General features: G+C 55.5%; 55 protein-coding genes, 1 tRNA gene and 3 pseudogenes (1 of these 59 only partly in view). 30 read left to right on the top strand and 29 right to left on the bottom strand.

All coding sequences use genetic code 11. The features are described 5' to 3' along the window. Nucleotides 1-5 precede the first annotated feature (5 nt). Nucleotides 6-575, bottom strand: coding sequence for a TetR/AcrR family transcriptional regulator (locus tag ACTJJI_RS16990; RefSeq protein WP_014830076.1), 570 nt, complete (start codon nt 573-575; stop codon nt 6-8). A 186-nt stretch (nt 576-761) separates the two neighbouring features. On the opposite strand from ACTJJI_RS16990, the gene ACTJJI_RS16985 reads away from it, so the two are divergent. Both ACTJJI_RS16985 and nlpA read left to right on the top strand, forming a co-directional pair. Continuing rightward, nucleotides 762-1181 (top strand): GNAT family N-acetyltransferase, encoded by a 420-nt coding sequence (locus ACTJJI_RS16985; RefSeq protein ID WP_063411737.1) that lies wholly within the window; start codon nt 762-764, stop codon nt 1179-1181. 205 nt (nt 1182-1386) lie between these two features. Next, nucleotides 1387-2187 carry a lipoprotein NlpA gene (nlpA, locus tag ACTJJI_RS16980; RefSeq protein ID WP_014830078.1) on the top strand — a complete coding sequence of 267 codons (801 nt, stop codon included), beginning with the start codon at nt 1387-1389 and terminating at the stop codon, nt 2185-2187. Between the two features lie 12 nt (nt 2188-2199). On the opposite strand, the gene ACTJJI_RS16975 is transcribed toward nlpA, so the two are convergent. Together ACTJJI_RS16975 and ACTJJI_RS16970 are read right to left on the bottom strand one after the other, a co-directional pair. Further along, nucleotides 2200-2880, bottom strand: coding sequence for an EAL domain-containing protein (locus tag ACTJJI_RS16975; protein ID WP_014830079.1), 681 nt, complete (start codon nt 2878-2880; stop codon nt 2200-2202). A gap of 69 nt (nt 2881-2949) precedes the next feature. Next, nucleotides 2950-3561: a helix-turn-helix transcriptional regulator gene (locus tag ACTJJI_RS16970; RefSeq protein ID WP_163281566.1), complete on the bottom strand. Its 612-nt coding sequence runs from the start codon at nt 3559-3561 to the stop codon at nt 2950-2952. Between the two features lie 500 nt (nt 3562-4061). Here ACTJJI_RS16970 and ACTJJI_RS16965 point away from each other — a divergent pair, with 500 nt between their 5' ends. After that, nucleotides 4062-4664, top strand: coding sequence for a response regulator transcription factor (locus ACTJJI_RS16965; RefSeq protein WP_225738784.1), 603 nt, complete (start codon nt 4062-4064; stop codon nt 4662-4664). Nucleotides 4665-4705: 41 nt separating this feature from the next. Here the strand turns inward: ACTJJI_RS16965 and ACTJJI_RS16960 are convergent, their stop codons facing one another. The 4 genes from ACTJJI_RS16960 to ACTJJI_RS16945 are packed head-to-tail and all read right to left on the bottom strand — an operon-like array spanning nt 4706 to nt 9623. Continuing rightward, nucleotides 4706-5770, bottom strand: a complete 1065-nt coding sequence (locus tag ACTJJI_RS16960; RefSeq protein WP_046888810.1) for a fimbrial protein — start codon at nt 5768-5770, stop codon at nt 4706-4708. A 12-nt stretch (nt 5771-5782) separates the two neighbouring features. Next, nucleotides 5783-8278 carry a fimbria/pilus outer membrane usher protein gene (locus tag ACTJJI_RS16955; protein WP_440654930.1) on the bottom strand — a complete coding sequence of 832 codons (2496 nt, stop codon included), beginning with the start codon at nt 8276-8278 and terminating at the stop codon, nt 5783-5785. A gap of 15 nt (nt 8279-8293) precedes the next feature. Continuing rightward, nucleotides 8294-8986, bottom strand: coding sequence for a fimbrial biogenesis chaperone (locus tag ACTJJI_RS16950; RefSeq protein ID WP_014830084.1), 693 nt, complete (start codon nt 8984-8986; stop codon nt 8294-8296). Between the two features lie 52 nt (nt 8987-9038). After that, complete coding sequence (locus ACTJJI_RS16945) at nt 9039-9623, bottom strand: fimbrial protein (RefSeq protein ID WP_043951726.1); 585 nt, start codon at nt 9621-9623, stop codon at nt 9039-9041. A gap of 374 nt (nt 9624-9997) precedes the next feature. Between ACTJJI_RS16945 and ACTJJI_RS16940 the strand changes: the two genes are divergently transcribed. The 18 genes from ACTJJI_RS16940 (at nt 9998) to ACTJJI_RS16855 (ending at nt 27122) form a co-directional block, all read left to right on the top strand. After that, complete coding sequence (locus ACTJJI_RS16940; protein ID WP_440654927.1) at nt 9998-10798, top strand: winged helix-turn-helix domain-containing protein; 801 nt, start codon at nt 9998-10000, stop codon at nt 10796-10798. Nucleotides 10799-10802: 4 nt separating this feature from the next. Further along, nucleotides 10803-11288 carry a hypothetical protein gene (locus ACTJJI_RS16935; protein WP_014830087.1) on the top strand — a complete coding sequence of 162 codons (486 nt, stop codon included), beginning with the start codon at nt 10803-10805 and terminating at the stop codon, nt 11286-11288. Between the two features lie 229 nt (nt 11289-11517). Next, nucleotides 11518-12141, top strand: coding sequence for a common pilus major fimbrillin subunit EcpA (locus ACTJJI_RS16930; RefSeq protein ID WP_014830088.1), 624 nt, complete (start codon nt 11518-11520; stop codon nt 12139-12141). A 45-nt stretch (nt 12142-12186) separates the two neighbouring features. After that, nucleotides 12187-12864 (top strand): fimbria/pilus periplasmic chaperone, encoded by a 678-nt coding sequence (locus tag ACTJJI_RS16925; protein ID WP_014830089.1) that lies wholly within the window; start codon nt 12187-12189, stop codon nt 12862-12864. A gap of 6 nt (nt 12865-12870) precedes the next feature. After that, nucleotides 12871-15465, top strand: coding sequence for a CS1-pili formation C-terminal domain-containing protein (locus tag ACTJJI_RS16920; RefSeq protein WP_014830090.1), 2595 nt, complete (start codon nt 12871-12873; stop codon nt 15463-15465). Continuing rightward, entirely contained in the window at nt 15443-17041 is a 1599-nt protein-coding gene (locus ACTJJI_RS16915) for a hypothetical protein (protein ID WP_014830091.1), read from the top strand. The genes ACTJJI_RS16920 and ACTJJI_RS16915 overlap by 23 nt, the downstream gene beginning before the upstream one ends. A 6-nt stretch (nt 17042-17047) precedes the next feature. Continuing rightward, nucleotides 17048-17701, top strand: coding sequence for a hypothetical protein (locus ACTJJI_RS16910; protein WP_014830092.1), 654 nt, complete (start codon nt 17048-17050; stop codon nt 17699-17701). Between the two features lie 72 nt (nt 17702-17773). Continuing rightward, a complete protein-coding gene (locus tag ACTJJI_RS16905) occupies nt 17774-17968 on the top strand; it encodes a hypothetical protein (RefSeq protein WP_013094846.1) in 195 nt (64 codons plus the stop codon). Nucleotides 17969-17991: 23 nt separating this feature from the next. Then, complete coding sequence (locus ACTJJI_RS16900) at nt 17992-18177, top strand: hypothetical protein (protein ID WP_013094847.1); 186 nt, start codon at nt 17992-17994, stop codon at nt 18175-18177. A gap of 64 nt (nt 18178-18241) precedes the next feature. Continuing rightward, the gene (locus tag ACTJJI_RS16895; RefSeq protein ID WP_348567502.1) at nt 18242-20338 is read left to right on the top strand and encodes a peptidase domain-containing ABC transporter; all 2097 of its coding nucleotides are present in this window, start codon (nt 18242-18244) and stop codon (nt 20336-20338) included. Further along, nucleotides 20335-21084, top strand: coding sequence for a hypothetical protein (locus tag ACTJJI_RS16890; protein WP_047360554.1), 750 nt, complete (start codon nt 20335-20337; stop codon nt 21082-21084). Before ACTJJI_RS16895 ends, ACTJJI_RS16890 begins: the two co-directional genes overlap by 4 nt. A gap of 6 nt (nt 21085-21090) precedes the next feature. Further along, nucleotides 21091-22341, top strand: coding sequence for an HlyD family secretion protein (locus ACTJJI_RS16885; protein WP_014830095.1), 1251 nt, complete (start codon nt 21091-21093; stop codon nt 22339-22341). A gap of 89 nt (nt 22342-22430) precedes the next feature. Next, on the top strand, nt 22431-23210 hold the full coding sequence (locus ACTJJI_RS16880; RefSeq protein ID WP_440654921.1) for an MBL fold metallo-hydrolase: 780 nt from the start codon (nt 22431-22433) through the stop codon (nt 23208-23210). A 25-nt stretch (nt 23211-23235) separates the two neighbouring features. After that, nucleotides 23236-24222, top strand: coding sequence for a GlxA family transcriptional regulator (locus tag ACTJJI_RS16875; RefSeq protein WP_096928372.1), 987 nt, complete (start codon nt 23236-23238; stop codon nt 24220-24222). A 58-nt stretch (nt 24223-24280) separates the two neighbouring features. Continuing rightward, the gene (locus ACTJJI_RS16870) at nt 24281-24799 is read left to right on the top strand and encodes a sigma-70 family RNA polymerase sigma factor (protein ID WP_014830098.1); all 519 of its coding nucleotides are present in this window, start codon (nt 24281-24283) and stop codon (nt 24797-24799) included. Then, nucleotides 24796-25548, top strand: coding sequence for an anti-sigma factor family protein (locus ACTJJI_RS16865; protein ID WP_046888803.1), 753 nt, complete (start codon nt 24796-24798; stop codon nt 25546-25548). The genes ACTJJI_RS16870 and ACTJJI_RS16865 overlap by 4 nt, the downstream gene beginning before the upstream one ends. 116 nt (nt 25549-25664) lie before the next feature. Continuing rightward, nucleotides 25665-26678, top strand: coding sequence for a YncE family protein (locus ACTJJI_RS16860; RefSeq protein WP_047023313.1), 1014 nt, complete (start codon nt 25665-25667; stop codon nt 26676-26678). 21 nt (nt 26679-26699) lie between these two features. Continuing rightward, nucleotides 26700-27122: a nuclear transport factor 2 family protein gene (locus ACTJJI_RS16855; protein ID WP_046888801.1), complete on the top strand. Its 423-nt coding sequence runs from the start codon at nt 26700-26702 to the stop codon at nt 27120-27122. A 54-nt stretch (nt 27123-27176) separates the two neighbouring features. Here the strand turns inward: ACTJJI_RS16855 and ACTJJI_RS16850 are convergent, their stop codons facing one another. From ACTJJI_RS16850 to ACTJJI_RS16830, 5 genes are all read right to left on the bottom strand, one after another. Continuing rightward, nucleotides 27177-27908, bottom strand: coding sequence for a carbonic anhydrase (locus ACTJJI_RS16850; protein ID WP_440654917.1), 732 nt, complete (start codon nt 27906-27908; stop codon nt 27177-27179). Nucleotides 27909-28025: 117 nt separating this feature from the next. Continuing rightward, complete coding sequence (locus tag ACTJJI_RS16845; RefSeq protein ID WP_440654915.1) at nt 28026-29114, bottom strand: AAA family ATPase; 1089 nt, start codon at nt 29112-29114, stop codon at nt 28026-28028. A 144-nt stretch (nt 29115-29258) separates the two neighbouring features. After that, complete coding sequence (locus ACTJJI_RS16840) at nt 29259-30218, bottom strand: YbgA family protein (protein ID WP_192545134.1); 960 nt, start codon at nt 30216-30218, stop codon at nt 29259-29261. A 102-nt stretch (nt 30219-30320) separates the two neighbouring features. Further along, nucleotides 30321-30731 carry a hydroxyisourate hydrolase gene (uraH, locus tag ACTJJI_RS16835; protein WP_014830105.1) on the bottom strand — a complete coding sequence of 137 codons (411 nt, stop codon included), beginning with the start codon at nt 30729-30731 and terminating at the stop codon, nt 30321-30323. 99 nt (nt 30732-30830) lie between these two features. After that, a complete protein-coding gene (locus tag ACTJJI_RS16830) occupies nt 30831-31556 on the bottom strand; it encodes a MerR family transcriptional regulator (protein ID WP_440654912.1) in 726 nt (241 codons plus the stop codon). Between the two features lie 117 nt (nt 31557-31673). Between ACTJJI_RS16830 and ACTJJI_RS16825 the strand changes: the two genes are divergently transcribed. Next, complete coding sequence (locus tag ACTJJI_RS16825; RefSeq protein ID WP_020686467.1) at nt 31674-32198, top strand: lipocalin family protein; 525 nt, start codon at nt 31674-31676, stop codon at nt 32196-32198. Between the two features lie 3 nt (nt 32199-32201). On the opposite strand, the gene ACTJJI_RS16820 is transcribed toward ACTJJI_RS16825, so the two are convergent. Genes ACTJJI_RS16820 through ACTJJI_RS16795 form a run of 6 tightly spaced genes read right to left on the bottom strand, consistent with a single transcriptional unit; the run spans nt 32202 to nt 38234 of the window. Further along, nucleotides 32202-33212: a fimbrial protein gene (locus ACTJJI_RS16820; RefSeq protein WP_052953345.1), complete on the bottom strand. Its 1011-nt coding sequence runs from the start codon at nt 33210-33212 to the stop codon at nt 32202-32204. Next, complete coding sequence (locus ACTJJI_RS16815; protein WP_014830109.1) at nt 33212-33727, bottom strand: fimbrial protein; 516 nt, start codon at nt 33725-33727, stop codon at nt 33212-33214. Before ACTJJI_RS16815 ends, ACTJJI_RS16820 begins: the two co-directional genes overlap by 1 nt. Continuing rightward, the gene (locus tag ACTJJI_RS16810) at nt 33718-36240 is read right to left on the bottom strand and encodes a fimbria/pilus outer membrane usher protein (protein WP_440654909.1); all 2523 of its coding nucleotides are present in this window, start codon (nt 36238-36240) and stop codon (nt 33718-33720) included. The genes ACTJJI_RS16815 and ACTJJI_RS16810 overlap by 10 nt, the downstream gene beginning before the upstream one ends. Before the next feature lie 23 nt (nt 36241-36263). Next, nucleotides 36264-36941 (bottom strand): fimbrial biogenesis chaperone, encoded by a 678-nt coding sequence (locus ACTJJI_RS16805; RefSeq protein WP_118283545.1) that lies wholly within the window; start codon nt 36939-36941, stop codon nt 36264-36266. Between the two features lie 53 nt (nt 36942-36994). Then, a complete protein-coding gene (locus ACTJJI_RS16800; RefSeq protein ID WP_014830112.1) occupies nt 36995-37579 on the bottom strand; it encodes a fimbrial protein in 585 nt (194 codons plus the stop codon). A gap of 52 nt (nt 37580-37631) precedes the next feature. Further along, nucleotides 37632-38234, bottom strand: coding sequence for a helix-turn-helix transcriptional regulator (locus tag ACTJJI_RS16795; RefSeq protein WP_047360562.1), 603 nt, complete (start codon nt 38232-38234; stop codon nt 37632-37634). Nucleotides 38235-38945: 711 nt separating this feature from the next. On the opposite strand from ACTJJI_RS16795, the gene ACTJJI_RS16790 reads away from it, so the two are divergent. The 5 genes from ACTJJI_RS16790 (at nt 38946) to ACTJJI_RS16770 (ending at nt 43387) form a co-directional block, all read left to right on the top strand. Next, entirely contained in the window at nt 38946-39719 is a 774-nt protein-coding gene (locus ACTJJI_RS16790) for a winged helix-turn-helix domain-containing protein (protein WP_014830114.1), read from the top strand. A gap of 1 nt (nt 39720) precedes the next feature. Further along, the gene (locus ACTJJI_RS16785) at nt 39721-40203 is read left to right on the top strand and encodes a hypothetical protein (RefSeq protein ID WP_014830115.1); all 483 of its coding nucleotides are present in this window, start codon (nt 39721-39723) and stop codon (nt 40201-40203) included. Nucleotides 40204-40439: 236 nt separating this feature from the next. Beyond that, complete coding sequence (locus ACTJJI_RS16780) at nt 40440-41327, top strand: GlxA family transcriptional regulator (RefSeq protein ID WP_043951538.1); 888 nt, start codon at nt 40440-40442, stop codon at nt 41325-41327. 85 nt (nt 41328-41412) lie between these two features. After that, complete coding sequence (locus tag ACTJJI_RS16775) at nt 41413-42411, top strand: class I SAM-dependent methyltransferase (RefSeq protein ID WP_153908062.1); 999 nt, start codon at nt 41413-41415, stop codon at nt 42409-42411. Nucleotides 42412-42946: 535 nt separating this feature from the next. After that, nucleotides 42947-43387 carry an acetyltransferase gene (locus tag ACTJJI_RS16770; protein ID WP_440654905.1) on the top strand — a complete coding sequence of 147 codons (441 nt, stop codon included), beginning with the start codon at nt 42947-42949 and terminating at the stop codon, nt 43385-43387. A gap of 126 nt (nt 43388-43513) precedes the next feature. Here the strand turns inward: ACTJJI_RS16770 and ACTJJI_RS16765 are convergent. Together ACTJJI_RS16765 and ACTJJI_RS16760 are read right to left on the bottom strand one after the other, a co-directional pair. After that, nucleotides 43514-43777, bottom strand: a pseudogene (locus ACTJJI_RS16765) (hydroxyacid dehydrogenase); the annotation flags it as partial. Between the two features lie 59 nt (nt 43778-43836). After that, nucleotides 43837-44177, bottom strand: a pseudogene (locus ACTJJI_RS16760) (SymE family type I addiction module toxin). A gap of 125 nt (nt 44178-44302) precedes the next feature. On the opposite strand from ACTJJI_RS16760, the gene ACTJJI_RS16755 reads away from it, so the two are divergent. Beyond that, complete coding sequence (locus ACTJJI_RS16755) at nt 44303-44494, top strand: toxin-antitoxin system HicB family antitoxin (RefSeq protein ID WP_028028019.1); 192 nt, start codon at nt 44303-44305, stop codon at nt 44492-44494. A 43-nt stretch (nt 44495-44537) separates the two neighbouring features. Here ACTJJI_RS16755 and ACTJJI_RS16750 read toward each other — a convergent pair whose 3' ends face one another. The 4 genes and pseudogenes from ACTJJI_RS16750 to ACTJJI_RS16735 all read right to left on the bottom strand — a co-directional run bounded on the left by ACTJJI_RS16750 (nt 44538) and on the right by ACTJJI_RS16735 (nt 45433). Beyond that, nucleotides 44538-44831, bottom strand: a complete 294-nt coding sequence (locus ACTJJI_RS16750) for a contact-dependent growth inhibition system immunity protein (RefSeq protein WP_440654903.1) — start codon at nt 44829-44831, stop codon at nt 44538-44540. 7 nt (nt 44832-44838) lie between these two features. Continuing rightward, the gene (locus ACTJJI_RS16745) at nt 44839-44964 is read right to left on the bottom strand and encodes an RNase A-like domain-containing protein (protein ID WP_260325981.1); all 126 of its coding nucleotides are present in this window, start codon (nt 44962-44964) and stop codon (nt 44839-44841) included. 14 nt (nt 44965-44978) lie between these two features. Beyond that, nucleotides 44979-45098 (bottom strand): annotated as a pseudogene (locus ACTJJI_RS16740) (RNase A-like domain-containing protein); the annotation flags it as partial. Between the two features lie 240 nt (nt 45099-45338). Beyond that, nucleotides 45339-45433: transfer RNA gene (locus ACTJJI_RS16735), tRNA-Sec, on the bottom strand. A gap of 328 nt (nt 45434-45761) precedes the next feature. On the opposite strand from ACTJJI_RS16735, the gene yicI reads away from it, so the two are divergent. Beyond that, entirely contained in the window at nt 45762-48080 is a 2319-nt protein-coding gene (yicI, locus tag ACTJJI_RS16730) for an alpha-xylosidase (RefSeq protein WP_440654901.1), read from the top strand. A gap of 90 nt (nt 48081-48170) precedes the next feature. Here the strand turns inward: yicI and ACTJJI_RS16725 are convergent, their stop codons facing one another. Both ACTJJI_RS16725 and xanP read right to left on the bottom strand, forming a co-directional pair. Further along, nucleotides 48171-49850, bottom strand: a complete 1680-nt coding sequence (locus ACTJJI_RS16725) for an AsmA family protein (RefSeq protein ID WP_196372962.1) — start codon at nt 49848-49850, stop codon at nt 48171-48173. A 119-nt stretch (nt 49851-49969) separates the two neighbouring features. After that, nucleotides 49970-51361 (bottom strand): xanthine/proton symporter XanP, encoded by a 1392-nt coding sequence (gene xanP / locus ACTJJI_RS16720; protein WP_440654899.1) that lies wholly within the window; start codon nt 51359-51361, stop codon nt 49970-49972. Nucleotides 51362-51585: 224 nt separating this feature from the next. Between xanP and gltS the strand changes: the two genes are divergently transcribed. Next, complete coding sequence (gene gltS / locus ACTJJI_RS16715; protein ID WP_014830140.1) at nt 51586-52788, top strand: sodium/glutamate symporter; 1203 nt, start codon at nt 51586-51588, stop codon at nt 52786-52788. A 2-nt stretch (nt 52789-52790) separates the two neighbouring features. On the opposite strand, the gene recG is transcribed toward gltS, so the two are convergent. The 3 genes in view from recG to spoT are tightly spaced (at most 4 nt apart) and all read right to left on the bottom strand, a layout consistent with a single transcriptional unit that may run on beyond the window. Next, nucleotides 52791-54872: an ATP-dependent DNA helicase RecG gene (gene recG / locus ACTJJI_RS16710; protein ID WP_440654896.1), complete on the bottom strand. Its 2082-nt coding sequence runs from the start codon at nt 54870-54872 to the stop codon at nt 52791-52793. 3 nt (nt 54873-54875) lie between these two features. After that, nucleotides 54876-55565 carry a tRNA (guanosine(18)-2'-O)-methyltransferase TrmH gene (gene trmH / locus ACTJJI_RS16705; RefSeq protein ID WP_047360571.1) on the bottom strand — a complete coding sequence of 230 codons (690 nt, stop codon included), beginning with the start codon at nt 55563-55565 and terminating at the stop codon, nt 54876-54878. A 4-nt stretch (nt 55566-55569) separates the two neighbouring features. Next, nucleotides 55570-56145, bottom strand: the final stretch of a protein-coding gene (gene spoT / locus ACTJJI_RS16700) for a bifunctional GTP diphosphokinase/guanosine-3',5'-bis pyrophosphate 3'-pyrophosphohydrolase (RefSeq protein WP_013094882.1). 1539 nt of this gene lie beyond the right edge of the window; 576 of the gene's 2115 nt are visible here — the last part of the coding sequence; its start codon lies beyond the right edge, outside the window; the stop codon is at nt 55570-55572.

Here is a 56145-nt window from a genome sequence, read left to right as displayed (position 1 = left end):
TGCGATTACTTTGCAGTGAAAAGCATATTTAAAATATTCTGATAAATCGGCGCTAATTGTTCTGACGGCACATTTAATGGCGTAAGCCGACGGTAAATGGTGCCTTCGATCATCACGGCGGTAATCTCCACGCAGCAGCGAATATGTTCATCACTTAAATGAGGAAACTGCTTTTTCAGGTGCGCACAGGCGTTGCTAAACATACGAGCCTCGGCCGCGGTTAACATGGCGGCCACCTGCGGATTACGCGTCGCCTCGGCGGACATTTCGAGCATCAGCGCATCGTCGTCTTCGTTAATCGTCTGACGCCAGGCGAGCGCCTGCGGCATCCCTTCCACCACCGTTTTGTCCTGCATTCCCTCTATACGGGAATCGATAATCCGGCGGATCATCTCTTCAATAATCGCGTCTTTGTTACTGAAATAACGGTAAATTTGCCCGACGCTGAGCTTCGCCTCGCTGGCGATTTGCGACATACTGGCCGCATGAAATCCGCTGGCGCGAAAGCAGCGGCGCGCGGCGGTGATGATCTCGTCCTGACGTTGTTTCTGCCGTTCTTCCAGTTTTGTGCTCATCGTCGATTACCGGGTAAAAGTGAGAATGATCGTTCTCATTATACGTTTTGAGCACCTTTTGGAAAGGCTTTTTTTATTTACATATTGAATGAATATTTCAGGATTTAAAAAATGGAGGAAATAAGGAGTTTTTATGAAGCTTAACCTGTGAGATATTCAGATTGCGTGGAAAATAAGGAGAAAAATATGCACCTGAGCATAACAGAAAAAGTCACACCCGCAGAAAAAGAAGAGTTATTTGTGGGATTAAGAGCTTACAACGCCCAGTTTTTAGATATGACGAACTTCAGTGGTGATATTGGCGTTTACATGCGAGACGAAAAGGGCGTCATGCTGGGGGGATTAATCGGCGTGCGAAAAGGTGAATGGCTGAATATTGATTATCTCTGGGTGAGCGATACCGTGCGGGGAACCGGCGTGGGCAGCCAGCTTATCAAAACGGCGGAAGAAGAAGCCAGACGTAAAGGCTGTACGCATGCGCTGGTGGACACGGTCAGCTTCCAGGCGCGTCCGTTTTATGAAAAGCAGGGGTATCAGCTGCAGATGTCTTTGCAGGATTATCCGTATCCGGGGATGCAGCGTCATTATCTGGCGAAAGCGCTTTAAGTCCGGCAAGCATCAAGATTCATCGCCCGGTGGCGCTACGCTTACCGGGCCTACACGTCCTCCGTCAGTTAGGCCGGGTAAGCGCAGCGTCACCCGGCAATAGACCGCATATAACCTATCCTTCTTATTGATTCGTTTTCGTTTTTTATTTCACCGCCTCGTTGCCGATATAGTCAGTGAAACGTTCATCAAAAGGATAGGTCTTGTGAAACTTCGATTGGGTGCTCTGGTTCTCGCGGGTCTGCTGCTGGCAGGATGCGATCAACGTGGCAGCGATGCCAAACACATTAAAGTCGGCGTGATCAACGGCGCAGAGCAGGATGTGGCTGAAGTCGCCAAAAAAGTGGCAAAAGAGAAATACGGTCTGGATGTGGAGCTGGTCGGGTTTAGCGGTTCGCTGCTGCCCAACGATGCCACCAACCAGGGAGAACTGGATGCGAATGTCTTCCAGCATCGTCCGTTCCTTGCAGAAGATAACAAGGCGCATAACTACAAACTGGTTGCCGTGGCGAATACCTTCGTCTTCCCGATGGCCGGTTATTCCCGCAAAATCAAATCCGTGTCTGACCTGAAAGACGGGGCGACCATTGCCATCCCTAATGACCCCACCAACCTCGGTCGCGCGCTGCTCCTGCTGCAAAAAGAGAAGCTGATTACCCTGAAACCGGACGTGGGTCTGTTGCCAACCGCGCTGGATATCACCGCCAACCCGAAAAAGCTGAACATTATGGAGCTGGAAGGGGCGCAGCTACCGCGCGTACTGGATGACCCCAAAGTGGATGTAGCCATTATCAGCACCACCTATATCCAGCAAACCGGGCTTTCCCCGGTGCACGACAGCGTCTTTATCGAAGATAAAAACTCGCCGTACGTGAACATTGTGGTGACGCGCGAAGACAATAAAGACGCAGAGAACGTAAAGGAATTTATCCAGTCCTATCAGTCACCGGAGGTGGCGAAGGCGGCGGAGACGATCTTTAACGGAGGGGCGGTACCGGGCTGGTAATGCCAGCGCAATTTACGCCGTCACGCTGGCGTCTATCCGGCTTTCCGGCCAGAGAAAGCCCTGGCCAAACCGTGCCCCCGACGCGCAGGCTCGCTGTAAGTCCTGCGCGGTCTCAATCCCTTCTACGACGACAGCGCGGGCAATCTTCTCTCTGACGAAGCGCACCAATGCGTCAAACCGGGCAGGGGTGTTCAGCTCTGAGCGGTCAAGTTTAATGCCGTCTACCGGCAGGGCAAGACGCGCATAGTCATCCGCCAGATCCTGAGTCAGATCATCCAGCCAGATTTTCCAGCCAGCCGCTTTTAGCTGAAGCAGCGCGTGATGGATGCGGCGTTGCTCAGTGGCACTCATGCGGATCAGGGTTAACGGATCCTGAATTTCTATCGTTAAGCGTTGCTGGTGTCGTAGCGCAAGCAACAGCCCGATGGCTTTGGCATCAAGCAGCTGGTCTGCCGGGAGATTAAGCCAGTACTGGCCTTTGTCCGGCATCTGCAACAGCGTGTTGGCCTGCCAGAAAAAGATTTGCAGCGCACAGCGGGTGGGGAGCGAAGCGAAGAGTACGTCAAGATTCACGTTGTGGATCTCTACCAGCACCTCATGCGCCACGGCCTGGCCGGAATGAAAATCGACTAAAGGCTGAAACCGCAGTCCGGTGATGGTATGCAGCATGGGAGAGGGAAGGACGGTGTACATGACGAGACCTGCAGAAAAAAAGGTTCCCGCGGACACGGGAACAAAGGCAAACGACACACGGTCGAAGAGTCAATTCAATATCCAGCGGATACTCTGATAGAACGAAGGGCCCCGGACGGCCTTGAGTTTATTCATGGCGTTGTTTTTGTAGAAGTAAACCAGCCTGACGTTGCAGCCTAACTGGCGGGCAATTTGCTTGGTTTTCAGGTTACATGAGTAACCCCGCAACACGCTGGCTTCCTCATTGGAGAGCCTTGCAGGACGCTGCCGTGTTGTAATGCTCACGTTGTAGTGGTTTAACGCTTTTGGCGTCTGGCTCATCAGGATTTGCCACATCGCCTTGATATCACCCAGCGAAACGCGCTTATTGATGACCCCATCCACATGCGCAAACTTCAGAAAACCGACGGATAACGAATAGATGTAGATCCTCGCCTTTGGCTGCTTTTCTTTAATACGCAGAATATCTTCATTTGGCGTAATCATAAAACTGCCGATATTCAGCGGATCATAAATAACGATATCCCAGTTACGTTCGCTGAGGAGAAAGTCTTCAATATTGCTGAATCCATGGAAAATAACATCACGATGCGCGTCAGGTTCACGGTTGCCAAGATATTGCAGGCCAATCATTGTGAACTCACAACTGTCAATAACGGCCACTTGTATTGTTTCTTTCATGGTCATTCTCCTTAAGTTGAGCACCCGTCCGTGTAAGAAAAGCAGTAATTTGAAATGCGTGGTCACTCATAAAGTCGTGGTGAGACGATACGTAAAATGTATGTCAGGAGAATGCATTCCGTAAAGCCAATCCCTTTTATTGGTGAAAGATAAAATTCAAAAAATATTTTAATGCTGGAAGTAATGTTTTTAATCTTCTTATAACATTAGCATTGGATTTTTATGCTGAAAAACCCCGTCTGATAAGGTTTGCTCTGGGCAAAGTGCTCTTTTTTTGACGTTTTCAGAACGATTTTTTGTGCTTTTCCTGGCGTTAAACGTGTCCCACGCCGGATTTTTAGCAGCCTGGCCGTTAAAATCCTGGCGGGAATAAGTTGTGAGTGCGATTTTATTACACTACTATCACCCTCCTTTATTCGTGTTAATAATGAAATAATATGATGTGTACTGAATTCACCGTCAGGATCATTGTGTTTTACAGAATCAATATTCTGCAGGAAATGATAAGTGATGCTCTGCGTAAAATACTGCCTGGATATTCCCTGCAAATAGCAATTGTAGAATCAACGGAGCAGCTCTTTGATGCGATTACTGAACGTCAGGTTGATATTGTCATCGCCGAGTTCAGTTATCTGTTTAACCATAAATCATGGGGAGCGCAAACCAGTAGCAGGCTCAATATGTTATGCCAAACATATAACGTAAAACGTGTGCTTTTTGTTCCGGAATTGCAGTACGGATTATTAAAAAAAGTGCTGGAGATGAAATACGATCTGACCCTTTCTCTGCAGGACGAGCCCGGGGAGCTGAAAAGAGAATTACAGACGCTGCTGAAGGCCGGGGAGGCTAAACCGCGAGTCTCATCGTATCTGAAGGGGATGATGCGCGCCGGTGCGCGCTCGCGTTCGGTGCTTTCCGCCCGGGAGTGGGAGGTGCTGCACCTGATTGTGGAAGGCTACACCGTGACCGAAATTGCCCAGCTGCGAAGCCGCTCGGCCAGTACTATCGCCACCCAAAAGCACAATGCGATGAAGAAACTCAATCTCGCCAACCACAGTGAACTCATCAAGTATCTGCAGATGGCGGGCCGGATCGGAAGTTGAGCGTCGATTCGCCGGAACGACAGCGTCCCGGCGTACGTGCATCAGGGGTAGATAATATTCAGCGTCGCCGTCGTATTGAGCTTACCCTGGCTGACCTTCGCCGGTGCCCAGACATAATAGGACGCCGCCATGGGCAGGGTGAACGTCTTACTGAGTGCACCGCCCGCCGCCACGTTGAACAGCAGCGTGGCATTCCCGCGGCTGGTGGTGGAGGTCGAGAAGACGACCGGCTGTTGCGGGTTATCCCGCTTAAACAGCCGCAGCCCCACGCCCTGCGCGGCACCACTGCTGGTGTCGACCAGTACGGAACTGTCGGTCGACAGCAGTTGGGTGCTGGAGAGGAACATCTCAATTGCCCGGTCAGACGTCCCGTTCGTCCCCAGATTCTGGCAGCTCATGTTGAGCGTAAAGGGAGTCAGCCCTGGCTGCGCGGAGGCGCTCAACTGAGGGATGCCGAGCGTGGGCAAATGAACCGTCAGCCCCGCGTTGTCGAAAGAGCAGGTGGTCAGCTTCGGCGCATATTTGATGGTCATCGGCTGGCCAAACATATCCCGGTTATCGTATGGCCACTTAAAGCCGTTAAACAGCCACTGCACGATTTTCACCAGCTGGTTTATCGGCCAGGTGATGATCTCCCAGAACGACATGCCGCTCATGTCACTGACGAACAGCACATCGCTCATGGTCGCGGTGTCCCCGGTGAGCGTGGTGCCACTCTGGCTAACCAGCGTAAAGCGCACGGTAAACGGCGTATTCAGTTCAGAGGCCGTATGGTTACCGCCCGTGGCGAGCGTCTTGTTGGGATGCGTGCTGGTGATCTCCGCCCGCACCCTATATTTGTCATTACTGAAGCCCAGAATGGTGGCGTACTTACTGTCGGTCGAGAGGATCGGCGTGTAAGAAAACTCGCTGTTGCCGGTTGAGCAGTTAAACGAGCCGCTGTACTGGGTGCTGAAGCTCCCGGTCCAGGTCGGCGTGGCGGGCGTCAGCTTATCCGACAGATCGACGCTGATCGGCGGCCCATAGGAAATACTGCCCCCGGAACAGGTGGCATAGCTTGCCCCGCTAACGCAGGCGAGAAACAGAAAGGTCAGTAACCGTATCATGTTGATGTTCCGTTAGTTATGGCAAACAGAGGACGGGCTTTCCAGTCCCCACGCCGGTGTGGCGATAGTGCAGTTTCCGCCACGTAAATGGACGTTAAGCACGCGTGGCGGGTGTTCCGCGCGGATGTAGAGCACGCTGGCCTGGCCAACATAACCCACCGACTCGCCGCGCTCGTTCAGCACGTCGGTACCAAACGGCAGTGGCGCCCCGTCGGGGCGGGTGGCCCGCAGCATCCAGGACTGGCGCGGGTCGGTTTCGAAGCGGATGTAATTCACCGCGCCATCGTAAGGGGCGACATTGGCGATGTTACCCAGCACTTCCGCCCCGCGGCTGTTCGCTGTTTCGGACAACGTGATGGCGTTTTTACGGTACGGCGTGGCATAAGGCACCAGCGCCACGCCATCACGGTTGGTCACGATACTTTCGTCGCCATTGACCATCAGCCCTTCCGCCTGCGGCGCATCGACAATGGTCATGGTGCTGCCGGTTTCGTTGGAGGCAAGCAGATGCCACGGCACGGCCACCAGGCTGCCACGCCCGTTCAGCCCTGTCTGGCGGTAGTCGGAGGATTCACTGTATGAGCCGCCCAGCGTGGCGAAGTTTGCACGGTATGCGGTGTTCACGCTGGCGGTGTTGTTTCCGCCCCGCGTGTTGCTGCCGGAGAGCGTATAGCTCAGGCGGTTCGACGCCAGCGCGTTGCCGCTCATGCTGATATTGCTCTGCTCATAATGCGAGTCGCTGGCCGTCAGGCTGGAGGTGATCCACGCGTTGTTATCAAACAGCGAGAACGGCAGGCTGAGGGAGAGGTAAAAACGCGTCTCTTCTTCACGCTCGCTGTTGCGCACCCGGCTGGCGGAGACGGTATAGCTGGCCCGGCCGATGGCGTTGGAGTAGCCGGCCTGATATTCGCGGGAGGTTTGGCTGGAATTCCAGTAGTCGCGTTGTGTACCAGAGATAAACACCGTGCCCCAGTTATTGAGCAGACGCTGGTTCAGGTTAAGGGTGAAGGTATTTTTAGGTTGCGCGGCGCGCAGGGCATCCCAGGTGCTCATCGTCATCTCCGGGGCGACCCCGAAGCGATCCTCATACTCGTCATACTGCGCTTTCAGGCGCTGATACCCTTCCCGGGAGTAGAGCGCATCGCTAAAGCTGTAATAACCCTTAGTGGAATAACGGTAGGCCGCCAGCGTGAAGTTGGTGGCCGTGGTATCGATAAATTTACTGTACGACACGCGAAAGCTTTGGCCGCTGTCGGTTCTGTCCTGCAGGGTGGTTTTCGCGTGGGTAACATCCACAGATACTGCGCCGAACGGCAAATTCCAGCCGGTGCCGATAAGCCCGGCCTGATAATTATCGCTCACGATCGTGCCGGTATAACCGGTTATCAGGTTATTAAAGCCATAGCGCAGCGTGGCCTGCAGGAACGCCGGATCCGCCTCAAGGGTGTTTTGATGGACTTTCCCCGCCACCACGCTGTACTCGCTCACGCCCTCTTTAAGCATGCCCGGTACGGCAGAGAAGGTCACCGTGAACGATTGCTGTGAACCGTCGGCTTCACGCACCACCACCAGCAGATCGCCGGCCGACCCGGTTGGCTGAATGCTGTCGAGGGTGAACTGGCCCGGCGGAACGTTCTCCTGATAGATGACGTTACCGTTCTGTATCACCTTCACCAGGGCGTTAGTGCGCGCCACGCCGTGTACCACCGGTGAAAAGCCTTGCTGTGAGTTGGGGCGCATTTTCATATCGGACGCCAGCGACACGCCGCGCACGCGAAGGGAATCAAACAGATCGCCCGGAATATAAAAGTCGCCCAGCGTCAGGTTGGATTTCAGCGCCGCCAGCGGGCGGCGCAGGTAGCGGGTGTTATTCTGCCAGCTGCTGTCACCACTGGCGGATTTGCGCCAGGTGCTGCTGTCGCGAAACTGCCAGCCCAGCAGGTTGGCGCCGGAATCGAGTCCGGCATAAAAATCGTCGTTGGTCTCTTTGGCTGAGCCTTTTGTCCGCGTGTTGTACCAGGTGGTGTTCCAGGAGAGCATCAGCGCCGGGATCCCTTCGTCCCAGAACTGAGGGGCAACATACCCCTCTTCGGTCCGTAAGACGGCGGCCTGCGGCACGGTGAGTGCCAAACTCAGCGTACTGGTGTCCGTTTTCACTTCGCCACCCTGAACCAGATCGTGCAGTTGCACCTGACCATCGGCAATGGCGGGCGCCGGGATCGCTTTGGTATTGATCCCCAGCATCATGGCATCTTTCCACGCCAGGCGAGCGTCATCGCGTTGCTCGCCATACGTCACCGTATAGCGTCCTTTCCAGTCCCCGTTGACGTAAATATCCATCTCCTGCGGGCCGGCTGGCATGGCGTTGTTTTCGTAAAAGCGTGACAGATCGGACTCACCGGATGCGCCAGCAAGCAGGGAGGTATCAAACGATACCGCACCCGATTTATGCGAAAGCAGAAGCGAGCAGACAGCCAGCATACAGAGCCTGTTTTGTTTCAATTTCATGGTGAGTCTTTCCGGTCACTGGCTGGTGAGCGTGCGGGTTTTGTACGCACCCAAATCATCCACATACATCAGCTGGTAGGTTTGGCCGCGTTTCACCGCGTTTTTGGTTGCGACGGTGAGTTGACCAAAGGGCGATACCATCGGTGATTCCTGCAGCAATTTGGTTTTGCCCTGGGAAATATTGGCGACCGTAATATGGAAAGGGCTGTCATTAACAATGCGGAACGCGTTACCGCTGGCAATCAGGGTCAGTTTTTCCGTCGCGTTATCCAGCGTGCCGGTTAACGAGGCCGGGCGATAAAACATTTTGATGCGCGATTTAATCGCCAGCTGAACGGTATTCTGGTTTTGTATATTTTCCGGCTTCGGAGGAATATCGAGCACGTTCAGGAAAAAAACCGATTCACGATCGCCCGGCAAATTCGCAGGCAGCTTTTTTATCCGCAGTTGCTGACCATTATGTTCGCTGACTTTCACCACCGGTGGCGATAACAGAAAAGGAACGTTTGCCGTTTCCGGTGTGGAATTAATATCGCCGTCATCAATCCAGGATTGCACCAGTGCAGGAGCATCACCCGTATTGATTAACTGAACAATCACCTCTTTGTTATTCTCAGGGTAAAGAACACGCGTGCCATTAATCACAATATTGGCCCATGCGTTGCCCGCGCTGAGCAGCAGAGATGCCAGCATAATAATCTTACGCATAATGGTAACCTTAAAAACAGGCTTCGCAGGAACGAAGCCTGATTAACAGAAATTACAGGTAGGAGATGGTGTAGGTCACGTTTGAGCTCAACGCACCGACCGTTGCGGCAGCGGCGTTGGTTTTATAGTAATAAACGTCCAGCGTCAGCGTTTCAGAATCTGGCGCCGTTGCGGTACCCATAATGCTGGTGGTGTAAGCCTGGTTCAGCGTAACCGGTGTAGATTTACCTGGTTCAACTAAGGCGAAACCGACATTACGCGCCACGCTGGCATCGTTTTCATTGACGCTGTTATTCAGCAGGTATTTACCGTCGGTAGAAATATTATCAGCGCTGGAGAAATACACTTTCAGCGGCGTACCGGTCGTGCCTGCTGCTGGCGTACAACCTGAGAAGGTTAACGAAATGGATTTTTTATTTTTCGTAATCAGGCCAACCGTGGTCCCGGCATCCTTAACCGAAATGGGGGAAAGCGCGACGGTCATATCGGCACTTTTTCCACCATTAATGGTACAGGTGGTATCGGTAATAGCACCGGTAAAGTTAATGACGCCACCCGCTGAGTTATCTGCAGCAATAGCCTGAGCAGAAGCAATGGCTGCGCCAAGCACAGATACGGTCATGATCGTTTTGAACATGATAAACTCCATAATATTTTGTTTTATATGAAAAAGAATGTTTCCCGGCTGCGCAACACACTGTGACTGGCTAACGCGCATAGCGACCTGAGTACGAGCCTTGACGATATTATGTTGCATCAAAAAGATACATAACAAAACATTATTCCGACTAATCAATAATAATGAGATTATAATCTTGCTATAATGTTTTTTTAAGGATCATAACCCAAACACCTTCATTCGAAGGTCTTAATTAATGAATTAATAATTGTAAATTTATGAAGTTTTCTATACGCCGTGCTCAAATAATATTTGATGACTTGACCACACCCTCTTTAGACATATTATTGCGAGGGAAATACAGTCGTTTATAACAGTGGTGTAATAATCATATGAAGTATCTTATTGATCTCGCAATGCTTTACGAAGTGGACTCCGGTGTGATCATGATAAATGGAGAAGAGGAATCTTCCATTAAGTTATCAAATCAGGCGGCACGTTTGTTATATGAACTCATCATTAATAATGGTATAACCCTCGACAGGGACGACCTGATTAAGAAAGTCTGGGAAGACCGCGGTTTTTCCGGCTCCTCGGTCAGTCTTAATGTTGCCATAAGTGAAATCAGAAAAGCTTTTCGTAGTTTAGGACGTGACCCGCTGCTGATTAAGACCATTCGCGGTAAAGGTTTTAGTCTGGCTGCGCATATTGAACATCACACCGTCAGGCCGCCCGTTTCTGCCCCGGAAAAAATGGTGGCGGAAGTCGCGGATATTGTAACGCAGCAGCGAGACCCGCCAGAACGCCTGCGTCGTCGGGACAGCGGCTTTACCACGCTGTGTGTCATGGCGCTGGTGGCGATAATGGGCATCGCTGCGCTGCTGTTCTATCAAAATATGCGCATGACCGAACGCGCGAAAGAGTCCGATATTCATCTGCTGGGCAAAATTGATCGCTGTACGGTTTATCTTATCGACAAGAACATGTATCAGCCGCAACAGACCTGGTTTAGCCGGGCCAAACAGGCTATCGCTCGTCAACAAATAGACTGCGAGCATCAGGCCGCGGATATGTATTATTCAAAATTCAAAAAGTCACAGCTGGAAAATGATTTCCTGGCTGTCTGTTATCTGCAGGATAGTGGCGATAGCTATAAAAATTGCATCTCTTACAGAAGCCTGACAGGGAGTTAAGATCATGTCGAAGAGAAACCTGAGTCTATTTTTGGGCGTGGTACTGCTGATTTCTGTTATCGCCATTGTCCTGTTTTATCCGCAAAGAACCCAGGAAGAGGGATTTGGTTGTCAGTCTGACACGGTTTCCAGGAAAACCTATTCAACGGGTGAGTCGACAGGTCTGTCGTTAACGACGCTATTTCTGTTTAACAGTAGCGACATTGTCACCGTGATCCATAAAGGCGTATTTATTCGCGGAGACAAACGTTATTTGATTGACCGCAACTATGTCCTGAATGTAGAGAAAGTTGCTGGCAGTGATATTTACTATATTAAAGGAAAAAAAGTGCACAAATCTGATGATGATGTTGCACCGGACGGCGTAGTTAATGAGCTGCTGCTGGACAGTATCGACTTCTTTTATGTCACCCGGCTCAAGAGTCATGCATGGCTAATTAAAGGGCTGGTTTTGCCAATAATGATGTGCGTAGCCGTGCCGACATCCTGATATTCTGCAGAACATCAAGAATAGATGTTTGTCTATTAGTCTAAAAATCTCAATTTTATTCATTATGTAACAACAAGATGCAAAAGCATTCTGTTATTTTTCATCCTTTCCTGTGAAGCGGATGAAATTTTCTGTATTGCCTCGTTATTTTTGGGGTGACTATACTTCGCCCCGAAAAAGGGGCTCCCCTTTTTTAAACATCTGGATTCTTTTTTGAAGGACTAAATAAATGAATAAACTGAACGCTATCGTTCTGGGCTCACTGCTGTCTCTTTCTGCCCTGAGCGCTGTTAATGCAGCGGAAACTACCGCTTCTGCAACCTGGCAGGCTTCTGCAACGAAAGACAGCGATTCCGATCTGGTTGTCACGCCAACGCGTGCACTGAACTTCGTTTATAGCGCAAGCACCAAAGCGTTTAACACCGACACTGGTCTGTTTGATGTGGCTATTCGTGGTGACCACGCTTCTGCTACCAACTTCAAACTGGAAGCAATCGTTGATGACTCTGACAACACCCTGTTCAGCGTTGGCGGCGAAGCAACCAAACTGAAAGTAGGCGCGCGTTTTGGCGGGACCGATCTGGGCTCCATCGGTGGCACAGTGGGTGCGAAATCAACGGCATGGACTACCCTGGTTGACTCTTCAAACAACACCGGCGTCTCTTCTGGCCTGTGGAACCTGACCACCAGCGCAGGCGCGACGGCGAATACTGAAGTGACCGGCCAGGACAAATTTGTGTTCTACGTCGATTCTGCACAGGACAGCACCGGTGCAGCGAAAGAGTTCAAAGACCTGACCAACAGCCTGTGGGAAGGTACTGTGTCCGTTGCGTTCCGCGCAACCTGGAGCTAAGAGCTGACAGTTACAGGGGCGTAAGCCCCTGTTTAGGGAAATATCATGTTTAGCCTTAAACCCATCTTCTTCTCTTTATTATTTATCTCCTCCTCCGCGCTGGCGATTAATGTTGGCAAAGTCACCACCATTATTCCTGCCAATGCGGATTCCATCGCCAAGGAATTAAAAAACGAAGCGGATAGCGTGCGCATTATTTCCATCAGCGCCCAGCGTATCAGCAGCCCGATGGATGAAGGCGTGGTGATTAATCCGGAGAAAATCGACGAGCTGCTGCTGACACCTACGCGCATGGTCATGCCCGCCGGGACCAGCAATATCGTCAAATTTTACTATCACGGTAAGGCCGACGACCGGGAGCGCTACTACCGCATTACCTTCATTGATGAAGGGGTCAGCGAAGATCTTGATAACGGCTCGCAAAAGAATGGCAAAGGGATGACCCGCGCGGTGGTGAGCACCATTCTGGTGGTACAGCCCCGGAAGAAGAATGTCGATTTTGTCTACGTGGCCGGAAAGATCACCAATAAGGGCAATACCGCGTTTCGCGTTAACGCGAGCGGGACATGCCTGAAGCCCAACCCGGAATCGCCGACCACACCGTGCGTCAAAAACTTTTACCTGATGCCGGGGACCTCCCGCGCGATCGACGACATCAACGTTACGGACAACCATTTTCATCTCGGAATTTGGGACCTGAAACAGTTCATTCCTGTTAAGTAAGGATGCATGGTGAAAAATAAATTAGTGTTGCCGGTGATGATGGCGTGCACATCCGGCCTTTTGCCCGCGTATGCGCATGCTGCCTCCAGCTCCGTGGTTATCGCTAATTACCGTTTTCCCGACTCACTCTATGCCCTGCTGGAGCAGGGGATCAAAATCCCCGTTTATTTGGTCAATACCCGCCCGAATGCAACGCAAAAGGGCGGCAGCGCAAGTGATGTGAGCGAATATGTCCGTATTGGCGACGTGACGATTTACGCAGAAGACCGACAGCTCGGGCTGCGCGATGTCCAGGTCCAGGAGTCAGACAACGGTATCCGTCTGTCGAAAGAGATGCGGACGTTACTGCAAAGCATTAATGGCAAGCAGTTTGACGACCACATGCGTATTCCGGTGAGCGCCGGGTCGGCGTTCGAGCTGGATCAGAAAAAGATGCGTCTGTTGCTGAACCTCTCTCAGCGCGATTACGGGGTGAATATTCGTCCGCGTGAGGTGGATATCGACGCCCCTGAATCGGACGACCTGAGCGGCACGCTCTCCTATAACCTCGGTGCGTATCACACCGAGAGCGGCTACGGCGATAGCTGGTCCTCCGGCTATCTCAACGCCAAAAGCTGGATCTCGATGGGGGTCGATCATCTGCTGGTCGATGGCTCGGGCTACGTCAACGAAAACAGCAGCGACACCCAGATGAACGCGGTGATGTGGGAACGTGACTATCAGGGCATGCGCTACGCCGCCGGGATGTTGAACGGCTGGGCGATGCAGTCTCTGGCCAGCGTCAGCGGTATCTCCGGCGGGGAAGTGTACGGCGTCTCCGTGGGGAACCAGGCCAACTCGCGTAAGCGGGACAATACCCTCTCCCTGACGCCGATCGTGGTCTATTTCCCGACCGCCGGGGAAGCCCGCATTCGTCGTGACGGCCAGCTTGTTGGCATTCAGCGCTTTGACGTGGGTAACCACGAAATCGACACCAGCGCGCTGCCCTACGGGATCTACAGCGTGGAAGTCGAAGTGGTCAGCGGCAGCCGCACCGTGTCGCGCAGCATGTACACGGTGAACAAACCTTTCACCAACAACGTATCGGAGTCGCTGCGCTGGCAGACGTGGGGCGGGATCTATAGCCGCGACAAATCCGTCGTCAACTACAAGAAGTACGCCAAACGGAAAAACGAGCAGGACAACAGCTACTACTACGATTACGACACCAAACATAAAGACACCATGTCGCTGGTCGGGGCCTCCTTCAGCAAGCGCAGCGGGATGGTCGACTGGAACGCGTCCGGCTATATGATGCGCGAACACGTGGTCAGCGAACTGTGGGCCTCCCTGAACCTGACCGGCTATTTCTCGGTGAATACCCAGACGATGGCCGCCTCCGACGGAACGTACCGCGCCAACTACGGGGCCAACGTCAGCCTGCCGTGGAATATCGGTTCGGTCTGGTACTCCCACGAGCAGCTCTCCAGCGGTAAGTTCCTCGATATCTATGAAAACAAAGGTAATACGTGGGGGGCGTCGTTCAGTCTGCCGTCGTTTGGCCTGCCGTCTGCCGGGAACCTGAGCCTGATGCGGCAGACAGATGACGTATATCGCTACAAACGCTACCAGATTGACTACTCCCAGGGGCTGTACGCTGGTCGTTACGGTACGGCGCGCCTGAGGGTGGGGATGTCGCGCAATAAATACGAAGGCTACTACGAAGAGAAAGACCGCTACGTGATGCTCGATTTCTCCATCCCGCTGGGCAACACCGTCTCCGTGGGCGTTTCTCATAACCGCGATACCGGTACGGCGCTTAACGTCAGCGCCAGCCGCCAGTTCGAAGGGGATTACCTGAAGTCGGTTACCGCCAACGTTTCACGTGCCTTCAGCAGCAACCAGGATCGCACCGTGAGCGGCGGGGGCAGCGTGAGCTTCGACACGCCGTGGAACAGCAACATTCTGAGCGTGCAGAGCGGCACCAGCAAAGGCTGGAACTCCACGCTGACCAGCGACGGCAGCGTGGGCTGGTCGAAGGAGGCGGTTGCGGCGGGTAAAGGCACCCATAGCGCAGGGGTGATCGTCAGTACCGGGCTTAAATCCGACGAGTCGCTCACGCTGAAGCTCAACGGCCGCACGGAGCGCATCAAGGGCGATAAAACCTGGCTGTCGTTGCCGGCCTATCAGGCCTATGACCTGGAGGTGATGAACAGTGAAACCGGTACCGAAAGCTATGACATTGGCGCAAATGCCCGTCGTCATATCACGGTTTACCCGGGGAACACGGTGGTGATGAAGCCGCAGGTGAAAAAAATCGTCACCCTGTTTGGCCGCCTTGTGGATGCCAACGGTAATCCGGTGAGCGCCACGCAAATCAAAAACCACGTCGGGCTGACCCGCACCGAAAACGACGGTCGCTTCGTGATTGACGTGGACAAGAACAATCCGGTGCTCAGCATTGCCACGCCGGACGACAGCGTCTGTGAGGTGCGTCTGGATATTGCGTCCAACCGCGGCGCGCTGTGGCTTGGGGACATCTCCTGCGATAAGGGCGATTTCGTCTGGCAGGAAGCAAAAGGAACACGGGGACGTGACGATGAAAAAGATATTCGCTCTTAATCTGCTGCTGCTAAGCGCGGCGGCGCAGGCGCAGCAGATGCCCTATTTTGCCATCAACAACCCGGACAACAACGGGACGGGCAACACGGCGGCGCTGTTCAGTCTGAACAGCACCTCCACCGCGTTTTTACACGGCTCGCGGGAGTGGCCAACCCTGAGTGCCAAAACCAACAACGGGATTGCCACCTACATACCGGACAACAGCTTTAACGGCCCGGCGGGCAGCGCGCTGACCATCAACTTCAGCGTCACCGGCTCCAGCGCCTCGCCGTTCTTTAAGGGGACCGCGTGTTCGTCAACCTGCGGCACCACGGGCTATACCGCGACGACCAGCTATTCAGACACCTCGATGGTGGTGAAACCGCCGGTCATTGAGCCGGGTACCTCCTATGGCCGCTGGGTGCTGGGGGATCCGTTCTTTAACTATCTGCTCAATGCCGCTCCCGGCAACGAGGTGACGATCACCTCCACGCCGCAGATCTCCTCTATCAGCAAGGTGACCACCACCAACACGCTGCATAAGGTCGGCACGTTGACCATGACCAATTCGCGGGCGCTGGATCTGGGCATTGACCCGATCAGCGGCGAGGTGACTATTGTGGATGGTTCAACCGGGGCGACGTGTACCAAGTACACCCGCAATACGGTGTCGGGCGTACTCTGTGAACTGCTGGAATATACCTTTGTCGGGGAAGATATCACTGGCTACAACCCGGGGCTGGCGCTGACCTCCTCCCGTGTGAACGGCGTACTGCAGTCGCACATGAACGGGGGAACGGGTCTGGCGGCGGAAATTACCTTCGATGAGAGCAACTGGTACAGCATCTCCGGGGGTATTTTGAGTGATACCCGCGTGCTGGCGAATACCTTCCTCGCCGCGCCGCAAAAAAATGGCGGCAAGGCGTACCTCAAAATTTTTCTCCCGAAGGCGCTGATTTTGAGCGTGGCGCAGGCCGGGGATGGCAGCAATATCGGCAATATCGTCAGCCTGTGCCTGACACCGGGCAACAGCTCGCTGGCGGCGGATTTCTGCTTCCAGCCGGGGGGCGGGCTGGTGATTAATCCTATCCAGCCAGGGCTTGCTATCGTCCCGGATAACCCGGATTACACGCTCGACCCTAACGGCCTGGGCGGTTCCGGGAAAGGAACAATTGGCGAGGGGCCGATAGAGATCCCCTACACCATTACCTACAGCGGCGCGCAAAAAGATGCGGCGATTGCGGTCACGGTGAAGGTCACCGGGCCGACGCAGAGCCTGAACGGCGTGGACTACTGCGCCTTTAGCGGCAACGGCTTCACGGTGCCGATCCCCGGCAATGTGCTGCTGGGCAAAAGCTACACGCTGAAGGCGCATAACTGCAAAGGTGAAGTGCTGCCCATTCCTGCCCCCGCCACCCATGCGGAAGAGTGGGACAAGATAAGCTCAGGCGTGACGGACATGTGGCTGTGGAAAACCCCGCTGGTATTGCAGTTTGTGATGAATAATCCGGTGTCGAAAACCACCTATGACGGTAATAACTGGTTTGGTGAAGTGACGGCTCAGGGTCGAATTGATGTCAGCGCTTCCTGGAATTAAACGTGTATGACTGGAAAATTCCTGGCTATTTTCGCAATAAATTGCTTCATTTCCGCAAGCGCAAATGCTTTAATTATTGAAAGTCTAAATATTGATTTTCTACCTGAAAAAGAAGTTGTTTTTCAGCCAATAAAAAACGATACCAGCGTTCGACAGAATTATACTGTTTCGCTTATTCAGGTCGACGTCCCTAAAGAACACGGGAAAGAGACTGAAATAAAAGATGGCGAGGTAATGTTCTCGCCGAAACAGTTAACTCTGGAGAGTGGCGAGCAGGCCGGTTTTAAGTTTTATTATACCGGCCCGCACGACAGTAAAGAGCGCTATTATCGCGTTAAATTCACCGAGACGCCGCTCCAGGCGCAGGTTGTGATGAGCAAAGGCCAACGCATTCAGTCGGATGTGGTGGTTTCGCTTGAGGCTATTTTAATTGTCCGGCCATGGACAAGACATTTTGATTATACGTTTAGTAACGGGGTGGTGAGTAATACCGGGAATACCTGGTTTAAATATGTTTCCTCTCAGGGATGTAGCTCACAATATAATGATTCAAAATATCTTCCACCGGGTCAACGGCTGGAAATAGATAATTACGCGCAGCCCGCAAAGCGGATGATTATTTACGGAAATAAAATCATCCCGCTTACACGCTGCCCGTAACAACCGCTTTCCTTCATAAAAGGAAATTATCCTTTGGCGCAAGCTGAAGATTTACAACTACAGGAGAATAAAATGAAAGCGATTTCATTCGTAGAAGCGAAAGACATTATCGGTGGTGCATTAAACCCATTCGCTGGCCTCGTTAAAGGCGCACAGCTGGGTTATGACACCGGTGCAAGCATCATGGGCATGGTAGGTGGCGTGGTTGGCGGAATTCTGGGTGGCGCAATGGGCTTCCTGGGTGCGCTGGTTGGCAGCTACAACTAATTCAGATTAACAGGAAGACAAACATGCAAGTTATCGATTTCAAAAAAGCACAGGCCATCATCGGTGGTTGGGATCCGTTTGCTGCTGCCCTTCAGGGTGCGAGCGCAGGCTATAACGCAGGCAGCCAGATGTTAGGCGCGCTGGGCGGCACCATCGGTGGTGTATTTGGCCTGGTGGGCGGCTTCATCGGCGGCTTCTTCAGCGCATAAGTTATCGACCTATGCTTATGGCCCGCTTTGCCGGGCCATTTTTTTATTTCAGCCACGGATAATTATGTTTTCGCTTTTTCAGTATAAAAAAAAGGGTAAGACACCCGTTATTCGCCAGCATGAATTTACCGAATGCGGGCTGGCCTGCCTGGCGATGGTGCTGGGGCACTATGAACACCATGTCTCCGTCAGCCAGCTGCGCAGGGAGCTTTCAGTCTCTGCCGACGCGGGCACCTCGATGGCGGAACTCATGACCCTCGCCAGCGATAAAAATATGACGGGCCGGGTGCTCAAGGGCGAAATCACTGAAATTGAAAGTGCCGAACTGCCGCTCATCGCCTTCTGGCGCGGCAATCACTTCGTGGTGATCGTGAAGGTTGACGGGCGCAGCGTAACGGTCCACGACCCGGCCAGCGGCGTGCGACGTTACAGCCTCAAAGAGGCGCAAAAACTCTTTTCCGGCTACGTGCTGGAGCTGAAGCCGACGCCGCGCTTCGACAAAAAATCCCCTGACGAGACGCTCACGCTGGGGCGGCTGGCCAATAAATCCCCGAGCTTATTTCAGCGGCAGGTGCTGCTGTTTGTGCTCTCGATTTTTACCCTCATCACCATGCTGGCCAGCCCCACCTACGTGCAGCTGATCATGGACGAGGCCATCTCGCGCAACGACAACGATCTGGTGATCTTACTCACCGCCATTTTCGCTATCGTCTTTATTTTTGAAGTCATTGGTAAGTTCCTCAAGCAGCTGCTTGAGATCCTGATGCGTAACATTGCCTATGACGACCTCAGCCAGTCGGTTCGTCGCTATATGCTGCGCACCCAGACCAGCTGGTTCCGCAGCCGTCCGCCGGGCATTGTGCTGGCGATAGAGAAATCGCTCCATGCCTGCGCGGAGTTCATCAGCAATGGCTATGTGCAGATCCTCTTTTCCAGCCTGATCGCCTTCACCAGCCTGCTGTTTATGCTGCTGTATAACGTGAAAATCGCCGTGCTGACGATGCTGCTGATGGGGGTGTTCTTCCTGATCCGCTTTTCGCTGATCGGGCCTTACCAGCGCGCGGTGGACGACTCCATCGAGCGCACCGCAAAGTATGAGTCGCTGCTGGTGGAGACGCAGAAGGGGATCATCACCCTGAAGGCCAACAACATGGAGCAGGCCCGGGACGCGGTGATGGACAAATCCCAGCGCGAACACATCGCCGGGCTGATGCGCAAAGAGCGCCTGCTGGCCCGCTTTGATGTTGCCTCGCTGCTGGTGATCAACGCCGAGCAGCTGCTGGTGGTCTGCTTTGGCGCGTGGCTGATCCTGGAAGGACAGATGAGTATCGGGATGCTCTACGCCTACATCAGCTACAAACGCTATTTCTCCGACGCGATGGTGCAGGTGGCGCAAAAGCTGCTGGACAAAAATGCGCTCAAAGGGCCGCTGGATCGCGTGGGCGACCTGCTGTTTGCCCCCTCTGAAGCCAGCCAGTTTGGCCGGAAGATTGTGACTTCACCCGTCAGTCTGGCCTTTGAGGATGTCTCTTTTGCTTATCCGGGACGCGAGGCGACCCTGCAGCACATCAACATGACGCTGAAGCAGGGCGAAGAGGCGGTGATTGTCGGCCAGAGCGGCTCCGGGAAAACCACGCTGCTGCGTCTGATCTCCGGGATGTTGCTCTCCACGTCGGGCAGTTTGCGGATCAACGCGATCCCGATCACCGAGTGCGATCTCTCCTCTCTGCGCCAGCATATTCGCATTGTGCATGCGGACGATATTCTCTTTACCGGCTCCATTCTGGATAACCTCTCCTGCTTTGATAGCGCGCCGGATAAGGAGCGGGTGATTGCTGCCTGCCGGCTGGCGGAGATTGACCACGTGGTTGCGCGCCTGCCGCACGGATACGAAACGGAGCTGTTGCCGGGAAACACCTTTTTCTCCGCCGGTGAGATGCAGCGTCTGGTGCTGGCGCGCGCCCTGTACAGCCAGCCGAAGCTGCTGCTGTGCGATGAAGTGACGGCAAACCTCGATAAAACCACGGCGCAGAAGGTGCTGGCGAACCTGCGTGGGCTGGGGATTGGTCTGGTATTTGTCACCCACTCGCCGGAGGTGGTGGGTTGTCACGGACGGCTCTACACCATGGAAAACGGCACGCTGCGGGAGAGTGAGCAATGATGTTTCTGCCCCGTCTCTACGCCCGACTTTGCGCCCGGCAGGCTGGACGCACGCTGCTCGCAAGCCGGATCACGCAAAACTACAGCCAGTTTATGCGCTGCCCGGAGGCTGACGTCCCGCCCGATTTTCTGCGCCAGAATGCCCTGGAGATGAGCGGCTTTCATTTTGTCGAGCAGATCTTCCCGCCCGCACTGTGGCGGCGCAACGTGCGTTTCGATCTCCACGCCCGGGTGGCGGCATTTACCCACGAGCAGGATTTCTATTCTCAGCCCCGTACCCTGTTGCTGGGCATGCGCTGGGCCGGGTTTGGCCTGATCGCGGATGCGCTGCTCGCCACCGCGCCAGACGACGTGCGCTTTCAGTTTGTTACCCGCCTTCCCGCGCTGCACAAGCTGATGGCGGCACACGAGGAGCGGCGGGCAGGGACGTTTTTCGCCCCGCACCGGCTGGTGACCGTGCTGCTGGTGGATGAGCGTCTCCCGGATGCGCCGCTGTTCATGACCCAGGCGGGCGACCAGAAAGCGTGGTTAACGGACGTGTCGACGCGCTTTTTAACGCGCTACGGATACGTGATCCGTACGCTGCTGCCCGGCTGTTCGCTGCACTCGGCGGAATTTGCGCTGGAGAGCCAGACCTATGCCCCTGCGGAGTACCGTCAGGCCGCCACCGCCACGCTGAACGCGTTGCGTAAAACCCCCACGCTCTGGAGTGCATGGGACGATCTTTCAGTGATTTATCATGGATGACATGTCGTGAAATTAAGAAACCGAAACCGACAACGTCGGGCGCTGATCCCGCACCATTTTTCAAAGAGCTACGAGATCAACGCCCCGCGGCTGAAAGGCGTGTTAACGCTGTTTATTGCCTTTTTTCTCTGTCTGCTGGTCTTTTCGATCGTCTTTAACTTTTCGGAAACCACGCTGGCGCGTGGCGTGCTGATCCCGGCTCAGGGCGATGTGGAAGTGCGTGCCCGAGAGTCGGGTACCATCGTTGATTTTGCCGTACGTCCAGGCCAGTACGTGAAAGAGAACGACCCGCTTTTTACCGTGTCGCAGGACTACGGCGGCAAGCAGGGCTCGGTGGTGCAGTTCGATCGCCAGCAGATGGAGGCGGAGAAAAAGCGCAGCGAGCAGCGCGTGCAGACCATAGAAGATTCTATCGCCACGTACCGGAAAAACCTGGCGCAGCAGCTGGATATTGCCGACCGGCAGATTGTGGTGTCCCGCGACAAAGTGAAAAAGCTGCGTGCGTTGCTCAAAAACAGCACCGATACCTATGAGGCGTGGAAAGCGATATCCGGGAAAGGCTATGTGTCGAAGGTCGATCTGGATAAAAGCCACAACGACGTGCTCAACGCGCAGCTCAACCTGACGCTGGAGGAGAGCAGTATCCTCGATCTGGAGGCGCGCAAAACCAGCCTGACCGACAGCACCCAGTCGCAAATCGACTCCCTGAGCCAGGAGCTGTTGTACGTGAAAAACCGGATCAGCGAAATTGACCGCAACCTCTCCAGCCGGGGCAGCTCTACGATGGCCATGCTGGCGCCTGCCGATGGCTACGTGGTGGCGATCAACTTCCCGCCGGGTCGGGCCATTACGCAAAACAGCGAGGTGGTGGTGGTGATCCGTAAAAACACCGCCGCGTCGATGGAGGGGTACCTCTATGTGCCAGCGACGGGCGTGGGCCGGGTGGCGAAAGGGGATAAGGTGAAGCTGCGCTTTGACTCCTGGCCAGTGGATAAATATGGCTCGGTGGAGGCCACCCTGTCTGATTTCTACGAGGTGAATATTGATGCCCATTCGGCACTTATCCCGCTGCAGGAGGGGCAGAACTACTATCTTGCCAAAGTACGGGTGCCTTCCTGGTTTACCGATCCGGACAACAAAAAGCGTCTGCTGATGGGCGGGATGACGGTGAACGCCGATATCGTTATCGATCGTAAGCCGCTCATCAACCTGCTGATTGCGCCGCTGGAGCGGGTGCGTAAACGGTTTATCGATTGACCCGATTTCATCGTTCATTGCCCGTTAGCCCACAGGATAAAACAGGGTAGCGGGCTATTCTCCTTATCACACGCACAGGAGAATAGCCCATGAACATCACCCATATTCGCAATGCCACCCAGTTGATCACGTATGCCGGTAAACGCTTTTTGATCGACCCGATGCTGGCCGCAAAAGACGCTTATCCCGGTTTCCCCGGCACAGCCCGGGCCGAGATCCGTAACCCGATGGTTGAACTGCCCGTTGACGTCAGCACGCTGCTGAACGCCGATGCGGTGATCGTCACCCATACCCATGACGATCACTGGGATCGCGCGGCGGTGGAACTGATCGCCAAAGACAAACCGATCTATGTGCAAAACGATCGTGATGCCGCGCTGCTGCGAAGCCAGGGCTTTCACAACCTGACAGTCATGACCGACGAGACCACCTTCGGTGATATCCGCATCGAGAAAACCCACTGCGGCCAGCACGGTACCGATCGTGCGTACGCGGTGCCGGAGCTGGCAGAGCGTCTGGGCGAAGCCTGCGGTGTGGTTCTGCGCCACCCCGACGAGAAAACGCTCTACATCGCGGGCGATACCGTCTGGCGTGATGCGGTGGCGGCCGATCTGCAAAAACACCAGCCGGATGTGGTGGTGCTTAATGCCGGATACGCGCATGTGATCGGTTTCGGGCCCATCATTATGGGGGAACAGGATCTGCTCAACGTTCACTTCCTGCTGCCGCAGGCAAAAATTGTGGCGGTCCATATGGAAGCCATTAACCATTGCCTGCTGAGCCGCCGCGCGCTGCGGGAATACGTGGAAGCGAACCAGATCGGTGATGCGGTGAGCATTCCCCAGGACGGCGAAACCGTTATATTCTGAGCACCAAAAAGGGAAGGAGAGACAGATGCCACTTATCAACGTCGCGATTGTCGCGGTAGACGGGTTTAGCCCGTTCCACTACTCCGTTCCCTGCATTCTGTTTGGCGACGCGGTCTCCGGCGAAAAGCGCTTTAACGTGACGATCTGCGCCGAAAAACCCGGCGTTCTCACCTCTAAAGAGGGCTTTGCCCTCAACGCGACGCAGGATTTTTCAGCCATTACGCAGGCGGATATTGTGGTGGTGCCCTACTGGCAGCACGTGCTCGATCGCCCGCCTCAGGTGCTGCTCGACAGCCTGGTGCAGGCAAGAGACAACGGTGCGGAAATCGTCGGGCTGTGTCTGGGGTCGTTTGTGCTGGCGTATGCGGGCATTCTCGACGGCAAGCGCGCGGCCACCCACTGGGAGTTTGAACATCACTTCCAGTCGCTTTTTCCGCGCGTCCAGCTTGATATCAACGCCCTCTATGTGGATGACGACAATATCATCACCTCCGCCGGGACCGCCGCCGCGCTGGACTGCTGTCTGTACATCATCCGCCAGCGCTTCGGCAGCGTGGTCGCCAACCAGATCGCCCGCCGGATGATTGTGCCGCCGCACCGCGAAGGCGGTCAGGCGCAGTTTATTGCCCAGCCGGTGCCGAAGGACACCCGCGACGCGCGGATTAACGGCCTGATCGACTATCTTCAGCAGCATATTACCAAACCGCACAGCCTGGACTCGCTGGCGGCGGTGGTTTCCATGAGTCGCCGCACGCTGACCCGTCATTTTGTCAACGCCACCGGCATGACCGTGGCCGACTGGCTCACCGCCGAGCGCCTGCGGCGCAGCCAGATCTTGCTTGAAGCCGGCAACATGCCGGTTGAACGCGTGGCCGAACTGGTAGGGTTTAACTCTGCGGTGACCTGGCGCCAGCAGTTTAAGGCGCGCTTTGGGGTGAGTCCGGCGGAGTGGCGCAGGACGTTTCGCATTCAGCCCTCTTCAGGGAAAAATAATGCTGTCACGATGGAATAAAATGGCGTGGTCGGCATCTTAGGGCTCACGATAACGAATGACCTGACGAGTGTGCCTTATGCCACCTGATGACGCTGAAAGTACACAGTTGCGAGAGCTGATCCCCGGCCTGCGCCGTTTCGCTCTCTGGCTGACCCGGGATGTCCATGAAGCCGACGATCTGGTGCAGACGACGCTTGAGCGTGCGCTGGATAAATGGACAACACGACGACCTGATGCCTCGTTAAAAAGCTGGTTATTCACCATTCTCTATCGCGAGTTCCTGATAGAGAAACGCCGCACAAAGCGCTACTGGGGATTGCTCAGCAGAATGAAAAGCGATGACAATCCTGCCTGGCCGTCAGCGGAGCAGGAGATTGCGACGCAAAGTATGCTGGAGGCCTTTGGACGTTTGACGCCAGAGCAACGCAGCCTGCTGATCCTCATAACCATTGAAGGTCTGAGCTATCAGGAGGTTGCCCATGTGATGGATATTCCCATCGGCACCGTGATGTCCCGACTTTCCCGGGCTCGCCAGGCGCTGCACCGCCTGGGCGAGGGTGAAACCCCACAGCCGATACTGAGACTGATGAAATGAAAATACCGCCTGACGAACACGATTTGCATGCTTATGTAGACGATCAACTGGATGAGCATGAGCGGGTCATTATGGAACGCTACCTGGCACAGCATCCGCACATTGCCCGGCAGGTGCAGGGCTGGCGGGAGGATGCACAGCGTCTGCGCGCCACGCTGGGGGGGCTGCCGTTGCCTGACGTGACCACGTCGCTGGATCCTGCGACGATACGCGCCCGACAGGTACGCCGAACCCACAGCCGTATGCGGCTGGCTGCCTCTTTTGTCCTGTGCATCGCGCTTGGCTCACTGGGTGGCTGGCAGGCGCGTGGCTGGCAGAGTGCCACCAGTGCGCCAATGGGCGATGCGCTCAGCGCCTATAAGCTGATGGTGGTTGAGAAAAGTATGGCAGCCGATTTTACCCCGGACGGACCCACAGCCCTGACCGCGTGGCTGACGCAACACGTCGGAGCGGGGGCGCAGATGCCCGATCTGCGCCAGGCTGGGTTCACGCCGGTGAGCGGTCGCCTGTTTGCTACAGAACAGGGGGCCGCTGCGATGGTGCTTTACCGGGACAGCACCGGCCATACCCTCAGCTTCTATATTCGCCCGCCGGATCCTCGCCAGCCGCTGCTCTCAACCGGCCAGCGCACCGCGGGCGGGCTGGTGGCCCTTTATGGCTCCTCGCAGGGACTGAACTATGCCGTCGTCGGCCCGGCGGGTATGGTCAACAATCCCGCCATTTCCCGCGAACTCGGCAAACGCACCTGACGACCCCGCCGCCCGTTGCGTAAAACTTTTTTGCAACGGGCGGGAATAAACCGCGCGCTCAAACATCTCTTACACAAGCCTGCATGATGCCGGCCTTGATGAATAAGGATTGAGAGATGAGAAAAGCAACGTTAGCGACTCACGGTTTTTTCATGGCGTCTTTACTGTTCGCGGGCGCCGTTTTCCCGGTTACCGCCAGCACGACGCCGTTAACGGATGCGGTCAAACAGAACTTCGATGGCGAAATCCAGAACAACACGCTGGCGATTAGCCCGGATGAAAAACTGGCTGTGGTGGCCCGCAGCGGAAAGCCGGAAGTCATCGTTTACGATTTGACGACCGGGAAAGTCAGCGCCGTGCTGAAGCACTACAACACCCCACGAAATATCGTTTTTGCTCCGGACGGCAAGAGCTTCTATGTGTCGGACAGCAGCCTGGGCCTTATTGAGCGCGTGGATGCCACGACCTTCAAAACAGCTGAGCAGTATGCCGCAGGGCCTGGCGCGTTTGGCACGGTACTGAGCAAAGACGGCAGGACGCTGTACATCAATAACCAGGCCAGCAATGCGGTCATCAGCATGAACACGGAGACGAAAATCGCTAACGCGGTGATTACCGGCTTTTCGCAACCCCGTCAGGGTGTGCGGCTCAGCCCGGATGGCCGGGTGCTGTATGTGACCAACTTCGTCAGCGACAAAATCACCCTCGTTGATACCGCCACCAACAAAATCACCGGCGAAATCGGCGGGTTTAACAAGATCCGCGCCATCTCTGTAACGGCAGACGGCAAAACGCTGTTTGCCGCCAATAGCGGAAATAACACCCTCTCGGTCGTCGACACCACCACACAAAAGGTGACGAGCACCATTCCTGTCGGCAAGCAACCGTATGGCGCCGCGCTGTCACCGGACGGCAAATTCGTCTACAGCGGCAACCTGGGTGATAACAGCGTCTCCGTTATCGACGTGCCGACACGCAAAGTCATCGCTACCGTAACGGGCTTTAACGAGCCGCGACAGGCCATCGTTTTCACCGCCGACAACCGCTACGCCTGGGTACTGAACAAGGATTTGAGCCTTTCCCGAATTGATCGTGAAACACAACGCATTGTGTCCACCGTCAAATCCTGAAAATAACGCAAGGACAATGTCATGAAAAAAATAACACACAACATCTTTCTCGCAGCTGCGCTGGCCCTGGCTTCTGGTCAGAGTTTTGCGGCGGTCAAGGATGACGCGCTGGCACACTTTAAAGCCATCGCCGACGGGGAAACCGACACGCTTAAGCAGCAGTATGCACAAAATGCGCGTCTGGAGTGGGTGGGCGGGCCGCTGGACGGTACCTATACTACCACCGACGCGATTGACGGGGTATGGCGCAAATTTACCACGGCCCAGGGCACGCTGAACCATAACGTTGAAGATCTGAAGGAGGCGACAAACCCGAAAGGCAGCACCGTCACCGCACGCGTGCAGTTTGCCGGTAAGGCGACGCTCAACGTCCTGTATGTACTGACCTACCGCGAGGGCAAAATCGTCAACGAAACGTGGCAGATTGATCCCGCGAAGCGCTAACGCGCTGCTATACCCTCATTAATCCCGCCAGTACGGCGGGATTTTTTATGGGCATTACTGAACAATCACGCGGCCATTCAGCGGCTGAAGCGGACGGTTATTGCTGTGCTCAAGCGCTTGCTTAAACATCTCCAGCTGCTTTTCTGACAAGGTCACGGTGTTTTTCATCACCAGCCAGCGCAGCCCTTCGGTGCACGGTGGGGTGGTCAGCGAGCCGCTGAAGCGATAGTAGTGCAGGTCAGCCGGGAACAGCGGACGAAGATCGAGGCGTTTATCAATTGCCACTTCGTGGTCCTTTTCCTTCGGAAGGTGTGCCAGCAGTGGCGTCAACGCGCTGTTCTCCGGGCCCACCTCAAACATCACGGCGAGCACTGCGATATCACCCTCTTTGCTGGCATGAACAAAGTGCGCTTCCAGCGGGAAGGATTTACCGTTGATCCGGTTTTCGCTCGGGGTGTGGAAATGGTACTGGCGCAGAGTAAAGATCTGATCGTCCAGACGGAATTCATCTTCGTCGCTGGCGGTCACCTGCAGGGTATGGCCGTTGTTAACCAGCTTTTCGGCGGCGGTATGGAAATTCAGCTCCAGCGGCGGCAGCGTGGCATCAAAGGCGTTACGGATATCGATGGGCGACTGGAATTTCCCGGTCTTGCAGGTGGCAAACTCGTTGCTCAGCTCTCCCCAGTTTTCAGGACCGGCCTTGCCTTCATACGTCCAGTGCAGGGTTGTTCCTGCAAAAACAGAGGCGGACAGGGCGAACAGGGATGCGGTCAGAATGCTTTTCATGATGGGTCTCCAGGAATAATAAATGCGCGTTAAAATATTGATGGCATTGTACTCTTTCCTATAAGACCCGTCCCGAAGTGTGGTTATTTACGTTAAGAGAGCGGAGAGGATAACAACCTACCCCAGCTTCTCCATCCTGGTCTCTCCCTCCACCATCGACAGCTGATACAGCGAAAACGAACGGTGCTTCTCAATCAAATTCGCCAGCTCCGGCGAGTGGCTGGTGAGCCAGATCTGCGAGTAACGGCTGGCCTCGGCGATTAAGCTCGCCAGCGCAGGCAGCATCTGCGGATGCAGGCTGTTTTCCGGTTCGTTCAATGCGATAAACGCCGGTGGACGGGGGCTTAACAGCGCCACCGCCAGGCACAGGAAGCGCAGCGTACCGTCAGAGAACTCTGCGGGCTCCAGCGGTCTGCTCAGCCCTTCGCGCTGCATCATCATGCGGAACCGTCCGCCGGTGTTGTCGCTGTAAAACACGCAGCCGGGGAAGGCCTGGCCGAGAATGCGCATCAGCAGCAGTTCATCGCCAATCTCCACAATGGTCTGAAACGCCGCCGCGAGGTTGGCACCGTCGCTCGCCAGCACCGGGGAGCGGAAGCCGACCTGTGGGGCACGCATCATGGAGCCGCTTGCTACGGAAAACTCGTGATAAAAGCGCCAGTTACGCAGGGACTCGCGCATTTGTGACACTTCCGGGTAAAGGTGCGGTTCGCCGAGCTGGCCGAACACCGATTCATTCTCGTAGAGCGTGCCGCTGTGGGTCACTTTCTCGTGATGGACGTTATTCAGGAAAACCGCCTGGTTCCTGCGCTTCATCAACTGTGCCGACGGGCGGCGGTGCTGGCCGCTTAGCCAGATGGACTCTTCCTTGATCACCGGATCGAGCTGAAATCGCGAGGGATAGGGCAGCTTCTCAACAAACCCTACCTGCAGCTCGTATTCGTAGGTCTCCGTTTCCACCGCCAGGTTCATCCGTCGCTGCTGGTCGCTGCGGGTTTTACCCGCCCAGAACACTTTCAAAATCCCGCCTTCATTCGCCAGAGCCTGAGAGAACTGCCCCTGCGCGGCGCTGTGCATCAGGTGGATTGCCTTGTAAATATTTGATTTTCCGGTGCCATTCGGGCCGAAGACAATGTTGAGCTGTTCCAGCTCCAGCGACATATCGCGAATTGAGCGGTAGTTTTGAATGTGCAGGGTGGTAATCACAGGCAGATCCTTTTTTGCGTTATAACCTGTATATACTTACAGTCTTTCAGGTGAAATGCAAAAAAGAGACGACAGTGAGGTGTCGTCTAAACGGGGTACTGCTTTGGGCCTCTATGGGTCACGGGGGCCTTCGCATTTTTATCATCACTTAACAGCCAGACGCAGACCCAAATCATCAGGATAGGGATCAAAGTAGTTTTGCGTCATCAGATACCGGTCAGGGTATTCGGCCAGGTAATGTTTAAGCAGCGTGATCGGCGCGAGAATGGGCAGGAGCCCGTCGCGATAATGCAGGATCACGTCGCGAAGCTCGCCGCGCTGACGGCTGTTGAGCTGATTACGGAAATAACCCTGAATATGCATCAGCACGTTGGTGTGATTTTTCCGCGAGGCGGGCTTTTTCAGGATGGTCATCAGTTTTTCGCGGTACGCCACGAAGAACGCGTCCAGATCGTCCCATTCATGCAGCGAGGCGACAAACGGGCCAATCTCACGGTAACCCGCCTGATGGTGCGCCAGCAGCTGCAGTTTGTAGCGGCTGTGGAAATCCAGCAGCGCGCGGCGCGTCAGGCCGCTGGCGCGCAGCGTGTTCAGCTCATGCAGGGCAAAAACGCGCTCGACAAAGTTCTCCCGCAGCACCGGATCGTGCAGGCGTCCATCCTCCTCCACGGGCAACCACGGCCAGGTTTCAAGGAGCGCGGCGGTGAACAGCCCGACGCCCTCCTTGCGGCCCCGGTTGCCGTTTTCATCGTACACGCGCACGCGTTCCATGCCGCAGCTCGGGGATTTTGCACAGACAATAAACCCGGCGAGATCGCCGATCTCAGGCAGGTAACTGGCCGTAAAGTCGGCCATTTTCTGCGTGACGTCATCATGCGGCGGATGGCTAAAACGCATCTGCGTGTCGCCGCTGGTCGTCATGATCAAACGCAGCGCAGGGCGTGGCGTGGGCAGGCCGATCGCCATTTCGGGGCAAACGGGTCGGAAATTCACCCACTGGGCCAGCTCATCCATGACGAAACCCATACGCTTATGCCCGCCGTCAAAGCGAACGGCGGACCCGGTCAAGCAGCCGCTAATACCCAGCACAGGTTTCGTTGTCATGTTATGTTCCTCCAGAGCCAATACTTAAAACTTACACAATCTTGATTATTTGTCCAAGTATTGGCGGAGGTATTTTTTATTGCCTTTTAAAATCAATAAGATTTAACTTCCCTTGTAGGTGGAGTAACCGTACTGGCTCAGCAGAAGCGGAATGTGCAGTTTCTCGTTGGTCCGGGTGACGGTAAACAGCACCGGCACTTCCGGGAAGAATGACTCCAGCTTTTTGCTGTGGAAGTAGTCTGCGGTTTTGAAGGTCACTTTATACACGCCAGGCTGCATGTCCTGATCCTGTGGATAGAGCGATTTGATGCGTCCGTCATGGTCGGTTTTGCCACTGGCAATGGGGGTCCATTTGTCCTGCTCCTGCTTTTCCAGGGTGACGGTGACATCCGATGGCGGCATGCCGGTTTGCTGGTCAAGAACGTGTACGCTCAGCGTGCCGGCAGGGGCACTGAAGGCGGCAGGGGCAAAGGCCATGGAGGCCAGGATCAGCAGAGGGGCCGTTTTTTTCATGTTGTTTTCCTGTGAAGTTGTCAGTCACAGGAAAACGTTAGCATCTGCGGCGCGGAAAAATATTCAACTTTTTGTGAAGATTCCCGCAGGAGAAAATCATTAGAGGATAATGACCTCAAGGGAAAGCTGCTGCTGCCACTGCGCTACCTGTTTTTTCCGCGCGGCGGTGAGTTTACCACTGGTGATCAGCAGCCATTTGCGCTCCGGGAAAATCTCCGGCGCCAGGGCGTCCGGGGGGATGGGCAAAATGTCGATACGGTGACCCTGGCCAGTGCGCATTAAGGCTTCAAGCCAGATTTCACACGGATCGTTCAGGTACCAGCCGGTGAGCAGAAGATTATCGCCCGGCGCTTTTTTATCCCCTTCGAGGCAAAACGAGGTGTAGGAAATGATGATGCCGTCGAGGATCGCGCGCAGGGTCATGGCGGCGGCAACGTTGGCCGATACCTGGCTGCGCAGCGGACGCAGCACGTTCGCCACCAGTTCGGGTCTGGGGTATTCGCGGCCCGCATCGTAAACCATCTGGCGCAGGGACTCGATTTTACCCTCCTGCAGGCGTTCCAGCATGCTTTGCTGCAGCGTTTGCCAGTTGTTGGTCCGGCGCGGGACAGGGCGTTCCAGCAGGGGTTTTACCTGGCCAATGGGCACGCCTTTTTTCACCCAGTCGAGGATTTTCAGCGCCTGCTGAACGTCCTCATCGCTGTACAGGCGGTGGCCGCCCTCCGTGCGCTGCGGCTTGAGTAAACCATATCGACGCTGCCATGCCCGCAGCGTGGTGGCGGTGATGCCGCTGAGTCTGGCGAATTCGCCGATGGAGTAAGCCATGTCCATGTCCAGAGTGGAGGAATACTCTCAATATACTACGAATTTTTCAGAACGGGATGAAGCGCCGAAAGGGTGCACTACACTTAACATCCAACCGTGCAAATGAAAGGAATTCTCATGAAGCTATGGCCTGTTGTCACCGGGGTTGCCATTGCGCTGACCCTTGTAGCCTGTAAATCCCCCACGCCGCCGAAAGGCGTGCAGCCTGTTTCCGGTTTTGATGCCAGCCGCTATCTCGGCAAGTGGTATGAAGTCGCCCGCCTGGAGAACCGCTTTGAACGCGGGCTGGAGCAGGTGACGGCCACCTACGGCCAACGGAGCGATGGCGGCATCAGCGTGCTCAACCGCGGTTACGACCCGGTGAAGAACAAATGGAACGAGAGTGAAGGCAAAGCGTACTTTACCGGCGCACCAACCACCGCCGCGCTGAAGGTTTCGTTCTTCGGCCCGTTCTACGGCGGCTATAACGTCATCAAGCTGGACGATAAGTACCAGTACGCGCTGGTCAGCGGCCCGAACCGCGACTACCTGTGGATTTTGTCACGCACGCCAACCGTGCCGGACGCGGTGAAGCAGGATTACCTGAACACCGCGCGCAGTCTGGGCTTCCGGGTCGATCAGCTGGTGTGGGTAAAACATTAACCCCTACTGGTACGAGAACGTAATGCTTGCCAGCGCGTTCGCCGAGCCGGGGACCAGTTCGCCGGTTCGGATGTATTGCGCCTGGAACGGCAGCGACAGGGTTTGTGCCGCAGCGGTGCTCTGGATAAAGAACTGATTGGTTGTGCCCGCCGCCGAGCTGTCCGGCCCCATCATCAGCGGGCCGGTGCCGTTATAGAAAAACTGCACCCCTACGCCGGACGCGGTGGAGTCGCCGGTCAGCGTCACCACCGACGAGGTGTTTGACGGCGTGGTCTGATCGGTCATCACCGCGCTTACCGCGACGTCCGCGTCACAGGTCAGGCTGACGTTAAACGCACCCGAAGGCGACGTACTCCCCACGGTGGCCAGCGTGCGGATATCGAGCGTGCCCAGATCGACGTTCGCGCTTTTGGTGCCCACCGTACAGCCGCTCGCCGTCACGGTGATGGTGGTGGGGTTAATGATGACCTTTGCCGTTTTGACCTCGTTGTTATAGGCGGTTAACACCGCGGCGTTGATAGTCGGGATCTGGTAAACCCCGGATTTCAGTGCTGTCGCGGTCTTAATAAAGGTCACCTTTGCCGACCAGCCTAAATCCTGAGCAATACCGCTAGTGCCATCCGCCGGATAGCTTTGGGTGATCCCGTTTTGCAACGGAATATACTGTGAACCCTTAAAATCTTTCAGCCCGATGATATACCCCACACCTGGAACGCCAGTTTCAAAAATGGTGTAGTTCGCGCCATCGACGGTGACTGTCATCCCGCTTGAGATCGCGCTGCTGCTCGGCTCCAGCGTGCCTTTGGAGCAGGTATAAAAAAAACCGCACCAGAACACCTGTTGCACGCTGGCGGTGGCGCTCCAGGTGGAGCCGATAATACTCCCCGGCGCCACCGAATCTGCCGGGCCGCTGTAGGTCATCGGCTGCGGGGAGAGGGTGATATCTGATTTCCATTCCATCGCCTGTGCGCTGGCGCAGAGCAGTAATCCGCTAATAAACAAGAATAAACGCATCATTGATACTCCGTGGTCCAGGTGGCAAAGGCGGAGACGTCTCCGGCATTCACTGGCGCGCCCGTGGCGGCCAGCCGAGCGTAGAAGGTCATCTCTACGCTGTCATCGCCCGGCGTGCCCCGGGCGGTGGTTTGCGTGTCGAGGGGGATCAGCACGCCGTCTTTATCGAGGATCTGCACCGCCACGCCGGTAGCGCCGCCGTCGGCGATTTTCACCAGCTGCGGGTTGTCGTTATCTGGCGTGCCGCTGAAGCGGATTTTGACCCCGGCAAAGGTTGGCCCGCACGCTTCAAGCCTGATCGTGAAGGGCGTTTTGATATTGCTGACCGCGCCTGCACGGGGGAATTGTTTAATCCCGATAGTGCCCAGCGGAACGTCCTGCTCTTTAGAGTCCGCCGCGACAACGCAGGTGTTGCCGATCAAATTCCCGGTGACGGAAACCAGCACGTCATAGCCGCGAACCGGGAACGTGAAGATCAGCAAAGCGATGCTGAACGTCCGAAGCGTTACTGACATACCACCTCCTGTGAATAGAGCCCGGTGCGGGCGTTATAGCTCTGCTTGTTCAACGCGTAGTTGATGGTGCAGCGCTGGTCGCTGTTGCGCCCCCATACGGCACTCAATGCGCCCCGTTCGGTTAACCCCGACAGATACAGGCTGCCGCCATCGCCGACGATGCCGCTGGTTTTGTTATCGTTCAGTGAGACCAGCGTGCCGAAGGGCAGCACGTCGTTGCCGCGGCGCACGACAAACATCGCTTTTTTCCCCTGGCGTGTGACAAGGGTGGCGCGAACCAGCGCACCGTCGGTCGGCGTTTTGTTGACGATGGCATTCTCCAGCTCCACGTCATTACCTGCGGTTGTGACATCCAGCGCGACCTGGTTCACGCGGTACGGCGTGGCGTAAGGGATCACCGCGTAGCCCCGACTGTCGGTTTTAATACCCTTGTGGTTAAGCACGGCAACGTCGCTGGCGCCCGGGGCTTTCACCAGAATGTTGGTGTTGCCGAGCGGCTGGCTCAGCGTCAGACCATCTTCATGCAGCACCGCACCGCCGCTCATCCCGTAGCTGAGGTTGCGGGAATCGCGGGTGTAGCTGTAGCCCAGGTTGTAGTCCCCTTTTGCGCCTTCGTATTGCAGCGTGGCGTCGCCGCCGTAGTGCTGCTGCGCGCTATAGCGCTGGTTGACGCTGTAAAACAGGTTCTCCTGGCCCGGCAGATAACCGCTCACGCCGGTACTGGCCGTAGTGCCGGTTGAATCCGCATGGGTGGTGGTAAAGCGGGCGCGGGTCGACAGCGCCGGGTTGCCCAGCGGCACCGAAAGTGACATCGCCAGCACGTTATCTTTTTTGTCGTCATACAGGCTGGCGCTGCGCTGAACGCTGACGCCAAGCGACACGTTACGAAACGTGGCGTTCCACGCGAACTGCAAACTTTGCGTGGTTTTCGACGTGTTCCAGTAGGTTTGCTGATCCCACGACAGTGACAGCGAACCGTATTGCCCCATCGGCTGTGACAGCAGCAGCTGGTTTTTGGCCTTACGCGACATGCGCAGGTTATATACCGTGTCGTAGTGGGTGGTGACGGTGCCATCGTCTTCCACTGTCTGCTTTGGGGATCCGCCTGCCATGCCCCTGTACGTGGTATCGCTCAGGGTATAAAACCCTTTCGTTGAGTAGCGCAGCGAGAAAAAATTAACCCGCGTGCCGATATCATTCAGCAGCTTGCTGTAGCGCAGGCGCACGGAATCGCCGGTGTAGTGCCGGTCGTCCGCCAGCTGGCTGCGGGCGTGGGTCAGGTCGATGGAGTACGCGCCAAAACGCCCCAGGTTCTGCCCGATACCGAAGGCCAGACCGTTATAGCGATCGGCAAACTGCGCCCCACCGTAAAACGTCAGGCCATAACGCCAGCCGTAGAACAGCTCACCCTGCGCGAAAGAGGGCGTATCCTGATTGGCCATCGGCCGATATTTTCCTGCTCCCAGGGCATATTTCAGCTGTCCGTTACGCACCAGGTTTGGCACGCTGGCATACGGAAGCGTGTACTGCGTCTGGCTGCCGTCGTTCTCCTGGATCGTGACCGCGAGATCGCCCCCGGAAGAGGTCGGGTAGAGATCTTTCAGCACAAATGCCCCTGGCGGAACCGAGGTTTGATAAATGATGTTACCGTTCTGGCGAACCGTCACCGTGGCGTTGCTGTGGGCGATGCCGCGCACTTCCGGCGCATAGCCGCTCAGGCTGGCAGGCAGCATATTGTCGTCGGTTTTCAGGGCAATGCCGCGCAGGCCCACGGCGTCAAATACCTGGGAAGAGGTATACGTTTCCCCGGCGTAAACCTGTGCTTTCAGAACAGGTATATCCCGCTGCAGCCAGGTCTGCACGTGGGTGAGTTCGTTAGTGTCTTTGGTCCACGTGGTGAAATCACGCAGCCGCCACGCGCCGAGATTGACGCCGCTGTTCAGGCTGGCAAACAACTGCCGATCCCGCGTGCGCGTCTCGCCCTGATAGTCATTGTTCGAGCCGTTTACCACATAGTTCAGCCACGCGGCAGGAATACCCGTCTCCCAGCTTTCCGGGCTGACATACCCGCGCGGCAAATTGCGCATCGCGCTCTGCGGTACGGTGAAGCTGAGGGAGAGCGTCTGCTGGTCAAAATCAAACCGGGTATCGGCAAACGCCTCCGTCAGAAAGATGCAGCGCTGCGCGAGCGGCAGAGCGCCCCCTTTTGCCTGCTGGCTGTCGATGCCCAGCGCCGCGATCTGTTCAGGCGTGAGACACGGCAGGGCTTCCCCTGTATTTTCAGCGACGCGGAACGTGACATTACCGGTGAACGCAAAGTTGTTATTGATATACACATTGAGGTTGTAATCGCCCGGCGGCAACGCGCTCCCGGCGTTGACCCAGGCGAGATCGGCGCTGTTGGCGCTCTCACCGTTGAGGAACGCGGGGTTAAATTGCAGCGCGCTTTCAGCCGCAACGGCTTGCCGAATTACCAGGGAGATCACCGTGGCACACAGGATTTTTCTTTTCACGTGGTCACGCCTCACTGTAGGGATTATTGGGACAATGACGCGCGGGTCGCGGGCGTCCATGCGCCGTAATCGTTAATGGTCTGGTAGCTCACGCTGCTCGCGTGGCTGAAGGTTTCGCCCAGCGTCACGCTGGATTTCGGCGGCACCATCACCGGCTGTACCGGCATACCATCGATTTTCAGGTTGATGGTGGTGAGGTAGTACGGCGTTGGGTTAGTGAGCGTGACCTTTCCGCCGCGATACGCTCCGGTCAGGCTTTTCCAGGCGTCACCTGCGCCTTGCCCAAGGCTCTCCGGGCGGTAAAACACCTTGATGCGGTTTGCCGAAGCAAACTGCAGCGAATTGCCGGAACCGCTTTTGGTCTGCTGCGGAATGGCTTTGACCGTCATCCAGTAGAGCGTTTCACGATCGTCGGGCAGGGCTTTACCGTTAAACATGATTTTCACCGCGCTTTCGCTGGCCGGTTTCATGACGAACAGCGGCGGCGTAATGACGAAGTCATTGGTTTTTTGCCCTTTCTCGTTTTCCATCCAGGACTGGATCAGGAACGTGGCGTCGGGATGCGTGTTCCTGACCTGCAGCATGGACTGGGTGGTGGCGCTGGAGTAGACCATTCGCGTGGCGCCCAGCCCTACGCCGCCGGCATATGCGGCGGAGGAACATAATGAAATAGCCAGACAGATCCCTGCTTTTGCGCGCATGGTGCGTCTCCTTAAAGCTGAGTCAGGCCCGGCCAGCGAACCGGGCCTGAAAATTACGAATAGGTAACGGTGTAGGTCGCAACCGCGCTGGCATCACCCGCCGTGGCATTGCCCTGCGGTGAGTAATATTTCGCGCTGAAGTTGAGGGTGTTAGCCCCCGCACGCAGAGGGATGGCGGCGGCAGGTTCACCCAGCTTCACCACCTTGCCCTGCTCGTCGTACAGGCGAATCGCAACGTGCTGCGCCGAGTTAGCGCCGCCGTTTGCGCCAACGGCCAGGCTGTTAGCATCTGCCGCATCCGGCGTACCGGTGAAGGTCACGGCCACGGTGGTGGCGGCAATCGGGTTTGCCTCTGTTGAGGCCGAGGTATCGGCGATTTCGCAGTCTTCCAGGGTGATGGAGAACGCTTTCGCGGTGCTGGCTTCACTGCCTGCTGCTGCCAGCGTGGCGGTACGCACTTCGCCCATGTCGACATCAATGTTGGCGCTGCCAGCACTGATGGCGCAGGCCGAGGTCACCACCTTGCCGCTGAAGTTCACCGTACCGCCGCTGGTGGTTGCAGCGAACGCCGAGCCTGCTGGCAGTACTGCCGCAACGGCGACGGCAAGCAGTGTTTTCGTTTTAAATTGAGCTTTCATTGTCCTGATTCCATGTTGTCGTTATGTCGGGTTGTGCTCTTGGTCGACAGATCTAACTGGTTAAAAAGACCAGCAAATCTGTCTTATTTCTGAGCCCAAGTTTTCTTATCGCTGAGCTTTTTAACGCGCTGACGCGGCGGTAAGAAAGCTGCTCTGTTTCGGCGATATAACGCATATCCAGACCTTTTCGCAGATCCTTCAATACTCGCCATTCGCCCGGCGTCAGCGATAACGCCGTGGGTTTCTTTTTCGGCCGGTATCGGCTATCGACCATTTTTAATAAGCAGGCTCGCCAGTGATAAAGTGGCTCCTGCAGCGAGATATAGGCATCTATATCGCCGCGTATCCACAGCCAGGAATTTGCCGGTGCGGAGTACATACAAATAAGGACTCCGGGCTGGCGGGATTTGATGTTTTTTATATATTTCAGGCAATCAAATCCCGCGTGATACTTTTCCATGCCGGATAAAAAAATCACATCGACGGGGGTGGTCGCACACAGCGTTTCCATTAATGAATAATCGTCGCTTGACGCTGTTATCTGCATTTCAGGAACACTGTTTTTTAATACTGCGGCGATCCCCTGACGCGCAAAGTGATCGCCGCCCAACAGTGCGATTGTTAAATGACGCTTGTTGTCGTGTTTATTCGCCATGTTATTCCCTCGATTTATAATTGTAATGAGACTCGTCCGTCTGGCAGAACGATGCCTGTATTTTTCGAAGCAATTAAGCATTGCACGGTGTGGGCTTACTATACGGATAGCAAGAAACAGGTAATCTGAATTAATCTTAATTTGTTTTAAGTTAAGCTATTCCAGTGTCTTCATTTTCTCCCTGCTGTACCGGCTGCTTCTTATTTGCCTGTAATTAATCATACCGACACTTTTTAATGAAAAGTTGGCTTTAATAAATGTTTTGTAAGGAAATTGTCTGATGGTGTCAGGAATACGGCCTTGTTACTTACGCCTGATAACAATTTCACAGTGAAACTGTTAATTTTACCAGCGTATTCAGGCCGGGTGAGTATTGGGGGATTAGCTCTCAGGCCGCGTCTTTTCTGCTTTCATCGGAAAAAGTGAATTAATGACTCTGAATAATTCAGACATGGATGACTAAAGCGTTCAATTCACCTTTTTGTCGAGTTTTGTCAGTGTCAAGTCTCAGGAGAAGCATGCGCTATGAGGCATTCTTACCGTATCTGCGGAGCTTCTTAAGTCTGAAATGAAAGTTAAGAGAACTTCAGATAAGCGATTAAGAAAATATGAAAATAAGATTTTTCGCCAGGCGCCAGGATATACAGAAGGGGGTTTATCCGTCACATTAATCCTTAAACCGGCGTAATCAGGAGGTATTAAGCGAGTCTTATGCATAAGTATTATATCATCAATGGCGTCGTGGAGTTTCATCCTGCGGCCAGCACATTACGCGATCTCAATAATCCTGAGCAGGTGGTGGTATTAAACTCTCCTGCCGGACGCTGTTTGCTGTTATTAATTGAAAGAGCCGGAAGTATTGTCACCCAGCAGGAGTGTATGGACATTGTCTGGCAGCGTCGGGGAATGATGGTGTCGCCGAATACCTATTACCAGAATATCTCTATTCTGCGTAAAGGGCTGAAAAAAGTGGGATTTGAAACCGATCCGATCGTCACCATCCCGCGTATTGGCCTGACGCTGGCCAGTGATACGCAAATTACGATTAAAGAGACACAGTTGCCCTCAGCAGAGCCAGACGCGCCGGTTCAGACCGTGCAGGAAGAGGTTAGCGTGCCGCAACCTGTCGCCCCGGCTGTTAAACGTCGCATCTGGCTGCCGGGCGTGCTGCTGGGGTTGCTGCTATTTATTAGCGTGGTGGTCATCAGCCATAGCCGGGCGCATGACAACTATTTTGTGGACGGTTATCGCTTCACCACGATGATGGGCGAGTGTCGGCTCTATTTTGCCCGCGATATCGAGACGCCGCATGACAGGGATAAAGCGCTCTCCTATGCCGCGCCCTTTAAGGATGAATGCAGCAGCTACCCCTGGGTCTATATCAGTGGATATACCCTGTTGCCACGCGCTTCAGTGATCCGCTGTGACAGGGCAATGACGGAACCAAACCGTTGTATGTCAGATTACTTTATTCAGGATCATTAATATGGCTCGTTATCGTCAAACGCTGTTAACGCTCTGTCTGTGCCTGCTGGTGGGGACGTTGATCGCTGGCTATTATCTGTGGCAACGTTATTACATCCCGCCTTTTTCCTGCCAGGTGAACTTTATTCAGCATCATCCTGATGAGACGCTGACCCTGTGGCTGAATTATACGGTGGACGGTAAAAACGGTACGCTCAGCATGAACGGCCGGGTGAAGAGCGATCCAGCGAAAATCTTTAATCGTAAAATATTCTTTCAGGTGGAGCGCAAAGATAACGTCTATTACCTGACGTCTGTCCGCAATATCAAGTTCCCGGATGATGATGTCAGCGACAGCTGGCTGGAGAAATATGAGCCGTTATTTTTCATCTACCCAAACGAAAGTATTTATATGCGAATTAAGAAACAGCAGAATGATAATTATTTATTCATTCTGGGGACGTTACCGACCTATGTGTGCCATACCTCAAAAACGGAGGGGTGAGGGGGAAAAGCTTTGCTGTTTTGTGGTCATCATTTATACTTCATTTAACCGCTAAGAAATATCTTAAAGGAATATAATAGCGACAAAAATGTTGCGATAATGTAATTATAATTTTTGGCAAGGTAATGAAAACTTTAATTGATGACTCATGCAGGCTTGCGTCTGCGCGAAATAAACCCCTGCACGTAGGTTTACTCCTGTGGCCTCATTTTTCGTTATTAGCGTTATCGGGGTTAATGGAGGCGCTACGTACGGCGTCCTGTGTTCAACAATCCCGACAAAAAATAGCGTTTAAACTCAGTCTGATAAGCACGAACCCGGCGTTGCCCATTACCAGCAACGCCGGTATTAGCGTGCAGCCTGAAGCCGCCCATCTTACACCGGGTGAATTCGACTATATTGCCGTGATCGGCGGAAGCCTGGCGCATCTTGATAAGGGGCATTCTGGCGACCGGTTATTTCTTGCGGAGGCGCATCACAACAATATTCCGCTGATCGGGATAGGCACCGGCAGCTTTATCCTTGCGGAAGAGGGATTGCTGAATGAACGCCGCGCCTCGATCCATCCCTGTCATCATGATGTCTTCACGCAACGGTTTCCGCAGGTTTATGCCGAGCAGGGGCTGGATTTTATCGATGAAGGCGATGTGCTGACCTGTCCGGGCGGGATCTCGACGCTGACGTTGACCACGGCCCTGATCCGCGCCCATGCGGGCGACGATATTGCTGCCACCACGTCACGCCGTTTATCGCTCTCTCCGCACGCTGTCGCGACGCCACGGCCTGCCAATATCGCCCTTATTCCGGACTCGCGGTTGCGCAGGGCGGTCATGATCATCGAACAGTACCTGACGCGCCCGCTCAGCGCCGCCGGGCTGGCTCAGGACGTCAAGCTGAGCGAGCGTCAGCTTAATCGCCTGTTTCACGCCGAGTTTGGGAAAACGGCACGTGAATTTATCCGCAGCGCCAGACTGCGCTATGCCTGCTGGCTTCTGAAGAACTCGCAACAAAGCGTCACGGACATTGCCCGGCGGATGGGCTTTAGCGACTGTGCCCATTTTATTCGTCATTTCCAGCTTGAGTACGGCTGTACGCCTGGGGTATGGCGCGCGTCGCAGAGCTAATGCCCCGATTTCGTGCTTTCTTCGTAGGGCATTACTGGCATGCCTGGATAGACTTCCGTTAAAAGCCCAACGGGGGGACGATGACATGAACTGGCAGCCTTTTCACGGCAGCGCACCGGGAAATATGACCATTTTCAGCGCCTCATTTCCTGACGTCAGCGACCAGTGGCCGATGAAAGACGACACTGCCCGGGAGATCAACGCGCTTGACCGGGCCCTGAAAGCCGACCCGGCGCTGCGTCCCCCGTTGATTGAATATGAAGAAGGGGGGCAGGCGGTGCTTGTCCCGCAGAACCGTTACTCCGAACAGGCTTTTCGCAACCGGCCTGCGCTTCTCGCGTGGCGCGCCCGGCTGGTTCCCACCGCACTGGCGCTGTTTGTGGTGCAAAACCCGCTGGAAGACCGCCTCCCCGAAGGCACGAAAATGGACAGCGACAGCCGCCAGTGGTTTATCCACGCTAACGACGCCATTGGCGTGCGTTCCCGCGCAAAAGTGCTGGCCGCGCTGGTAGAGAAGTACATCCACAACGAGAGTGAGAACAACTGGGTGAGCCTGGCCAGCGGGGCGGCCATTCCCGTGCTGGAGGCGCTGCGTAACGCAAAGCTCGACGGTCAGCAAGTGTACCTGACCCTGGTAGATAAAGACCCCGTCGCGCTGAGCTGGGCCGAGACCATGGCCGCGCAGGAGGGGCTGGTGGTGGGGGAACAACTGACCCTGCTCAGGCGCAACCTGCTGCATACGCTGGTGCGTAACGACGATTTACTGCTGGAGCTGGGCGAGCATCAGGCCGAACTGGTCGACGCGCTGGGCATATTCGAATACTTCAGCGATGCCGATGCGGTGACTTTCCTGCAGCGCGCGCTGCGGCTGGTGAAACCCGGCGGGGCGGTGATTGTGTCGAATATGCTGACCAGCAGCCCGCAGATCGACTTTGTGCTGCGCGGTATCGGCTGGGAGGACATCCACCCCAGGTCGTTGCAGCAGTTGCAGGATATCCACCTCGCGGCGGGCGTGCCGGTGGAGAATGTCACCGTGGTGGTGCCAAAGGATGGGGTGTATGCGGTGATGGAGGTGAGGGTGTAGCGCGAACGGTTCCCTCTCCCTGTGGGTTGAGGGATCCCCAGTAATTTTTTACCGAAAGCGACGAAAGTTGTTTCAGGAAAATTAATGACTTACAGCGACGCCCTGGTCCGGCTGTAAATCGCTGAGGCGTTTCCTGCAGGCCGGGGCGAGGCGCATGGATGCGCCGAGAGGGCGGATTTACAGGGATGTTACCTCCGCCCGTCCCCGATAAGCCGGAAGGAATAAGCCGAGGGCACCGCGAAGCGGCGATTTACCGCCGGGAGCCCGGGTCGCCAGGGTGGTGGCGACTGAGCCACCCTGGCACGTTCACGGGTTATGTCGTTACAGAGTAGCAAGAAACATAAAGTGAACGGAATTACCTCTACAGCCATATGTTCCCCCTCACCCCAACGCTCTCCCTCAAGGGAGAGGGGGTCCTCCGTGCAGGTATTATTTTGTGGGGAACCCTCAGCCCTGTGGGAGAGGGTTGGGGTGAGGGGGAGCAGCACGCACAGAGTGACTTGCATTAGTTCGGTTTTCCAAACATGATCCCCCCATGAAAATAGAAACCGCACATCCCTCACACTTCGAACGCCTGGTCGCCATCTGGGAATCCTCCGTTCGCGCTACCCATCACTTTTTACAGGAAAGCGATATCGCGGCTCTGCGCCCGCTATTGCTCAACGCGTATCTGCCAAACCTCACCGTCGTGATGGCCCGCGATGATGCATGCGTTATCCACGGCTTTTTGGGCGTGGATGAAAACCGCATTGAAATGCTGTTTGTTGATGATGCGAGCCGGGGGAAGGGCGTCGGGAAATTACTGTTGAAATATGCCATCGCAGAATTTGGCGCAAACGAAGTGGATGTGAATGAGCAAAACCCCCAGGGCGTCGCGTTTTATCGCCATATGGGGTTTGAGCAGATCGGGCGCTCAGAGGTGGACGGGCAGGGGAATCCGTTTCCGCTGTTGCATATGCGGTTGAATCGGGATTAGCGCTTAACCTGCTTATCCCATTTTAATAAGCCGACAATATCTTTCTCCCCCCTCGGCTTCTTTCAGCAGGCGCTGCTTCTTTTCATACTCGATGTATTCTGAGCACGCCTTTTCATCCGCCGCTTTTTTGCTGATTTTGCCTGCGCCTTCTTGTTGAACTTGTAAGTAAGCCTTACAAGTTGCTTTCTGTTCAAGCTCACCTTCTTCGTAGATTGCTTTGATATGCTGAGTAATGGCCTGAGGAGTGACCTGATAAAGAGCCGCTATGGCTGCTTGCGACAGCCAGAGCGTTTCATGTTCAAAGCGACATGTGATGCGAACAGTTCCATCATCGCTGGCAAACATAATAAATTCGCCAGCCGGAGAGTGGATTACGTTTTGATCTGCCATGTCGCCTCCCTCTTTTGAGTCATTAACCTTACCAGCGTGTAGTATGCCAGAAACAGCCGCTAAGCCAGGTGGTTTGTATTTGATTTTGCGAGGCGCTTTCCAGCATGCGGAGTTTGGATCGCTGCAAGCGCGTTCTCTATCTCAATAAGCTTTGCTTTCGTCCGTTTATAATCATCCTGCAACCTCTGCTCCTGCTCGTTATACGCCACCAGAACGATGCATCCTTCATGACTTTTATCGTGACCTGCTGTCCGGTATCAAAACCTGCTGCGCGTAGCCACTTGCCGGAAAGGATGATTTTCGGCGTGGATTTGTCGAAAACACTCGGGCGGTATCCCACAATTAACGAACGCTCGGTTCCGGATTGGTCGGTGTCTGGGGTAGAATGCGAATCAGCCATAATCAACTCCTTGATAGTTGGTGAGGTTAGACGCTCCTGTTGTGTTCCCGCACATCGGAGCGTTGCTAGTAGAGGAGGTTTAGGTGGCCTCCAATATGGCTCGGAGTAGATGGATAGGTGGCCTCATGTCAATCATATCGCGCGAAAAAAAACCAAAAGGCGGTGGGCAGTCCCCGCAATTTAAGATGCGTATTGATCCGGCATTGAAGGAGCAGTTGGATGCCGTGGCGGCTGAGGAAGGGGTGAGTCTCGCCAGTTGGTTGAAGGAACTGGCGAGAGAGGCTTTACGACGAAAAGGCCTGGAGCCAAAGGGATAATTCACTACGGGTTTCATTGCACTTCGACAATGAGTCGCGGTTGCTAAGCAAGGGCAAGTCTGCGCACCGTCATCAGGAAGTCGTAAGAGGTTGTCTCCCACAGCTCAGGCGAAAAATCAAATCCATATCGGCTTTTGAACTCATCGTCCAGCTTGTCTCCGTAACACCCAATGAAAGTATCAATCTCTTCGGCTAACTTTTTTAACAACCAACCAGGTGCCGTCTTTTTAAATAGCCCAATTATTCCCTCAATTGTATCCTCATCATCATTAATGAGGTCATAATCTTGATTGAAGTAACTATGAATAAACTGATCAAGATTATAGAAATTTTGCATAATTCACCTACGGTGTCGGGAATACAGTAAGGATATAGTAAGGCTTACCATTATATTCTTTCAGCTCAATAACAATCCTCACACTTCGCATGCTGATACGCTGTGTACTATCTCGTGAAAACCCATATCCAATTGCCGGGTAAACTATAGTGAGGCGCCCCCCAGTAATCGGTTACTCAGCGTTTCCGCTTCTGTCACGCTCTTATCTGAAAGCACCGCCGCCAGTTGTACCGGTGACATAACGACGGTCATTCCACCTTCTTCCATAATATAATTCCATCACCATATCCTTACCCGATAATAACCAAAGACATCTTCGTTTGGTAAGAATAAATTCCTAATCTGTCTTTCTTGTTAAATTACGAAATAATAGTAGATGTAAAAGGATCGACTATTATTGAATATAAATTCAAAGATAGCTCGTCGGACTGCTATGGATCAGTGAATAACAATGCGAAGGAAAATAGAGATTTTTTAGACTTTCTCGGATAGTTGCGGACGAACTTTTGGCGGAAGATCACAGGAGTCGAACCTGCCCGGGAACGCTGGCGTCCCCAACTGGATTTGAAGTCCAGCCACCTCACCGGAGATGACGATCTTCCGCGCCTGCATTGCTACATGGAGGCGGGGCGCATTATAGCTACTTTCAGACATTTACCACATACCCCGACACACTTTTTTCACCTCTCTTTTGACCTGAATGCTCCCTTTTCAGCTAATTCTTAAGAAAATCCTCAGGTTAGCATTTCGTGCTCCGCGACATTTACCCCGATCACAAAAAACAAGAAACGTAATTTGCTAACCAGAAAACGCAATACTCGCCTCTGAAACAATGGTTTAAAACCTCTGTAACCGGTCTCAGTGCCCATATCGCCACACGGCAGGCACCTGACGGCCAGCAAAGGATTACAGAACCAGGAGGACGAAAGTATGAAAATCAGTGATGGAAACTGGCTTATTCAACCTGGCCTGACCGTGACGTATCCGGTCCAGGTGTTCGACATGGAGCAGCAGGGCAATGACCTGGTAGTGTACGTGGCTCCACGCGACGTCCGGGAACGCGCGTGGCAGCTCGATACGTTGATGTTCACCGTCCGGCTCTTCACACCGCAGGAAGGGATTATCGGGGTGCGCATCGAGCACTTCCAGGGGGCGCAGGACAAAAGCCCGCACTATCCGCTCAACGTGCTTAAGGACGTGCAGGTCGAGACGGTAAATAACGCCGAATACGCCGAGCTGAAAAGCGGTAATCTCAGCGTGCGCGTCACCAAAGGCGAGTTCTGGGCGCTCGATTTTATGCGTAACGGCCAGCGGATCACCGGCAGTGAACTGAAAAACAACGGCTACGTGCAGGACAGCAACACGAATCGCAACTATCTGTTCGAACGTCTGGATCTGGGCGTCGGGGAAACGGTCTATGGCCTCGGTGAGCGCTTTACCGCCCTGGTGCGCAACGGTCAGCAGGTCGATACCTGGAACCGCGACGGCGGCACCAGCACCGAGCAGTCCTACAAAAATATTCCGTTCTATCTCACCAACCGCGGCTACGGCGTGCTGGTCAACCATCCGGAAAACGTGTCGTTTGAAATCGGCTCAGAGAAGGTCTCCAAAGTGCAGTTCAGCGTCGAGGGCGAATATCTGGAGTATTTTGTGATCGACGGGCCGACGCCGAAAGCGGTCCTGGACCGCTACACGCAGTTCACCGGTCGTCCGGCGCTGCCACCTGCGTGGTCGTTCGGGCTGTGGCTCACCACCTCGTTTACCACCAACTACGACGAAGCGACGGTAAACCGCTTTATCGACGGCATGGCTGAGCGCGACCTGCCGCTGCACGTCTTCCACTTTGACTGCTTCTGGATGAAGGCCTTCCAGTGGTGTGATTTTGAGTGGGACCCGGTGACCTTCCCGGATCCAGAAGGGATGATCCGCCGCCTGAAAGAGAAAGGGCTGAAGATCTGCGTGTGGATCAACCCGTACATCGGCCAGAAATCGCCGGTGTTTAACGAGCTGAAAGAGAGAGGCTTCCTGCTGAAACGCCCGGATGGCACCGTGTGGCAGTGGGACAAATGGCAGCCCGGGCTGGCGATTTACGACTTCACTAACCCGGACGCGTGCCGGTGGTACGCCGATAAGCTGAAAGGCCTGGTGGATATCGGCGTCGACTGCTTCAAAACCGACTTCGGCGAGCGTATCCCGACGGATGTGCAGTGGTTTGACGGATCCGATCCGCAGAAGATGCACAATCACTACGCCTTCATCTATAACGCGCTGGTGTGGAACGTGCTGAAAGAGACGGTGGGCGAGGAAGAGGCGGTGCTGTTTGCCCGTTCGGCGTCCGTCGGCGCGCAGCAGTTCCCGGTGCACTGGGGTGGCGACTGCTATGCCAACTATGAATCAATGGCGGAAAGCCTGCGCGGCGGCCTGTCGATTGGTCTGTCCGGCTTCGGGTTCTGGAGCCACGATATCGGTGGGTTCGAAAATACCGCCCCGGCGCACGTCTACAAACGCTGGTGCGCGTTCGGGCTGTTCTCCAGCCACAGCCGCTTGCACGGGAGCAAATCCTACCGGGTGCCGTGGGCGTACGATGATGAGTCCTGCGACGTGGTGCGCCACTTTACGCAGCTGAAATGCCAGCTGATGCCGTACCTCTATCGTCAGGCCGCGCTGGCCCGCGAGTATGGCACGCCGATGCTGCGGGCGATGATGCTGGAGTTCCCGGACGATCCGGCGTGTGACTATCTCGACCGTCAGTACATGCTGGGGGATGCCTTGATGGTGGCGCCGGTGTTCTCTGAGGCGGGTGAGGTGCAGTTTTACCTGCCGGAAGGTCGCTGGACGCATTTGTGGCACAACGATGAGATTCAGGGCTGCCGCTGGCATAAGCAGCAGCACGATTTCATGAGCCTGCCGGTTTATGTACGCGACAATACCTTGCTGGCGCTCGGTAACAACAAGCACAAACCGGACTACGCCTGGAATGAGGGCACGGCCTTCCAGTTGTTTAACCTGGATGAGGGCGCAACGGCGGTGAGTGAAGTGCCTGCGGCTGACGGCTCCGTGGCGTTTACGTTGAAGGCGTCACGCCAGGGCGACACCGTGACCCTTACCGGCGCGGGTGAAGCGCGGAACTGGTCGGTATGCTTGCGCAACGTGCAGAAGGTGAGCGGTGTGAAAGGTGGCTCATACGCGAGCAGCGAGTGGGGTGTGGTGGTGAACGCGGAGGGGGATGAGGTGGTGGTTCACCTTTGAGCGCAAGGTATTGTGCGGTCTGATGCCCTCACCCTGACCCTCTCCCACAGGGAGAGGGAACCAAAACCGCGTAGCCGCTACCTGGCTTATTCATTGTGAAACTACACCACCCGTCATGGTTTGCTGAACCTGCTGTTTATCCATATTTACCGCGTTCAGCTTGCCATTTACCGTCGGCTTCAGCGGGGTAGTCGCCTGCACGCTGCCGCTGGCAGTCAGCTGAATATTACCGTCGCCGCTCACCGGCAGCGCAGGCCAGCCCCACTGCTGCAGGATGTTGAGCGGTACGCCGCGCCCGTTCAGACTCACCGTGGTCTGTCGTTGCGCAAGCTGTGAAACCGTCGCGGTGGCTTCCAGAATGCCTTTTTCGGTAAAGGCGCTCAGGTCGGTAATATTGACCGTGGCGGCGTTGGCGTTCAGCGCCAGCGACGGACGTCGCACGTCCACGCGGTTGAAGGTGGCCGCCGCGCCGTTCAGCGTGGCGCTGCCGCCCCACACGCCCCATTTGTGGTCCTGGGCCAGCTGCAGGTTAGCCCCGTAGCCATCGAGAGAGGTGATCTGCCACGGGAAAGTCGGATCGATGTCGATCACCAGGTTGCGGCTCAGGCCGAATTTCTTCAGCGTCACGCTGTTCAGCCATTCTGGCAGCGGATCCATCCACAACGTTTTCCAGTTCTGCGGCAGGGTGTACTCCAGCCCGGCGACGGCGACATCGTCCAGTACCAGCGCTTTACCGTCGCGCAGCCAGTTGCCGGAGGTGCGCACCATGCCCCCTTCCCAGCGGGAGGTGAACTGACGCAGCGCCACACCCTGCGAAGAGAATTCCGCATTCAGGATCGGGTCGAACAGATGCAGTGAACCGTAAATGAATTCGCTGGCGTTCATCGATAAACGCCCCTCCTGGCTCTGCCAGTCTCCTTTACTCAGCGTCAGGTTGCGCAGGCTGAGATCCAGGTCGGTGACGGCCCAGTCTGGCCCCTGCAGGCGCGCGTCGGTGACCTCAAGACGGCCAATCTGCAAAGAGGGGATCGTGTTGAGCGGCGCAAAGAAATCCAGCAGCGATTTATCGCTCTGCAGGCGGATCTCATTCAGGCGCATGGTGTCGATGATCCAGCTTCCATCAGCGTTGCGCAGGGCGGAGCCGGTGAGTGAGCCGCGCGCCATATCGGCGCCGATGGTGTTCAGCACCACCTCCTTGCCGTTGAGCTGGCCCTGGATCAGCACGTTGGTGGCCGGTACGCCGTTCAGGGTGAGCGAACCCGCACTCATCTGGATCTGCGCGTTTTTACCCAGCACGTTACCCGCTTCTGGCTGCCACGGGCTGACACCGCCCGTCACTTTTTGCGCGCTTAAATCCCACTCCGTGTTGGGGCTGTTAAAGGCCATGTTGTTCAGCTGCAGACGGTCTGCCTGGAAGGGCAGCGGGGCGGTCTGCGGAGAGAGATTCAGCGTACCATCGACCAGGGTGATGGTGTCCATATGCAGCGGATCGGTGAGCTGTCGGCTGCCAAGACCAATATCGACTTTTTTGGCCACCAGGGTGGCGGGCTGGCCGTCACGGCCAAAGGTGACGTTTTCCAGAAGGATGTGGGAAGGCGATGAAAAGCGGTGGTCCATCAGATCGAAACTGAGTTCGTAATCGGTGTTCACCGTGACCCAACTGCTGACCTGTGACGCACCCCAGCGGGTCTGGAGCAGAATATAAAGTGCCAGCAGCACAAGGAGCAGGGCTACCAGAAGATAGACGAGCAGCTTTCCAATAAATTTCATGGTCTTCCATCCCGCGAAACGCACATAAAGGAGTTATGCACGATTTATGCGCAATCCTCAAGGCGGGAATGGTGTAAAGAGATGTCACGGCAGGCATTGACAGCCTGCCGTGAGGACGATCAGTTTTTCTCAGGCGGGAAAACGAGGTTCAGTACGATAGCGGTGATGCCGCCAGCGGCGATGCCGGAAGAGAGCAGGTTTTTCACCCAGTCCGGCGCAAACTGCAGGATCAGCGGCTGCTGAGAAACACCCAGACCCACGGCCAGCGACAGGGCAATAATCATGATCGCGCGGCGGTTCAGCGGCTCGCGGGAGACGATGCGCACGCCCGAGGCCGCAATGGTACCGAACATCACCAGCGTTGCACCGCCCAGTACCGGCTCAGGGATGTGCTGCACAAAGCCACTCACCGCCGGGAACAGGCCAAGGACGATCAGCATCAGTGCCACCACAAACCCAACGTAGCGGCTGGCCACGCCGGTCAGCTGGATCACGCCGTTGTTCTGCCCGAAGCAGGAGTTCGGGAAGGTATTGAATACGGCGGAGACAAACGAGTTCAGGCCGTTCGCCAGTACGCCGCCTTTCAGGCGCTTCATGTACAGCGGGCCGGACACTGGCTGCTCAGAGACGTCGGAGGTGGCGGTGATATCGCCGATGGTCTCCAGGGAGGTGATCATAAAGACCAGCATCAGCGGCAGCAGCAGATCCCAGTCAATGCCCAGGCCGTAGTACAGTGGCGTTGGAACGGTGATCAGCGCGCTGTTGGTTGGCGCGGTGTTTTCCGGCAGCATGCCCAGCGCCCACGCCAGCAGGTAACCGGCCGCCATGGCGATCACCAGCGAGGCCACGCGCAGGTACGGGTTACGCTGACGGTTGAGCAGGATAATGATGGCCAGTACCACACCAGCCAGCAGCAGGTTTTTCGGTGCGCCAAAGGTGTGGTCGCTCATCGCGGCATAACCCCCGCCGATGGAGGTCAGCCCCACCTGGATCAGCGACAGACCGATAATCATCACCACCACGCCCGAGACCAGCGGGGTAATGACGCGGCGAGCCAGGTGCAGAACGCGGGAGATCACCATCTCCGTGCAGCTGGCCAGCATCAGCGTGCCGAACAACGCCGCCATCATGGTCGGGACATCCGCTCCGCCGGTTTTCAGTGCCGTACCGCCCATGATCAGCGGTGCCACAAAGTTGAAACTGGTGCCCTGAATCGACAGCAAACCCGAGCCCACCGGACCCCACGCTTTAATTTGAATAATCGAGGCCACGCCAGAGGCGAAGAGGGACATGCTGATGATGTGCTGCGTATCCTGAGCCGGTAAACCAAGCGCCTGACAGATCAACAGCGCCGGGGTGATCACCGCAACAAACATGGCCAGAAGATGCTGGCAGGCAGCGAAGAGCGTCTGCGGAAGCGGTGGGCGGTCTTCAAGACGGTAAATCAGTTCGCTATTTTGCTTCTGCGCAATCGGTTGCGCATCAGGAGACTCTATGCTGTTAACGGACATCGACGGTAATCCCACGGTGGAAAAGCGGGCATTTTATCTGACCATCTGGTAAAAGCAAACGATTGCCAGCAAAAAAAGAGGAGAAAATCTGCCGCTGTGAGCAGGTTTTCTACAACCCACAGCGAAAAAAAATTACACTTTTTGCGCCGGTGGCTCATGACGAGCGCAAACCGGCCAGGATTACGCCGCGTGTGTATGGAACACGCGCATATAAGGAGCCTCCTATGATTCATCTCGATACGTTGTCGACCCTTGTTGCCGCAACGCTGGTTTTACTGCTTGGTCGCAAGCTGGTACACAGCGTTTCCTTTCTGAAAAAGTACACCATTCCTGAACCTGTTGCCGGTGGGTTGCTGGTGGCGCTGGCCCTGCTGGTGCTGAAAAAAAGCATGGGCTGGGAAATCGATTTTGATATGTCCCTGAAAGATCCGCTCATGCTGGCCTTCTTCGCCACCATCGGCCTGAATGCCAACCTGGCAAGCCTGCGGTCAGGGGGCAAAGTACTCGGCGTGTTCCTGATTGTGGTCGTCGGACTGTTGCTGATGCAAAACGCCATTGGCATCGGTATGGCGACGCTGCTGGGGCTGGATCCGCTAATGGGCCTGCTGGCCGGATCCATCACCCTGTCTGGCGGGCATGGTACCGGGGCGGCATGGAGTAAGCTGTTCATCGAACGCTATGGCTTTGAAAACGCAACGGAAGTGGCGATGGCCTGCGCCACCTTTGGTCTGGTGCTGGGCGGGTTGATTGGCGGGCCGGTGGCGCGCTATCTGGTGAAGCACTCCACCACGCCGGACGGCAGACCGGATGATGAACTGGTGCCCACCGCATTTGAAAAGCCGGACGTGGGGCGCACCATCACCTCCCTGGTGATGATTGAAACGATTGCCATGATCGCCATCTGTCTGACGCTGGGTAAAGCGGTTGCGCAATGGCTGGCGGGCACGGCCTTTGAGCTGCCGACTTTTGTTTGCGTGCTGTTTATCGGGGTGATCCTCAGTAACGGTCTGGCCCTGATGGGCTTCTATCGCGTGTTTGAACGCGCTGTTTCGGTGCTGGGTAACGTCTGCCTGTCGCTGTTTCTGGCGATGGCCCTGATGAGCCTCAAACTGTGGGAGCTGGCGTCGCTGGCGCTGCCGATGGTGGCGATTCTGGCGGTACAGGCGCTGTTTATGGCGCTCTATGCCATGTTCGTCACCTGGCGCATGATGGGCAAAAACTACGATGCCGCGGTGCTGGCAGCGGGGCACTGTGGATTTGGACTGGGCGCCACGCCAACGGCAATCGCCAATATGCAGGCGATCACCGAACGTTTCGGGCCTTCGCATATGGCGTTTCTGGTGGTACCGATGGTGGGGGCGTTCTTTATTGATATCGTCAACGCGCTGGTGATCAAGCTGTACCTGATGCTGCCGATGTTTGCCTGAGATCAGGCGTTGGAGTAGCGCTCAGTTTCCGGCATCCAGCGCTCAATTAACGCTGCCGCCTGTTCGGGGTAGCGTTCATGAATATGGCGTGCAAGGCGCTGAACTTCGGGGATCATCGCCTGATCGCGTAGCAAATCCGCCACCTTGAATTCAGCGTTCCCCGTCTGACGTGTGCCCAGGAGCTCGCCCGGGCCACGGATCTCCAGATCTTTTTGCGCAATGACGAATCCGTCGTTGCTGTCGCGCAACACCTGCAACCGCATCTGCGCGGTTTTTGAGAGAGGGGCTTTGTAAAGCAGGACGCAGTGGGAGGCCACCGCACCACGGCCCACGCGGCCACGCAGCTGATGTAACTGCGCAAGCCCCAGCCGCTCCGGGTTTTCGATGATCATCAGGCTGGAGTTTGGCACATCCACGCCCACTTCAATCACCGTTGTGGCGACCAGCAAATGCAGCTCACCCTGTTTGAAGGATTGCATGACGGCCTGTTTTTCTGCGGGCTTCATGCGCCCGTGTACCAGGCCCACCTTCAGTTCCGGCAGCGCCAGTTTTAGCTCTTCCCACGTAGCTTCTGCGGCCTGCGCTTCAAGCAGGTCAGATTCCTCAATCAGCGTGCAGACCCAGTACGCCTGACGCCCTTCATGGGTGCAGGCGTTACGCACGCGGTCGATGATGTCGCTGCGACGGGTGTCCGGGATGGCCACCGTCGTGACCGGCGTACGGCCCGGCGGCAGCTCGTCAATGGTGGAGGTGTCCAGATCGGCGTAGGCGGTCATCGCCAGGGTTCGCGGAATAGGCGTGGCGGTCATGATCAACTGGTGCGGATGGAAGCCCTGCTGCAGCCCTTTTTCCCACAGCGCCAGACGCTGATGCACGCCGAAGCGGTGCTGTTCGTCGATGATCACCAGCGCGAGGCCGTTAAACTGCACCTGCTCCTGGAAGATGGCGTGGGTGCCGACAATCATCTGCACCTCACCGCGAGCGATGGCGTCCTGTTGCGCAAGACGCGCTTTGCCCTTTTGTTTTCCGGCAAGCCAGCCCACCTCAATGCCCAGCGGGGCGAACCAGGCGCGGAAGTTATTCGCGTGCTGCTCCGCCAGCAGTTCTGTCGGCGCCATCAGCGCCACCTGCTTACCGTGGGCAATGGCGCGCAGGGCTGCCAGGGCGGCAACCAGCGTTTTACCGGAACCTACATCGCCCTGCACCAGGCGCATCATGGGGACATCAAGCGCCATATCGCGCTCGATCTCGGCGGTGACGCGCGCCTGGGCACCGGTAGGTTTAAACGGCAGGGAGGCCAGCAGCTTATCCTTGAGTTCATCACGCGGGCTTAAGGGCTGGGCATGAAAACGCTGCGCACCGGCGCGCAGCGCCAGCATGCTCAGGTTATGCGCCAGTAACTCCTCAAGGATAAGACGCCGTTGGGCGGGGTGTTTGCCGCTTTCTAAATCGCTGAGCTGCAGCGTGGGCGGCGGGCGATGCAGCGTACGCAGCGCTTCCGGCAGGCTCATCATCCCCTGCGCCAGCTCAGATGGCAGCAGCTCGGTGATGGCGCAGGTATCGAGTAACTCCAGGGCCTGATCGGTGAGCTTACGCAGCGTCGCCTGCTTGATACCTTCCGTTGTCGGGTAGACCGGAGTGAGCGTCTCCTGCAGCTCCGGCGTGCTGAGATCACCCTGTACGCGGTACTCCGGGTGGATCATCTCTGCGCCATATTTCCCGCGTTTGGCTTCGCCATATGCCAGCACCCGGCGGCCTGTCGCAAGGCTGTTTTTCATCGCCGCGTTGAAGTTGAAAAAGCGCATGGTGAGAATGCCGGTACCGTCGCTGATTTGACAGGTCATCATCCGGCGGCCGCCAAAGGTGATGTTGCAGTTCAGCACCTCGCCCTCAACGGTGGCGTAAATCGCGGGCAGCAGATCGCCAATCTTATAAAGTTGCGTGCGGTCTTCATAACGCAGGGGGAGGTGCAGCAGGAGATCCTGCACGGTGTGCAGGCCAATTTTGCTCAGTTTACTGCTTTGCGCCGCGCCCACGCCCGTCAGGCTATTGAGCGGGATGGCATCCAGCAGGCGGCCTTTCATCGGTTACCCTGCGTACTGCATGGTGGCCCACCACCCGGCATCGGCTTCGATTTCGCCCTGCGCGTTGACGTGGGGGTAAGGCAATTTTTTCTGCTTCGCAACACGAGCCAGCACCGGATAACCGCCTTCAAACAGCAGGCGCTGTTGTTCGTCTTCCGGCAGCATGCTGTTGCTGCGCTCGTACATCCCGGCGTTCTGACGCTGGCGCTGCGCTTCATACAGAATGAGCGCGGAGGCCACAGAGACATTCAGGGACTGCACCATGCCGATCATGGGGATGATGATGTCCTGATCCGCCAGATCCAGCGCTTCCTGCGTGATCCCGGTTTTCTCCTGACCCATCAAAATGCAGGTCGGGCGGGTGTAGTCGATCTCGCGAAAATCAACCGCTTTGGCAGACAGGTTGGTGGCAAGAACTTGCATACCGCGACCTTTCAGGTGCGATACGGCTTCGCCGATGGTCTGATGGGTTTTGACGGACACCCAGCTGTTACTGCCTGCGGCTGTCGACGCCATGGTGCGCATGCGGGCACCGGGCCAGACGGCGTGCACTTCATGCACGCCGACGGCATCTGCGGTACGGACAATGGCAGAAACGTTATGAGGTTTATGGACCTGCTCCATGCAGACCGTCAGATCAGGCTGACGCCTGGCGAGCATTTCGCAGATACGTGCATAACGTTGTGCATTCATAAAACTAGTTTCGGTTTCGGGTGACTTTAATGACGTCCGGCATGACGCGGATCTTGCGCATAATATTTGCCAGATGCACGCGGTCGCGGGCGGTCAGACGAATAAAGGCGCTGTACACGCGGCCATCTTTTTCTTCCGTGTTCAGGCTCTGAATGTTGGAAGAGGCGGTGTTGATCGCTGCCGTCAGGTTCGCCAGGGCACCCTGGTGGTTGAACATATCCACCTTAATTTCGGTGATAAATTCCTGCGCCGTCTCTTTATCCCACTCGACCGCCATAAACTTCTCCGCCTCTTTTTGATAGCCGCGGATGTTACGACAGGATTCATGGTGGATAACCAGCCCTTTACCCGGGCTGACGTGCGCAATAATCGGATCGCCAGGAATTGGACGGCAACACTTCGCAAAGGTGATAAGCACCCCGTCCGCGCCTTTGATCGGCAGATGCGCGTGGCCGGATGCGCCAGGTGCGGAAGGTATTGCTTCGCCCTGCTGCAGGTTTTTGGCTACCACGACGCTCATGGCGTTACCCAGCCCAATTTCCGCCAGCAGATCGTCCAGAGAGGTGAGCTTCATCCGGTC

It is taken from the genome of Enterobacter sp. 22466, assembly GCF_052044775.1.
Lineage (GTDB): Bacteria > Pseudomonadota > Gammaproteobacteria > Enterobacterales > Enterobacteriaceae > Enterobacter > Enterobacter dissolvens.
The sequence above is the reverse complement of the archived record's forward strand: the minus strand, read 5'-3'. Positions and strand labels throughout refer to the sequence as shown.

Coding starts and splice junctions, on each gene's coding strand:
- ACTJJI_RS16990 (WP_014830076.1), bottom strand. CDS start 575: ATGAGCACAAAACTGGAAGAACGGCAGAAACAACGTCAGGACGAGATC.
- ACTJJI_RS16985 (WP_063411737.1), top strand. CDS start 762: ATGCACCTGAGCATAACAGAAAAAGTCACACCCGCAGAAAAAGAAGAG.
- ACTJJI_RS16975 (WP_014830079.1), bottom strand. CDS start 2,880: ATGTACACCGTCCTTCCCTCTCCCATGCTGCATACCATCACCGGACTG.
- ACTJJI_RS16970 (WP_163281566.1), bottom strand. CDS start 3,561: ATGAAAGAAACAATACAAGTGGCCGTTATTGACAGTTGTGAGTTCACA.
- ACTJJI_RS16965 (WP_225738784.1), top strand. CDS start 4,062: ATGATAAGTGATGCTCTGCGTAAAATACTGCCTGGATATTCCCTGCAA.
- ACTJJI_RS16960 (WP_046888810.1), bottom strand. CDS start 5,770: ATGATACGGTTACTGACCTTTCTGTTTCTCGCCTGCGTTAGCGGGGCA.
- ACTJJI_RS16955 (WP_440654930.1), bottom strand. CDS start 8,278: ATGAAATTGAAACAAAACAGGCTCTGTATGCTGGCTGTCTGCTCGCTT.
- ACTJJI_RS16950 (WP_014830084.1), bottom strand. CDS start 8,986: ATGCGTAAGATTATTATGCTGGCATCTCTGCTGCTCAGCGCGGGCAAC.
- ACTJJI_RS16945 (WP_043951726.1), bottom strand. CDS start 9,623: ATGTTCAAAACGATCATGACCGTATCTGTGCTTGGCGCAGCCATTGCT.
- ACTJJI_RS16940 (WP_440654927.1), top strand. CDS start 9,998: ATGAAGTATCTTATTGATCTCGCAATGCTTTACGAAGTGGACTCCGGT.
- ACTJJI_RS16935 (WP_014830087.1), top strand. CDS start 10,803: ATGTCGAAGAGAAACCTGAGTCTATTTTTGGGCGTGGTACTGCTGATT.
- ACTJJI_RS16930 (WP_014830088.1), top strand. CDS start 11,518: ATGAATAAACTGAACGCTATCGTTCTGGGCTCACTGCTGTCTCTTTCT.
- ACTJJI_RS16925 (WP_014830089.1), top strand. CDS start 12,187: ATGTTTAGCCTTAAACCCATCTTCTTCTCTTTATTATTTATCTCCTCC.
- ACTJJI_RS16920 (WP_014830090.1), top strand. CDS start 12,871: ATGGTGAAAAATAAATTAGTGTTGCCGGTGATGATGGCGTGCACATCC.
- ACTJJI_RS16915 (WP_014830091.1), top strand. CDS start 15,443: ATGAAAAAGATATTCGCTCTTAATCTGCTGCTGCTAAGCGCGGCGGCG.
- ACTJJI_RS16910 (WP_014830092.1), top strand. CDS start 17,048: ATGACTGGAAAATTCCTGGCTATTTTCGCAATAAATTGCTTCATTTCC.
- ACTJJI_RS16905 (WP_013094846.1), top strand. CDS start 17,774: ATGAAAGCGATTTCATTCGTAGAAGCGAAAGACATTATCGGTGGTGCA.
- ACTJJI_RS16900 (WP_013094847.1), top strand. CDS start 17,992: ATGCAAGTTATCGATTTCAAAAAAGCACAGGCCATCATCGGTGGTTGG.
- ACTJJI_RS16895 (WP_348567502.1), top strand. CDS start 18,242: ATGTTTTCGCTTTTTCAGTATAAAAAAAAGGGTAAGACACCCGTTATT.
- ACTJJI_RS16890 (WP_047360554.1), top strand. CDS start 20,335: ATGATGTTTCTGCCCCGTCTCTACGCCCGACTTTGCGCCCGGCAGGCT.
- ACTJJI_RS16880 (WP_440654921.1), top strand. CDS start 22,431: ATGAACATCACCCATATTCGCAATGCCACCCAGTTGATCACGTATGCC.
- ACTJJI_RS16875 (WP_096928372.1), top strand. CDS start 23,236: ATGCCACTTATCAACGTCGCGATTGTCGCGGTAGACGGGTTTAGCCCG.
- ACTJJI_RS16870 (WP_014830098.1), top strand. CDS start 24,281: ATGCCACCTGATGACGCTGAAAGTACACAGTTGCGAGAGCTGATCCCC.
- ACTJJI_RS16865 (WP_046888803.1), top strand. CDS start 24,796: ATGAAAATACCGCCTGACGAACACGATTTGCATGCTTATGTAGACGAT.
- ACTJJI_RS16860 (WP_047023313.1), top strand. CDS start 25,665: ATGAGAAAAGCAACGTTAGCGACTCACGGTTTTTTCATGGCGTCTTTA.
- ACTJJI_RS16855 (WP_046888801.1), top strand. CDS start 26,700: ATGAAAAAAATAACACACAACATCTTTCTCGCAGCTGCGCTGGCCCTG.
- ACTJJI_RS16850 (WP_440654917.1), bottom strand. CDS start 27,908: ATGAAAAGCATTCTGACCGCATCCCTGTTCGCCCTGTCCGCCTCTGTT.
- ACTJJI_RS16840 (WP_192545134.1), bottom strand. CDS start 30,218: ATGACAACGAAACCTGTGCTGGGTATTAGCGGCTGCTTGACCGGGTCC.
- uraH (WP_014830105.1), bottom strand. CDS start 30,731: ATGAAAAAAACGGCCCCTCTGCTGATCCTGGCCTCCATGGCCTTTGCC.
- ACTJJI_RS16830 (WP_440654912.1), bottom strand. CDS start 31,556: ATGGCTTACTCCATCGGCGAATTCGCCAGACTCAGCGGCATCACCGCC.
- ACTJJI_RS16825 (WP_020686467.1), top strand. CDS start 31,674: ATGAAGCTATGGCCTGTTGTCACCGGGGTTGCCATTGCGCTGACCCTT.
- ACTJJI_RS16820 (WP_052953345.1), bottom strand. CDS start 33,212: ATGCGTTTATTCTTGTTTATTAGCGGATTACTGCTCTGCGCCAGCGCA.
- ACTJJI_RS16815 (WP_014830109.1), bottom strand. CDS start 33,727: ATGTCAGTAACGCTTCGGACGTTCAGCATCGCTTTGCTGATCTTCACG.
- ACTJJI_RS16805 (WP_118283545.1), bottom strand. CDS start 36,941: ATGCGCGCAAAAGCAGGGATCTGTCTGGCTATTTCATTATGTTCCTCC.
- ACTJJI_RS16800 (WP_014830112.1), bottom strand. CDS start 37,579: ATGAAAGCTCAATTTAAAACGAAAACACTGCTTGCCGTCGCCGTTGCG.
- ACTJJI_RS16795 (WP_047360562.1), bottom strand. CDS start 38,234: ATGGCGAATAAACACGACAACAAGCGTCATTTAACAATCGCACTGTTG.
- ACTJJI_RS16790 (WP_014830114.1), top strand. CDS start 38,946: ATGCATAAGTATTATATCATCAATGGCGTCGTGGAGTTTCATCCTGCG.
- ACTJJI_RS16785 (WP_014830115.1), top strand. CDS start 39,721: ATGGCTCGTTATCGTCAAACGCTGTTAACGCTCTGTCTGTGCCTGCTG.
- ACTJJI_RS16780 (WP_043951538.1), top strand. CDS start 40,440: ATGGAGGCGCTACGTACGGCGTCCTGTGTTCAACAATCCCGACAAAAA.
- ACTJJI_RS16775 (WP_153908062.1), top strand. CDS start 41,413: ATGAACTGGCAGCCTTTTCACGGCAGCGCACCGGGAAATATGACCATT.
- ACTJJI_RS16770 (WP_440654905.1), top strand. CDS start 42,947: ATGAAAATAGAAACCGCACATCCCTCACACTTCGAACGCCTGGTCGCC.
- ACTJJI_RS16755 (WP_028028019.1), top strand. CDS start 44,303: ATGTCAATCATATCGCGCGAAAAAAAACCAAAAGGCGGTGGGCAGTCC.
- ACTJJI_RS16750 (WP_440654903.1), bottom strand. CDS start 44,831: ATGCAAAATTTCTATAATCTTGATCAGTTTATTCATAGTTACTTCAAT.
- yicI (WP_440654901.1), top strand. CDS start 45,762: ATGAAAATCAGTGATGGAAACTGGCTTATTCAACCTGGCCTGACCGTG.
- ACTJJI_RS16725 (WP_196372962.1), bottom strand. CDS start 49,850: ATGAAATTTATTGGAAAGCTGCTCGTCTATCTTCTGGTAGCCCTGCTC.
- xanP (WP_440654899.1), bottom strand. CDS start 51,361: ATGTCCGTTAACAGCATAGAGTCTCCTGATGCGCAACCGATTGCGCAG.
- gltS (WP_014830140.1), top strand. CDS start 51,586: ATGATTCATCTCGATACGTTGTCGACCCTTGTTGCCGCAACGCTGGTT.
- recG (WP_440654896.1), bottom strand. CDS start 54,872: ATGAAAGGCCGCCTGCTGGATGCCATCCCGCTCAATAGCCTGACGGGC.
- trmH (WP_047360571.1), bottom strand. CDS start 55,565: ATGAATGCACAACGTTATGCACGTATCTGCGAAATGCTCGCCAGGCGT.